Source organism: Stappia sp. P2PMeth1, assembly GCF_900185735.1.
Classification (GTDB): domain Bacteria; phylum Pseudomonadota; class Alphaproteobacteria; order Rhizobiales; family Stappiaceae; genus Stappia.
Window position 1 is genome coordinate 284,724 of sequence record NZ_FYAW01000022.1, and the last position, 55,742, is coordinate 340,465.

Genomic DNA, 55,742 nt, shown 5'->3' on the forward strand with positions numbered 1-55,742 from the left:
TTCGGTCCCCCATCGGACCCGGGGGAGCGCGGGTCGAGAGGGCCGTCAGGCGGTCGTTTTGCGGGTCGTCGTCGTGGTCGTGCCGGCGCACGCGACACCATTCGCGGCTTTCGTCGCGGCGAACGGGGCGTTGGAAAGGGCGCGCGGCTTCGGCATGGGATCCCTCGCGGATCCGGACGGGAACTGTCCGAACCTCGACGGCGACTAGATGCCGTCATGCGCGACCATTGTCAACATGGCCGTGCGGCATCGGCGTTCGAAGGATCAGCCGTCCATGCGGAAGCGCAGCAGCAGAGTGCGCTGCAGGATCGAGCGGTTGTCGTCGGAAATGATGGTCAGGATCGTCTCGCCGGCGGCGTTGCGATGAACGGCGATGCCTTCCATGTTGTCGATCTGATCAGAAAACCCGGCCTCCAGCAGCACGCGGCCAACCACCAGGGCGCCGGGCTTCAGCTCGCTTGCCGGGAGCAGGCGCACGCGCATGCCGATGCCGTGGCGCAGGGTGAAGCGCCGCTCCAGCAGCAGCAGGTCGCCGGTGTCAAGAAAGACCGCGTCGGTGGCGTCGTAGGAGTCCTGGCGCAACACGGTGAAGGTGCCGGGCGTCGGACCGCCGAGCAGGAAGCCGGGCAGGTTCGCGTTGAATGTCTGGCCGCGTTCGGAGATTACCACCAGCGTGCCGGCGAGCGGGCCGTCATTGGCATAGGCGACCGCCTCCATGCCCTTGTTGTGGCGCAGGGTCTGCAGGGCCGGCGGCAGGTCCAGCGCCCGGCCCGGGGTCCGCAGGTCGCCGAGCGGATAGGGATAGGCGTAGATGGCGTGATAGCGTTCGGTCGCCATGTAGAGTTCGCCGCTGCCGTCCGGATTGCGGCGCAGGGTCAGGGCCTCGGCATCGCCGCGGCCGCTGTCGATGAGCGGCCGCCCGTCCGGCCCGATGATGGCGCTGAGGCGTGCGTCGCGCAGGGCCAGCGGCCGCCCGTCCGGATCGCTGTCGATCGTGGCAACCAGCCACAGGCCATTGTCCGAAACCGCGATCATGTCGCGGCCGTCCGGGCTCAGGACCAGGCCGGAGAGGCCGCCCATGTGGCGGTTGCCCGAGAACAGTTCCAGTCCGCCGATGAAGGTGAGCTCGCCGAAGCGCGGCTCGTCGGCGCGGCCGACCCGGAAGGCGTCGATCGGCTGGGCGCGGATCACCACGTCCTGGAGGGGAACGTCGATGATGGCCGCCGCCGGGCCTGGCGCCAGCGTCCACGCGCAAGCGCAGAGGGCGGCGGCGAAGGCCGCGGCAAGGCGCGACGGGCGCGGGCGGGCGGGCAGCGCGGTGGCCATCGTCTCAGCGCGCCGCGCGGCGCCGTCCGCGACCACCGCGCGACGGTGCCTGCGTCTGCTCGTCGAACAGATCGGCGAGCTGGTCGGTCATGGCGCCGGCCAGTTCCTCCGCATCGACGATGGTGACGGCGCGGCGGTAGTAGCGGGGGACGTCGTGGCCGATGCCGATGGCGATCAGTTCCACCGGCGAGCGGGTCTCGATCTCCTCGATGATGTAGCGCAGATGCCGCTCGAGATAGTTGCCGGGGTTGACCGACAAGGTGCAATCGTCGACCGGGGCGCCGTCCGAGATCATCATCAGGATCTTGCGGGCCTCGGGGCGGCCGAGCAGGCGCTTGTGGGCCCAGTCCAGCGCCTCGCCGTCGATGTTCTCCTTCAGCAGGCCCTCGCGCATCATCAGGCCGAGATTGCGGCGGGCGCGGCGCCAGGGTGCGTCGGCGGACTTGTAGATGATGTGGCGCAGGTCGTTGAGGCGGCCGGGCTGGGCCGGCTTGCCGGCGGCAAGCCACGCCTCGCGCGACTGCCCGCCCTTCCAGGCGCGGGTGGTGAAGCCGAGGATCTCGACCTTCACGCCGCAGCGCTCCAGCGTGCGGGCCAGAATGTCGGCGCAGGTCGCGGCAACGGTGATCGGCCGGCCGCGCATGGAACCGGAATTGTCGAGCAGCAGCGTCACCACGGTGTCGCGGAAATTGGTGTCGCTCTCCTGCTTGAAGGCGAGCGGCTGCATCGGGTCGGTGACGACGCGGGTCAGGCGCGCCGTGTCCAGCATGCCCTCCTCCAGGTCGAAGGACCAGGAGCGGTTCTGCTGGGCGAGCAGCTTGCGCTGCAGGCGGTTGGCCAGCCGGGCGACGGCACCCTGCAGGTTGACCAATTGCTTGTCGAGATGGCTGCGCAGGCGGTCGAGTTCGGCGGTGTCGCAGAGTTCCTCGGCCGGCACCGTCTCGTCGAAGCGGTTGGTGAAGACCTTGTAGTCCGACGTCGGCGGCAGGTTGGAGAGCGGCAGCTCACGGCGCCGGCTTTCGCCGGGCTCCTCGGCCTGGTCCGCCTGGTCGTCCTGGGTCAGCTCCTGCAGGTCGCCGTCGAGGCCTTCGGTCTCTCCCGCCTCGGTCTCCTCGCCGGAGAGTTCCATCTCCTGCGGCGCGCCCTCGTCCTCGCCGCTTTCCTCCTCGCCGTCGGCGGAGGTCTCGCCGCGCTCGTTGCGCCCCTCGGCGTCTTCGCTCTCGCCGTCCTCGTCCTCGCTCTCCTGGCCGATATCCTCGTCCATCTCGAGAGAGGTCAGCACCTTGCGCAGGCGCTTGGCGAAGTCCTGCTGGTCCTCGATCCGGTCGGCGAGCAGGTCGAGCGCCTCGCCCGCCTTTTCCTCGATCCAGCCGCGCCACTGGGCGATCATCGGCTCGGCGCTTTTGGGTGCCGGCCGGCCGGTCAGGCGCTCGCGCACCATATAGGCGATCGCCTCCTCCAGCGGCGCGTCCTCGCGGCTGGCGACGTCGGCATAGGCGGCCTTGCGGCTGCGGTCCTCCAGCATGGCGGAGAGATTGTCGGACACCCCCGGCATACGGTTGGCGCCGACCGCCTCGCAGCGCGCCTGCTCGACCGCGTCGAAGATGGCGCGGGCCGTCTCGCCCTGCGGCACCAGCCTGCGGTGCAGGCCGGGGTCATGACAGGCGAGCTTGAGCGCCATGGCGTCGCCGAGGCCGCGCGTGACGGCGATCTCGTCGGCTGTGAGGCGCCGCGAGGGCTCCGGCAGGCGGGCCGTGTGGCCCGACAGCGACGGCTTGTCGGAGGAGAAAAGCACTTCAAGCTCGGCGTCGGCGGCGATGGCGCGCATGGTGTCGCCGATCGCCCGCTTCAACGGCTCGCTCGTGGGCCTGCTCTTCTCGGAGGGCGGATTGCGCATGGGACTGCCGGTCAGCTCATCACCACGTTGGCGGCGGACTCGGGCAGTTCCTCGCCGAAGCAGCGCTGGTAGAACTCGGCGACCAGCGTGCGCTCCATCTCGTCGCACTTGTTGAGGAAGGTGACGCGGAAGGCAAAGCCGACATCTTTGAAGATGTTCGCGTTCTCGGCCCAGGTGATGACTGTGCGCGGGCTCATCACGGTCGACAGGTCGCCGTTGATGAAGGCGTTGCGGGTCATGTCGGCGAGGCGAACCATGCGCGAGACGATCTTGCGGCCCTCGTCGTTCTGGTAGTGCTTCGACTTGGCCAGGACGATCTCGACCTCGTTGTCATGCGGCAGGTAGTTCAGCGTGGTGACGATCGACCAGCGGTCCATCTGACCCTGGTTGATCTGCTGGGTGCCGTGATAGAGGCCCGACGTGTCGCCGAGGCCGACCGTGTTGGCTGTCGCGAACAGGCGGAAGGCGGGATGCGGGCGAATCACCCGGTTCTGGTCGAGCAGAGTGAGGCGGCCGGACACTTCCAGCACGCGCTGGATGACGAACATCACGTCGGGGCGACCGGCGTCGTACTCGTCGAAGACCAGCGCGATGTTGTTCTGCAGTGCCCAGGGCAGGATGCCGTCCCGGAATTCGGTGACCTGACGGCCGTCCTTGACGACGATGGCGTCCTTGCCGACCAGGTCGATGCGCGAGATGTGGCTGTCGAGGTTGACGCGCACGCAGGGCCAGTTGAGCCGCGCGGCGACCTGTTCGATATGGGTCGACTTGCCGGTGCCGTGATAGCCGGTGACCATGACGCGGCGGTTATGGGCAAAGCCGGCGAGGATCGCCAGGGTGGTCTGCCGGTCGAAGAGATAGTCCGGGTCGAGATCGGGCGTGTGCGCCGACGGCTCTCTGTAGGCGGGAACCGTCAGGTCGCTGTCGATGCCGAAGGTCTCGCGCACGGACACCGTGGTATCCGGCAGGTGTTCGACGGGCAGGGTCTTGTCAGTCATCTTTCCTCCGCTGGCCCGCTGCCTGGCGGGATCCGCGATGTCGTGCACAGCGCTCCGCGAGATGCGGCGGCGCAAAATTCGAACCAGACCCTATTGCCAGAGCCCCGTTCGGCCAAGTGAAAACGCCTCGTCGCAGGCGGCGCTGGCGCGAATTGCGCCGGGAAAGGGATCTCCCCGCGACGGGAGACCGCTCGGCGTCCGCAGCCTGAGGCGATCCGGAGATCCGGGAGATCTCCGATTTCATAGCCGATCCGGACCAACTGGCAAGCCCGCTTCGGCGCGCGGCGGCGGATCGGCTCAGCAGAAGCCGGCCTTCTTCAGCAGCGAGTAGGCATTGATGATCTCGCGCAGCCGGTCCTCCAGCGAGCGGTCGCCGCCATTGGCATCCGGGTGCAACTGCTTCACAAGGTCCTTGTAGCGGGTCTTGATCTCGGCATCGCGGGCATGGTGCGGCAGGCCGAGCGTGTCGAAGGCACGGGCTTCCAGTTGCTTGAGTTTCGGAGCCCGTGCGCCGCTGCCGGTGGTCTTGCCCGATCCCGTGCGCCGGCGGGCTTCGGCGCGTGTCCGGGCCGCCTGACGGGGATCGACATCGGACCAGGCGCGCGCGCCTTCGTCTGCCGTCTTGGCGTTGACGCCCATCTTCCAGGTGGGGCGGTGACCGGTGAGCGCGTCGCGCTGGTAGGCTCGCGTCTCGTCGTCGTCCATGCCGGCGAAATAGTTGTAGGACTTGTTGTAGTCCCGCACATGGGCAAGGCAGAAATGGTAGTATTCGCCGTCCGCATGCCGTCCCTTGGGCGCGCGGTGGGTGCCCGGCTCGTCGCAGCCCTCCCACTCGCAGATCCGCTCGCACGCGAACTCTTCCTCGGCGCGAAGGCGCTTCGGGCTGATGCGGATGCGGTCGAAAATGTCCGAAGGCACCGGTCCTGGTCCAGTTTCCGTGATCTGCGGGGCGGGAATATACGGCTGTGGCCGCGACGATCCGCATAAATAGGGGGAGTGTGGCTCGTTCGGCAAGGTCTTGACGGCGCCGAAAAGTCTGTCACATGGAAGGCATGAGCATCCGGGACCTGATCGAACAACGCCTGCGCGACGCCTTTGCCCCGCAGAGCCTCGAGGTGATCGACGAATCCGAGCGGCACCGCGGACATGGTGGCTGGCGCGAGGGCGGCGAGACCCATTTCCGTATCCGCATGGTCGCCGCGTCGCTGGCCGGCCAGAGCAGAGTGGCGCGCCACCGGGCGATCAACGACTGCGTCAAACCGGCCTTCGATGCCGGATTGCATGCCCTTGCGATCGAGGCACGTGCGCCCGATGAGCGCGACCCGCGGGGCGGCGGCCCGGCCTCTTTGGCCTGAACCGGTGGGAAGACAAGGGTCGAGCGCCCGGCTTATGGAGCCGGTTCGCGGACTGCTTTTCGTCGAAATCAGCCCGATTGCGTCGTCGGAGTCGCAGCCTGCGGCGACGTTGCCGCCTGTCCAGCGAAGACCGCCTTCACCGAACCTGCCACGGACTTGGACAGCGGCGTGATCTTCAGCCGGGTGACGCGGTTCTTTTCCCGCTTGAGCACGGTGAAGCGGTAGCCGTGGAAGGTGAAGGCCTGCCGCTCTTCCGGGATCATCCGCGCCTCGTGGATCACCAGGCCGGCGATCGTCGTGGCCTCGTCATCGGGCAGGCGCCAGTCGACGGCGCGGTTGAGATCGCGGATCGGCACGCCGCCGTCGACGATGATCGAGCCGTCGGGCTGCGGGCGGACGCCGGCGAGCTCCACGTCGTGTTCGTCGGAAATCTCGCCGACGATCTCCTCCAGGATGTCCTCCAGCGTCACCAGCCCCATGACCTCGCCATACTCGTCGATGACGAGGGCGAAATGCGCCTTGCGCTTGAGGAAGGCGTTGAGCTGGTCCTGCAGGCTGGTCGTGTCGGGCACGAACCAGGGCGGGGAGACGATCTGCTCGATCTCGATGCGCGAGGCATCGCCGCCGGCTGCCGCCAGCGCTCTGAGCAGGTCCTTGGCATGCAGCACGCCGATATAGTTGTCCGTCTGCCCGCGCCATAGCGGCAGGCGGGTGTGCGGGCTCGCCAGCGCGTCCTGGATCAGCCTGTCGACCGGCTCGTCGGCGTTCAGCGTGTTCATCTTGGTGCGGTGGACCATCACGTCCGACACTTCCAGGTCGGCAAGGTCGAGCAGGCCGCCGATGCGGTCGCGTTCGGCCTTCACCAGGCCGCCCTCCAGATGCTGCAGATCGACGGTGCCGCGCAATTCCTCGTGCGCGGAGAGCATCATACGGTTTTCCGACACATCGACGCCGAACAGGCGCAGCAAGGCGCGCACGATCATCTCTACCGCGCTGACGACCGGTCCGAAGACGATCACCACGACGCGGACCACCGGCGAGACGGCAATGGCGAAGCGGTCGGGATTTGAGATCGCCCAGGTCTTCGGCAGCACCTCGGAGAAGATCAGGACGAGGGCGGTCATCACCAGGGTGGCGTAGACGACGCCGGCATCGCCGAACAGGCTGAGCAACACGCTGGTGGCCAGCGCCGAGGCGAGGATGTTGACCAGGTTGTTGCCCAGCAGCAGCGCGCCGATCAGCCGTTCTCGAACCATGATCAGGCGACTGACGACGGCCGCGCGCCGGTCGCCGTTCTTCTCGAGTTGCAGCATGCGGGCGCGCGAGGCGGCGGTCAGCGCCGTTTCCGAACCGGAGAAGAAGCCGGACATGACCAGCAGGACAAAGATCGCCAGGATGGAGAGCCAGAGGCTTGCGTCGCTCATCGGTTGCGTCTCCCTCGTGTTGGGATCCAGGTTCGGGTGGCGCCGACCCGGCTCAGGATTGCACGGCCAGTTCGTCCGTCAGGAAGTCGCGCAAGGTGGCGATATCGACCCCGCGCTCGATGAAGGCGTCGCCGATGCCTCGGACCAGGATGAAGGTCAGGGCGCCGCGGCTCACCTTCTTGTCCTGTGCCATGATGTCGAGAAAGCTGTCGGCGGGCGGCATCTGCCCGGGTATGTCGCTGATATGGGTGGGCAGGCCGACGGCGGCAAGGTGCGCGGCCACGCGGTCGCGGTCGGCCTGCGGACACAGGCCGAGCCGGACCGAGAAGTCGAAGGCGAGCCGCATGCCGATGGCGACGCCCTCGCCATGGACGAGGCGCGTGCCGTCATAGGCGACGATCGCCTCCAGCGCATGGCCGAACGTGTGGCCGAGGTTGAGCAGCGCCCGTGCCCCTGTCTCGAATTCGTCCTCGGCGACGATGGCGGCCTTGGCGCGGCAGGAGACCGCGATCGCCTCCTCGCGCTCCGCCCCGCCGGCGAAGACGGCAGTGTGGTTTTCCTCCAGCCAGGCAAAGAAGCCGGCATCGCCGAGCAAGCCGTATTTGATGGTTTCGGCGTAGCCGGCGCGGAACTCGCGCAAGGGCAGGGTGTCCAGCGTCGCGGTGTCGGCCAGCACCAGCGAGGGCTGATGGAAGGCGCCGATCAGGTTCTTACCATGGCGGACGTTGATGCCCGTCTTGCCGCCGACGGAGGAATCCACCTGAGCCAGCAGCGTCGTCGGGATCTGGACGAACGGCATGCCGCGGCGGACGCTGGCCGCGACGAAACCGGCAAGATCGCCGACCACCCCGCCGCCGAGCGCGACGACGGCATCGTTGCGCTCCAGCCGGGCCTCCAGCACCCGGTCGCAGACCGTCTCGTAGACCGCGAAGCGCTTGCTGGCCTCGCCCGGTGGCAACAGGATGGTGGCAAAACCGATCCCGGCCGCCTCGAGCGAGGCCTGCAGCCGCTCGAGGTGGTGGGTGGCGACGGTCTCGTCGCTGACGATGGCCACCTTCGAACGGGGCAGGCGGGCGGCAAGGCGCGCTCCGGCCTCGTCCACCAGTCCCCGGCCGATCAGAATGTCGTAGGAGCGCTCGCCGAGATCGACCGGAACACGAAGCGGGTCCGTAGCTGAGGTTTCGGCCGCGGCGGATTGGCGGGTCATCGGCGTTCGGCTCCTTGCGTCTGTTCGCTGAGCGCCGGCGCAAGGCCGAAATGATCCTCGAGCGCGGCGATGATATCGACGACGACGGCTTCGTGCGGCACATCGCGCGACTGGACGGTGAGGGCGGCCTGCGCGTAGACCGGCTCGCGCTCGGCCAGCAGCCGGCGCATGACCGCTTCCGGGTCGGGGTCGTTGAGCAGCGGCCGGTTCGGCTTGCGGCGCACCCGGTTCATCACCAGCGAAAAATCCGCCTTGAGCCAGATCGACAGGCCGTTTTCGCGGATCGCAGCACGGGTCTCCGCGTTCATATAGGCGCCGCCGCCGGTGGCAAGGATCTGCGGCCCGTTCTTCAGCAGGCGGGAGATGACGCGCTGTTCGCCGGCCCGGAAATAGGCCTCGCCATGCTGGGCGAAGATCTCCGGAATGGTCAGGTTGGCGGCCGCCTCGATCTCCGTGTCGGCGTCGACGAAGGGCAGCGTCAGCGTCTGGGCGAGGCGCCGGCCGACGCTCGACTTGCCGCAGCCCATGATGCCGACAAGCACGATCGAGCGCGTTCCAAGCGCGTTGACAAGCCGGGCGGCACGCTCTTCCTCGACGAGATACGGCAGGACGGACATCTGACGGCGCTCTCCCTTTTGACCCATCGCTTTGCCCTTGTCCTGCCCGCATAGTCAAGCCTGCATGCAGATGGCGACTTGCATCACGGCCGGCGACTGGCCGATAAGGGATGCGTCCACTGGCGGTTCCGGAGCCCTTTCGACACCCATGCCCACGATCGCCCGACTGCTGTTCGTTCTCCTGGTTCTCACCGGCGCGGTCGCCGGTACGGTCTTCGCGCTGGGCACGTTTGTCGAACCGGAACCGCGCGAGATCACGGTGCGGCTGCGGATGGACGGGTTCGGGCGCTAGCGAGGCCGAAGCGGGAGGCGGGATGGCGAGCGACGCGCTGCTGATCGAGGGCTTCCTGGAGATGCTGTCGGCCGAACGGGGCGCGGCGGCCAACACGCTGGAAAGCTATCGCCGCGACCTTGAGGATTTCTCGGGGTTTCTCGGTGCGCGCCGCTCGGCGGCCGCTACGGCCTCGCGCGAGGACGTCACCGCCTATCTCTCCGATCTCACCCGGCGCGGCTTTGCCGCCAGTTCGCAGGCGCGACGGCTGTCGGCCCTGCGCCAGTTCTACCGGCATCTGTTTTCCGACGGCTTGCGCACAGACGACCCGACCCGCACCGTGGCGACGCCCAAGCGCCGCGCCGCCCTGCCCAAGGCGCTCGGAGAGGAGGAGGTCGACCGGTTGCTGGCCGCCGCGCGGGAGGCGAGCGAGGTCGAGAGCCTGTCCTCGGCAGCACGGCTGCGGACACTGCGCCTGCATGCGCTGCTCGAGGTGCTCTATGCCACAGGCCTGCGCGTGTCCGAGCTGGTGTCGCTGCCGCTGTCGGCGGCCCTGCGCGACGAGCGATTGATCGCGGTGACCGGCAAGGGCAACAAGGAGCGGCTGGTGCCGCTCGGCCCGGCGGCGCGCGCGGCGATGCGCGCCTATGTGGCCTGCCGGCAGGCGGAAGGGGTCTATCCGGCCAGCCGCTGGCTGTTTCCCTCGCATGGGGAGAGCGGGCATTTCACCCGCCAAGCCTTCGCCCGCGACCTGAAGGACCTTGCGGTGTCGGCAGGACTCGATCCTTTGGCGCTCTCACCGCATGTGCTGCGGCATGCCTTCGCCTCGCATCTTTTGCAGAACGGTGCGGACTTGCGCGTCGTGCAGCAGTTGCTTGGCCATGCCGACATCTCGACGACGCAGATCTACACGCATGTGCTCGACGAGCGGTTGGCGGCCCTGGTCGAAGGCCATCACCCGCTGGCGAGGAAACGCTGAGTGTGGTGCCGCCGGCCAAGGCTCAGCGCGGCATCAGCACCCAGATGTCGAAGTCGAGGATGACGGCGGGGTCATAGGCGCCGTCTGGCCCGGTCAACGGGAAGTCGTGGCACGGCCGGTCCTTGGTCGCGATCATCCGCAGGCGCAGGGCGCCGACATCGTGGCGGCCGGGAATGTCCGCCTTCTCAAGGACTTGCGACCAGGCGAAGACCGTGTTGCCGGCAAACAGCGGCGCAACATGGCGCCCGGCATTGATACCGGCGATGTGGAAGGCGTTGCCGAGACCGTTGAAGGACAGGGCGCGGGCGAGCGAGATCACATGGCCGCCATAGACCAGCCGTCGGCCGAAGCGGCCCTGGCCTTCGGTGAACTGGTTGAAATGGACGCGGGCGGTGTTCTGGTAGAGGCGGGTGGCGATCTGGTGCTCGGCCTCCTCGACGGTCATGCCGTCCACATGGTCGATGCGCTCGCCGACCGCATAGTCGCCGAAGCGATGCGGCGAGCCTGCCAGGTCGTCGTCCCAGGCCTCGACGTCGATCAGCGGGCAGGCATCGCCGAGGGCTTCCGGCGCGATGGCGTCCGGCAGGCTCGGGACGGTCGCCTCCGGTGCGGGACTGGCGGGATCGCGCTTGTTCACCATGACCCAGCGAACATAATCGAGCACCTCGGTGCCGTCCTGATTGTAGCCGGTGGAGCGGACATAGACGACGCCGGTGCGCCCGTTCGAGTTCTCCTTGAGGCCGATCACCTCGGAGACGGCGGACAGGGTGTCGCCGGCGAAGACGGGCGCAAGGAACCGGCCGCCGGCATAGCCGAGATTGGCGACCGCGTTGAGCGAGATGTCCGGCACGGTCTTGCCGAAGACGATGTGGAAGACCAGCAGGTCGTCGACCGGTGCCTCTGGATAGCGGACGCGCTGGGCGAAGTCGTCCGAGGATTGCACGGCAAAGCGCGTGCCGTAGAGGGCGTTGTAGAGCGAGATATCCCCTTGTGTCAGCGTGCGCGGGGTTGCGTGGCGCAGGACCTGGCCGACGCGGAAATCCTCGAAAAAGTTGCCCGGACTGGTCTTGCTCACGATGCGGCCTCCCTGATCGTCTTTTGCGCTGCAATAAGACAGGCTGGCAGGCCGGTGTGCAAGTCCGACCTTGGGCGCTGGCCTGCCACGAGCAGGTTGCCGGCGCGGCCACAAGGGCTTAACTAGACAAACGCTCCGGGGCGGCTTTCGGAGGCCGCGAAGCAGAGGAACAGACCATGGCGGATGAGCAGACCGGTGCCGGCAACGGCGCGCCGGAGACCCCTTCCACCTTTCCGCGGGGACTGCTGGCGGGCTATCGCGCCTATCGGGAGCACTCCCACAAGCCGCATCGCACCGATTACGAGCGCCTTGCGATCTACGGGCAGCAGCCGGAAGTGATGGTGATTTCCTGCTGCGACAGCCGGGTGGCGCCCGAAGGCATTTTCGCTGCCGGACCGGGCGAGCTTTTCGTGGTGCGCAACGTCGCCAATCTGGTGCCGCCCTATGAGCCGGACAACGACTACCACTCGACCAGCGCGGCGCTTGAATTCGCCGTGCAGGCGCTGAAGGTGCGCCATATCGTGGTGCTCGGCCACTGCCAGTGCGGCGGCGTCAAGGCGTTCCTCAACCAGGATGCCACGCCGCTGTCGCCGGGCGATTTCATCGGCAAGTGGATGACGCTGCTCGAGCCGGCGGCGGAGTTCCGCTGCCTCAAGGTGGAGCGCGACGAGGATCCGCAACTCGCCATGGAATATGCCGGCATCCGGCAGTCGCTGGTCAACCTGCGCAGCTTTCCTTGCGTACGGATCCTCGAGGAAAAGGGGCGCCTGTCCCTGCACGGGGCCTGGTTCGATATCGGATCGGGCGAGCTGCGCATCCTCGATCCGGCGAGCGAGCGTTTCGTCGCCGCCCCGGCCTTCCTGGCCGCCGGCTTCGTGCCCGGCGGTTGAGGGCTACTTCACGCCTTCCAGGTTGAGGCTGACGAGGCGACCGGTGTCTTTCTCCATATGCGGCAGATAGGCCTGGGAGTAGTCGTCGAGGCCGCTATGCTCGGTCGTGCGCCAGTCCCAGCGGCGCACGGAGGTAAAGCCGACCTCGATCAGCGCGGCCGACAGGGTTTCCTCGTCGAAGACCATCTTGTGATAATCGTACTGATCGCGCTGGCCGCCGACCAGCAAGCCCAGCACCTGCGGCAGGGCGATGCCGTTCGAGGGGTCGAGATAGAGTTCGGCGGCGGCACGGAAATCCGGGACGGCGATCCGCAGCACGCCGCCCGGCGCCAGCACCCGGCACCATTCGGCGAGGACGTCGCGATACTCCTTGCGGCCGAAATGCTCCAGCACGTGGCAGGCATAGATCAGCCCGACGGTGCCGTCGGCGATGAAGGACAGGTCCTCGACCGGGCCGATACGGTCGACATGCGGATAGTCGAGCGCATCGACATGGTAGAAGCCGGGAATGTGCTTCACGCCGCAGCCGAGGTGGAGTTTCTCGATTTTCATTGGGTGCTGCCCGTTCTGCCATCGGCGCCGAGAGCGGCGCGGTTTTCCAGATACCAGCGGATCGTCTGCCGGATGCCGTCCTCCAGCGCCACACGCGGGCGCCAGCCGAGCGCGTGCAGGCGGCTGGACTCCATCAGCTTGCGCGGCGTGCCGTCCGGCTTGCTTGCGTCGAAGCGCAGGGCGCCGGTGAAGCCGGCCTCACGGGCGATCAGCGTCGCGAGATCGCGAATCGAGATTTCCTGGCCAGACCCGACATTGATCGGCTCGTCGCCGTCATAGGTGTCGAGCAGGAAGACGATCGCGTCGGCGAGGTCGTCGACATGCATGAACTCGCGCAGCGGCGTGCCGCTGCCCCATATCTCCACCGCTTCGGCGCCGGCCGCCCGCGCCTCGACGAACTTGCGGATCAGGGCCGGCAAGACGTGGCTGGTTGCGAGATCGAAATTGTCGTTCGGCCCGTAAAGGTTGGTCGGCATCGCCGAGACATAGGACAGCCCGTGCTGGCGGCGATAGGCCTGGCAAAGGTAGACGCCGGCAATCTTGGCGATGGCGTACCACTGGTTGGTCGGCTCCAGCGGCCCTGTCATCAGCGCCTCCTCGCGGATCGGCTGCTCTGCAAACTTCGGATAGATGCAGGACGAGCCGAGGAAGACGAGACGGCGGGCGCCGTGATCGGCCGCAGCGGCGATCACGTTTGTCTGGATCTGCAGGTTGTCCTGCAGGAAATCCACCGGTTGGCGGTCATTGGCGAGAATGCCGCCGACACGCGCGGCGGCCAGGATCACTGCATCCGGTCGTTCGCTGGCGAAGAACTCCGCGACGGCGTGCTGGTCGGTCAGGTCCAGTTGCGCCCGTGTGCGGGTGATGATCTCGGCCTTTTCCTGCGCAAGGCGGCGGCAGATCGCCGAGCCGACCATGCCGCGATGGCCGGCGACGAAGATCCGGCGCGATGGGCCGGCGCTGCTCTCAGCGGTCATCGTCAGTCCTCGCGGCCATAGGCGCGGCGCGCATGGCGCTCGACGCGCAGCAGCTCTAGATCCGCATCCACCATCTCGTCGACCAGTTCGGCAAAGCCGGTCGTGTGGGTCCAGCCGAGCCGTTCGCGCGCCTTGGTCGGGTCGCCGAGCAGAAGGTCGACCTCGGTCGGGCGGAAATAGGCGGGATCGATGGCGACCAGCGTCTCGCCGCTCGCCCGGTCGCGGCCCGTCTCTTCCACGCCCTCGCCCGACCAGACGATCTCGCGGCCGACGCGGGCGAAGGCGCGCTCGACGAATTCGCGGACCGTATGGGTCTCGCCGGTTGCCAGGACGTAGTCGTCGGGCTCGGGCTGCTGCAGGATGCGCCACATGCCTTCGGCATAGTCCCGGGCATGGCCCCAGTCACGGCGGGCATCGAGATTGCCGAGATAGAGCTGCTTCTGCAGTCCGAGCTCGATGGCGGCGACCGCGCGGGTGATCTTGCGGGTGACGAAGGTCTCGCCGCGCAGCGGGCTCTCATGGTTGAAGAGGATGCCGTTGCTCGCGTGGATGCCATAGGCCTCGCGGTAGTTCACCGTGATCCAGTAGCCATAGAGCTTTGCCACCGCATAGGGCGAGCGCGGGTAGAACGGCGTCGTTTCGCTCTGGGGGGTCTCGCGGACCTTGCCGTAAAGCTCCGAGGTCGAAGCCTGGTAGAAGCGGCAGGATTTCTCCATGCCGAGGATGCGCAGGGCCTCCAGCAGGCGCAAAACGCCGGTCGCGTCGGCATTCGCCGTGTATTCCGGCGTCTCGAAGCTGACCATGACATGGCTCTGGGCCGCGAGATTGTAGATCTCGACCGGCTGGATCTCGGAGACGAGGCGGATCAGCGAGGAACTGTCGGTCAGGTCGCCGTAATGGAGAAAGAAACGGCCGCCTTCTTCATGGCGATCCTGGATCAGGGGGTCGATCCGGCCGGTATTGAACGAGGAGGAGCGGCGCTTCAGCCCGTGCACCTCGTAGCCCTTTTCGAGCAGGATACGGGCGAGATAGGCGCCGTCCTGGCCGGTCACGCCGGTGATGAGCGCGCGGGGTGCAGTCATGTTTGTCCCTGTCGGATGCCGGAAGAACGGCCTTGTCGGTCGTTCCTCCTACTGCACGCGACGGACAAGGGCAACCGCCGCCATGTTTCCCGAGAGGATGGGCGACGGCGGGTGCGCTCGGCTGGGGCGTCGCGTCGGACGCGGGGACTTCAACTGCAATAGGCGAGCTTGTCCGGCTGGACCTTGAGCAGCGCGTCGCGGAGCTTGTCGAGTGCGCGGCTCTCGATCTGGCGGACGCGCTCCTTGGAGATGCCGAGCTTCTGCCCGAGCGCCTCCAGCGTCTCGCCTTCCTCGCTCAGACGCCGCTCGCGGACGATGCGCAGCTCCCGCTCGCTCAGCACGCCGAGCGCGGTTTCCAGCCAGCGCGTGCGCCGCTCGGTATCGATGACGCCGCCGACGGTTTCCTCCGGCAGGGGATCCTCGCTGACGAGGAAGTCCTGCCGATCGGCGCCCGAACCGTCCGATTCCAGAACGGGCGCGTTCAGCGAGGTGTCCGGCCCGGACAGGCGGGCGCTCATCGCCGCCACGTCCTGCACCTTCACGCCCATCGTCTCGGCGATCTTCTCGACCAGCTCGTTCTCGCTGATCTGGGTCGTGCCGCTGGACAGTTTCGCCCGCAGACGGCGCAGGTTGAAGAACAGCGCCTTCTGGGTCGACGAGGTACCGCCACGGACGATAGACCAGTTGCGCAGGATATAGTCCTGGATCGAGGCGCGGATCCACCAGGTGGCATAGGTGGAGAAGCGCACCTCCCGTTCCGGCTCGAAGCGCGAGGCGGCCTCCAGCAGGCCGATGTGGCCCTCCTGGATCAGGTCGCTCATCGACAGTCCGAAGTTGCGGTATTTCGCCGCCACCGCGATGACGAGACGCATATGTGCCAGGCTCAGGCGGTCGAGTGCGGCCTGGTCGCTCTTCTCGCGCCATGCGATGGCGAGTTGCTGTTCTTCCTCGCGGCTGAGATAGGGCGCGTTCATCGCGGCCCTGACAATCTGACGCCGGTTGCCCGAAAGATAGCTCACGGTGTGTCCCTCCGCGTCCCGGCCCCCCTCGGGAGGCCCGGCACCGGGTGGGCGGCTGCCGCCACGACCGGTGCCTTCGTCTGCATTCGTTTTCGATACGCTGCCAGGGTGTTTTCGGTTCAGTCCGAGGGCCCGCGCGTGTCGCGTCCCGTGTCGGCCGGATGGCAGCACTGCTCAAGGTCGAGCATGACTCCTCCATACGATCAGGACCAATAGGAGTTCATCCAGATCGCAATAAGTTTACCTGATTGATCGGGCGGCACTGTGGCACTCCGTTCAAATCGTTGAGCGAAAAGAAAAACGCCCGGCGCTGGTGGCGCCGGGCGTTGAAGGTCCTGACGGGCCGATGCCGCGTTCATGCGGCTTCGGTCTGTTCCCCGTCCTCGTCTTCGGTCGCGGCGGCCGCCTTTCGGCTGGTCGACTTGGCGAGATTCTGTTCGATCTGGCGGATCGCCTCGGTGTCGGAGCACTTGTTGACGGCGGCGATTTCACGCGACATGCGGTCGAGAGCCGCCTCGTAGAGCTGCCGCTCCGAGTAGGACTGCTCCGGCTGACTCTCGGACCGGTAGAGATCGCGGACCACCTCGGCGATGGCAATCAGGTCACCGGAATTGATCTTCGCTTCGTATTCCTGCGCGCGGCGGCTCCACATGGTGCGCTTGACACGCGGACGGCCGCGCACGGTCTCCAGCGCCTTCTTCACCGCGGTGGCATCCGCCAGCTTGCGCATGCCGACGGTCGCGATCTTGGCGACCGGAACACGCAGCGTCATCTTATCCTGTTCGAAGTTGATCACCAGAAGCTCAAGCGCATATCCCGCGACGTTCTGTTCCTCGATGGCGGTGATCTGTCCAACGCCATGGGCGGGATAGACAATGAATTCGCCAGTCTTGAAACCTTGTCTCTGCGCGGTTTTCTTCATCGTTGTTGCCATACGCCTATGCTACTCCTGCGCAGTTGCGGCCAGAAGCCGGGGGCGTCGCGCACGGCGGCGCCCGTCCATGGAGAAAACGCACAACCACCGGCTTGTGGCGCACCACAATCCGTCGGAGTTCGTTATTCGATGATCAGCCGACCGAACTTTGGCCTCGATCAGATCTAGGAGGGATGCCGCCCCCCTCCGCATATGGCGAAGGGTTCGCAACCATAAAAAAACCTCCGCGTGGAGGGGGAGACCACTGGTTCGGTTACTGAGGAAAAGACTATAGCACAAAACTTGTGGATTTCAAAACGTGACGCTTCGCCCCTTGAATTTCGCTACAGGGCATCACTGCCGCGCCGCCAACAACGGCGCGGCCGGTAGCTGTGGTCGATCGCGTCGGGCTCAGTCTCCAGAGCCCGGTTCCGGGGAGAAATAGGCGTCGAACTTGTTCGGCTTGCCGTCGAAGTCCTCGGCCTCGGGAAGCGAGTCCTTCTTGACCGTCAGGTTCGGCCACTTGGCGGCATATTCGGTGTTGAGCTCCAGCCACTTCTCCAGGCCCGGCTCGGTATCCGGCTTGATCGCATCCGCCGGGCATTCCGGCTCGCAGACGCCGCAGTCGATGCATTCGTCGGGGTGGATGACGAGCATGTTCTCGCCTTCGTAGAAGCAGTCGACCGGACAGACTTCAACACAATCGGTGTACTTGCACTTGATGCAATTGTCCGTGACGATATAGGTCATCGCAATCCTCTCGCGGCGCCAGTCATGCCGTCGCCATGTCGCGGCTCTTCGATCGAGGCCCGATCTCCGTTCCGCAGTTGCGGTTCGAAGGTGCAGTCCGATACGGGGTTCCGGGTCCGGCCAGGCCGGGAGACCAGAGCGTGCCGGCCAGTATGCGGGCGGGTCTTGCTGCCTGCGTACCGGGTTTGGCGATGGGCTTCAAGTTCGGAATATGTTGCCGATGATAGCTGGCGGGAAAGATTTTTCTCCGCTTCGCCGGCCTCGCGCGAGCGGGCGATATGTCGCAGCCTTGCCGGCGCAAGATCACCGCAGTTCAGCCCCGTCGTTCAATTCGTGTCGGTGAGACGATCGATCTGGCGTCGCTGGCGCTTGGTCGGCCGGCCGCTGCCCCGGTCGCGCCGTCCGGGTGCCGGGCCGTCCTGGCCGAAAACGCTCGGTTTGCCGGCGGCGGCAGCGTTCTCGCCCTCGCCAGCGTCCTGCGCATCCTCCTCGGAAAGCGATGGGGCGCCGGGAGCCGGCGCCAGATCCTCGTAAAGAAGGCGGGCTTCCGGCGCCGGCCCCCTGCGAGCGCCAGGTGCCAGCACCTTCAGCACCAGCACCCGGTTCGCGACCGCGATCGTCAGGACATCGCCGTGGCGGATCGCCTTTGCCGGGGCCGAGGCCTTGTCACGATTGACCCTGACGTGGCCGCCGGTCACCAGCTTCTGGGCGAGGCTGCGCGACTTGACGATGCGGGCGAACCACAGCCACTTGTCGAGCCGCTGCGGCGTCATGTCCGCGGGCGGCGCGGCTGGTCCGGTGGAGGTGGTCTCGCTCACCTGTGCGGCAACCCTGCATCATCCCGGCCCGCTGCCCGTGTCGCGACGGGTCAGGAGCGCGGCTTCTTCTCCAGATCGGCCTTGAGCGCGGCCAGTTTCGCGAAGGGCGAGTCGGGATCGATCTCGCGCGCAGGGCGTTCCGGTCGGCCGCCACGCGGACGTTGGCCTTCCGCGCGCGCGCCCTCGGGCCGGCCCTTGCCGCCGGCCCTTGCCTGGTCAGATCGGGCCTGGTCTGAGCGGGCCTGGTCTGGGCGGGGCCCGTCGGGCCGCCCTTGCTGGCGGTTGCCGCCCTTGCCGAAGCCGCGCCCCTTGGTCCGCTGCTTGTGATCCTGTCCGTCCGCGCTCTGCTGGCCGTCCTGTTCGTGGCGGCGGCCTCCGCGTTGGCCCTCGCGCTGGCCTTCCCGCTGGCCGCCGGCGCGCTGACCGCCCTGCGGCCGACGGTCGCGGCGGCCGGGGCGCCAGACCTCGATGGTGACCGTTTCCTTTGCGCCATCGGCCGCGTCTGTGGCGGCAGAGGCGTCCTGTGCCGGTTCGGTCGTTGCCGTCGCGGTTTCGGTTGCGCTCGGCTCTGCCGGTGCGGCGACCGGGGCGTCTTCCGGCAGGCGTGCCAACTCGTCTGCTTCGGCGGGCGCCGGCGTCGGCTGGTTCTCCGCCCGCTCTTCCGACTGAGTTTCCGTCGGAGCGTCGGTTGCGACCGCCTCGGCGGCGGGAGGCGACGCGGCTTCCGGCTTCTGCGTCGCTGGCCGGGCGATTTCTCGGCTCTCGGAGCGATAGCCGAGAGATTTCAGGACGGCGGCAAAGTCCTCGCCGGCGCAGCCGAGCAGCGACGTCATCGCCACGGTCACGGTGAAGCCGCCGCCTTCGGCAACGGCACCGTCCGGTGGCGACACCTCCGCATCGAGCGGCTTCCAGGCCAGAAGCGGACGGATCAGGTCGGCGAGGCGCTCGAGAATGTCGATGCGCACGGCGCGGGGTCCGCAGACGCGGAAGCCGACGACCTTGTACAGAGCCTTCGAGATCTGTGGGTCGACGGCAATCGACGTCCGGCCAGAGGCCGAGAGCTGAGGCAGTTCGGCAAGACCCGGCATGTCGGGCTCGCCATGTTTCAGCGCCCAGAGTTGGGCGATCAGCCGGCTCGGAGCGGGCTTCAGCAAGGCCGGCACGAAAATATGATAGGCGCCGAAGCGCACACCGAGGCGGCGCAGGCCCGCGCGCATGGACTGGTCGAGCTGGCGGACGTCTTCGGCGATCTCCGAGCGGTCGAGAATGCCGAGCGCTTCGACGAGGCGAAAGGCGATGCCGCGGCCGAGACCCTCCAGGCCCTCGCCGATCTCGAGATCGCGCAAGGGCTTGAGCACCGTGTCGATATGCGCACGCAGCCACAGGACGAGGCGTGCCTCGACCTTGTCGCGGTCGGCCGCCTCCAGGGTCTCCTCGCACAGGACGATCAGGCCCGGGGTGAGCACCGTTTCGCCGGAGATGACCCGGGCGACGATCTCACCCTGCCAGCGCAGGATGCCATCGGAGGCGAGCGCGAAATCCTCGTTGGCGCCGCGCGACAGGCGGTCGGCGCGCTGGGTGAGTTCGCTGGCCAGCGCCTTCTGGGCCGCAGCGCGCAGCGCCTTGACGTCCGGCCCATCGGCGGAGGGGTCTGGCGCAAAGCGGAAGCCCTGCAGTTGTCCGACGTGCTGTCCCTCGACAAGCACATCCCCTGCCGATGTAATTTCCGCTTCAAGCATGGCGTTCTCTCTCAGCCGTCGCATCAATACGCTCGTCCGCCGATCGACGAAGCGCTGGGTAAGCCTCTCGTGCAAGGCGTCGGACAGACGGTCTTCTACGCCGCGCGTCACGCCTTGCCAATGGGCGGGATCCGCAAGCCAGTCACCACGGTTGGCGACAAAGGTCCAGGTGCGGATGTGGGCAATACGGTTTGCCAGCGTGTCGATGTCGCCGTCGACGCGATCGGCGAAGGCGACCTGGCGGGCGAACCAGTCGTCGGGAACCACCCCGTCGCGGGTCAGATGGGCATAGAGTCCGGCGATCAGGTCGGCGTGGTTGGCCGGCGCGATCTTGCGGTAATCCGGCACCTGGCACACGTCCCAGAGCAGGCGCACCCGCTCCGGCGACGAGGCGACACGGCGGATCGCCTCGTCGCGCAGGGCATGATCGAAGGCGGTCTCGTCGGCTGAGGGCGGCGCGCGGGTCAGACCCTGCTCCCGCGGTGGCTCGTCGAGCGTGCGGCGCAGGCTTTCGACGCTGTCGTAGTCGAGCGCGCGATTGCGCCACTGGAAGACCTTGAGGGCGTCGAAACGGTGGCTCTCGAGGGCTGCGACCAGTTCCTCGTCGAAGGGATCGACCCGGCCGGTGACGCCAAAGGTGCCGTCACGGGTGTGACGGCCGGCGCGGCCGCCGATCTGGCCCATCTCGGCAGGTGTCAGCATCCGGTACTGGTAGCCGTCGAACTTGCGGATGCCGGCGAAGGCGATGTGATCGACATCGAGATTGAGGCCCATGCCGATCGCGTCGGTGGCGATCAGGTGCTGCACGTCGCCGTTCTGGAACAGCTCCACCTGAGCGTTGCGGGTGCGCGGGCTGAGCGAGCCGAGCACCACGGCCGCGCCGCCGTGCTGGCGACGAATCAGCTCGGCGATCGCGTAGACCTCGGAGGAGGAGAATGCGACCGCGGCGGAGCGTGGCGGCAGGCGGGTGATCTTCTTCTGGCCCGAATAGGCCAGCACCGACATGCGCGGCCGGGTGATGACGTTCAGGCCGGGCAGCAAACGCTCCAGCAGCGGGCGCGCCGTGGCCGACCCGAGCAGCAAAGTCTCCAGCGTGCCGCGCATGTTGAGGATGCGGTCGGTGAAGACGTGGCCCCGCTCGAGATCCCCTGCGAGCTGCACCTCGTCGATGGCGACGAAGTCGGCGACAAGATCGAGCGGCATTGCTTCCACGGTCGATACCCAGTAGCGGGTCCCGGCGGGGATGATCTTCTCCTCGCCGGTGACCAGAGCCACCTTGTCCTCGCCGACCCTTTGAGCGATGCGGCCATAGACCTCGCGCGCCAGCAGGCGCAGCGGCAGGCCGATGATTCCGCTTTCGCGGGCGATCATCCGTTCGATGGCGAGATGGGTCTTGCCGGTGTTGGTGGGGCCGAGGACGGCGGTCACGGTGCGCGCGCGGGCGACCGGCGGCAGCGTTGTCCATGTGGGGCCTGTGGTGCCCCCGGCCGAAGACGGCCTCGATTGTCCGGAATGAAGCATTGGCTGGAGCTGTGCTGTGCGATCCGTGCCACGGCGGAGCCCGCCACGATCCGTTGCGAAATAGAACCGCGCGACGGGATGGCGCCGGGGTCCGGATAGGTTTGTCGGCGGAAGCGTCAGGCGACCGCAAACCCGTTGGCTCGACAGGTAGCACAGACGGTCGCGGGCTGTCGCCTGCTGTTTTCCACAAGCGGGGAGGGACGACGACCGCCGGGCGGGACGCCCCGCTTCGGTCCGTTCCGGCAGCGCGAAAACCGACCTGCGTCAGGGTGAACAGAACGAGTCCGGAACAAAGCCGGACCGAATCGATGACTCGCACGGATTCAGGTTTCGTTCTCTACGACATGTTGTGGAGGCAGAGGATCACGGGGCGAAATCGTGAATCTGCTCAAGGATTTGAGTCGACCGATTCGGATCCGGTCGAATTTCTTGGCGCTGCGAAACAGATTTCCATCCCGTTAACCAGCTCGATAAAATTCGAACTGCAAAATTCACGTTTGTCGAAACCGCGAACGAAGCCTGTCCGAATCGCTGACAGACAGTTGTTCCTGATATGTTCATTCGATATGTTGTGCCCCGCCCGAGTGGGCATAGCGGATGATGAGGATGGGGTCGCGGGCGTTCGGTGGGTCTCGCGAAACGGGTTTACCCGATCGTTTCATTCCGGGACGATTTGCCGGCAGACATTTGCGGGGCCTATCGGTCCTCTCGTGCCTGCCATCTTCCCTTGTTGCGGTGCAACAGCTAGAACGCGGTGACGCTAAGGCACCGGCGCCCCCTTGCGGGGTGCTTGTCAGGAGGAGGGGCTGACTTGGCAATTCGGAAGATTCTCGTCGCCAACCGTTCGGAGATCGCAATCCGCATCTTCCGCGCGGCCACCGAACTCGGCATGCGCACCGTGGCTGTCTATGCGGAGCAGGACAAGCTGGCGCTGCACCGGTTCAAGGCCGACGAAGCCTATCAGATCGGCCGAGGCGCGCATCTGGCGGAGCCGCTCGGACCGATCGAGACCTATCTGTCGATCCCCGAGATCCTGAGAGTGGCGAAGGCGGCGGGCGTCGACGCGATCCATCCCGGCTACGGGTTCCTGTCGGAAAGCCCCGAATTCGCGGAAGCCTGCGCGGCGGCGGGCATCGTCTTCATCGGTCCTTCGCCGGAGACCATGCGCCGGCTCGGCAACAAGGTGGCGGCTCGCAATCTGGCCGTGGAAGCAGGTGTTCCGGTGATGCCGGCGACCGATCCGCTGCCCGACGACATGGACGAGATCCGCAGGCTCGCCGCGGAGATCGGCTATCCGGTGATGCTCAAGGCGTCCTGGGGCGGGGGCGGGCGCGGCATGCGCGTCATCCGCGACGAGGAAGTGCTGTTGCGCGATGTGGCGGCGGCCAAGCGCGAGGCCAAGGCAGCCTTTGGCAAGGACGAGATCTATCTGGAGAAGCTGGTCGAGCGGGCGCGGCACGTGGAAGTGCAGATTCTCGGCGATGGGCATGGCAACCTGGTGCATCTGTTCGAGCGCGACTGCTCGATCCAGCGCCGCCACCAGAAGGTCGTCGAGCGAGCGCCTGCTCCCTATCTCGGCGCCGACCAGCGCGCGGAACTATGCGAGTATGGCCTCAGGATCGGCCGCGCCGCGGACTATCGTGGCGCGGGAACCGTCGAGTTCCTGATGGATGCGGACAGCGGTCGCTTCTACTTCATCGAGGTCAACCCGCGCGTCCAGGTCGAGCATACGGTGACGGAGGAGGTCACCGGCATCGACATCGTCAAGGCGCAGATCCGCATCGCCGCCGGTGCGATGATCGGCGAGCCGGCCTCCGGCGTGCCGGCGCAGGAGGCGATCCGGCTGAACGGCCATGCCCTGCAATGCCGCATCACCACCGAGGATCCCGAGCAGAACTTCATTCCCGATTATGGCCGGATCACCGCCTATCGCGGCGCCACCGGATTCGGCATCCGGCTCGATGGCGGCACGGCCTATTCAGGCGCGGTGATCACCCGCTACTATGACCCGCTGCTGGAGAAGGTGACGGCCTGGGCGCCGACGGCGGAAGAAGCGGCGCAGCGCATGGACCGGGCCTTGCGCGAGTTCCGCATCCGCGGCGTTGCCACCAACCTGGTGTTCCTGGAGAATGTCATCGGCCACCCGGATTTCCGGGCCAACGCCTACACGACCCGCTTCATCGACGAGACGCCGGCGCTGTTCCGCCAGGTCACCCGGCGCGACCGGGCGACCAAGCTGCTGACCTATATCGCCGACGTCACCGTCAACGGCCATCCGGAGACCCGAAACCGGCCGCGCCCGTCCGGCGATGCGCCCGCACCGGTCGCCCCGCTCTATAACGGCGAGATCCGCATGGGGACGCGGCAGCTTCTCGACGACCTGGGGCCGGAGGGCTTCACCGACTGGATGAAGGCGGAGCGGCGGGCATTGATCACCGACACGACCATGCGCGATGCCCACCAGTCGCTGCTGGCGACGCGGATGCGCAGCTTCGACATCGTCGCGGTGGCCGATGCCTATGCCCGCGGCCTGCCGCAGTTGTTCTCGCTGGAATGCTGGGGCGGCGCCACATTCGACGTCGCCATGCGCTTCCTGACGGAAGATCCCTGGGAGCGGCTGCGGGCGGTACGTCAGCGCGTTCCCAACATTCTGCTGCAGATGCTGCTGCGCGGGGCCAACGGCGTCGGCTACGCCAATTATCCCGACAATGTGGTTCGCGACTTCGTGGCCCGCGCGGCGGAAACCGGCATCGACCTGTTCCGCGTCTTCGACTGCCTCAACTGGGTCGAGAACATGCGTGTCTCGCTCGATGCGGTGATCGAGGCGGAGAAGCTGTGCGAGGGCACGATCTGCTACACCGGCGACCTGCTGGATGCGGCGCGGCCGAAATACGACCTTGCCTACTACGTCAAGCTGGCGAAGGAGTTGGAGCGGGCCGGCTGCCATATCCTGGGCGTCAAGGACATGGCCGGGCTGATGAAGCCGGAGGCGGCGCGGCGACTGTTCGCTGCGCTGAAGCAGGAAGTCGGCCTGCCGATCCACTTTCACACCCACGACACCTCCGGCATTTCCGCCGCCACCGTGCTGGCCGCGGTCGAGGCGGGCGTTGACGCGGTCGATGCCGCGATGGATGCCTTTTCGGGGCTGACCTCGCAGCCGGCGCTGGGCTCGCTGGTCGCGGCCCTGCGCGACGGGCCGCGCGACACCGGGCTCGACGCGAAGGCGATTCGCGAGATCTCCTTCTACTGGGAGGCGGTGCGGGCCCAGTACCGCGCTTTCGAGAGCGATCTCAAGGCGCCGGCCTCCGAGGTCTATCTGCACGAGATGCCTGGCGGCCAGTTCACCAACCTGAAGGAACAGGCCCGCTCGCTCGGCCTCGAGACCCGCTGGCACGAGGTGGCGCAGGCCTATCACGACGTCAACATGATGTTTGGCGACATCGTCAAGGTGACCCCCTCGTCCAAGGTGGTCGGCGACATGGCGCTGATGATGGTGGCGCAGGGACTGACGGTCGCCGACGTGCTGTCGCCGACCAAGGAGGTCGCCTTTCCCGAAAGCGTCGTGCAGATGATGCGCGGCGATCTCGGCCAGTCTCCCGGCGGGTGGCCGACGGACATTCAGACAAAGGTGCTGAAGGGCGAGGCGCCGATCACCGTGCGTCCCGGCTCGCTGCTGGCGGCCGACGACCTGGTCGCCCGGCGCAAGGAACTGGAAGAAAAGACGGGCGACGTCTCCGACACGGACCTTGCCTCCTATCTCATGTATCCGAAGGTCTTCACCGACTTTGCCGTGGCGCGCGATCGCTACGGTCCGGTCGATGTGCTGCCGACGCCGGTCTATTTCTACGGGTTGCCGGCGGGCGAGGAGATGATGATCGACCTGGAGCCCGGCAAGACGCTGGTCGTGCGAACCCAGGCGGTCGGCGAGACCGACGAGACCGGCGAGCGCAAGGTGTTCTTCGAACTCAACGGCCAGCCCCGCATCATCAAGGTGCCGGATCGGGCGCATGGGGCCGCCGGCGCGGCGGTGCGGCGCAAGGTCGAGGCCGGCAATGCGGCGCATGTCGGCGCGCCGATGCCGGGCGTCATCTCCACCGTCGCGGTGAAGCCGGGTCAGAGCGTGTCGCCGGGCGATGTGCTTGTTTCCATCGAAGCCATGAAGATGGAAACGGCGTTGCACGCCGACCGCGCCGGTACGGTGGCGGAGGTGCTGGCGAGCCCCGGTCAGCAGGTGGATGCGAAGGACCTGCTGGTGGTCTTCGAAGCGGAGGGCTGACGGGTCGATGGTGCTGAGGATCGCCGCCGCCGACCTGCGCCGCGTGTTCCTGCACCTGCAGGGTCTGTCCGATGTGCCGTCGCGGCGCCTCGGGCAGGCGGAGCTGTGCGACATCATCGACCGCCTCGGCTTCGTCCAGGTCGACAGCATCAACACGGTGACGAGGGCCCATCATCAGATCCTGTTCTCGCGCAACCAGACCTATCGCGAGACGCAACTGACGGGTCTGCTGGAGCGCGACCGGGCGGTGTTCGAGAACTGGACCCATGACGCGGCGGTGATCCCCTCCAGCGCCTATCCCTACTGGCGCCATCGCTTCGCCCGCCAGAGGGACCGGCTCAAGGCGCGCTGGACGAACTGGCACGGGCACGACTTCCACGGCGAGATCGACCGGGTGCGCGAGCATGTGCGGGCCAATGGCCCGTCGCGCGGCCGCGATTTCGACGGCGAACGCGCCCGCAAGGAACCGGGCTGGTGGAACTGGCAGCCGGGCAAGACGGCGCTGGAGTATCTGTGGCGAACCGGCGAGATCGCCGTGACCGCGCGGGACAATTTCGCCAAGGTTTACGATCTCTCCGAGCGGGTGATCCCGCGCGAGCACTTCGAGCAGGACGTCAGCCACGAGGCCTTTGTCGACTGGACCTGCCGCGAGGCGTTGCAGCGGCTGGGCGTTGCGACATCGGGCGAGATCGCGGCCTTCTACGATCTCGTTTCGCCGGAGGAGGCGAAAGCCTGGTGCGCGGAGCAGGTGGGCGTGACCATCCTGCCGGTGGAGATCGACTTCGGGCCGGGTCAGCCGAAGCGCGCCAGCGTTGCGCGACCGGATATCGAGACCTTGTTGAGCGAGGCGCCTGAGGCGCCGGCGCGGGTGCGGACGCTGAGCCCGTTCGATCCGGTGCTGCGCGACCGTAAGCGGGCGGAGCGCCTGTTCGGTTTCTCCTATCGCATCGAGGTCTTCGTGCCGGCGGCGAAACGCAGCTACGGCTACTATGTCTATCCGATCATGGAAAAGGACCGGATGATCGGCCGGGCCGACATGATCTGCCGGCGGGCCGAGGGTGAGTTGCTCGTCACCGCCTTCTGGCCGGAGCGCGGCGTGCGGCTCGGCGAAGGCCGGTTGGCGCGACTGGAGGCCGAATTCGCCCGCATGGCCCGGTTCACCGGCATGGAACGGGTCGTGTTCGCGGAGGGCTGGCGGCGCGAGCCCGTCGGCTGACGCGCCGCGCCGGATAACCCGACGGACCTGCGAGAACGGATCGGCTTTCAGTCCTTCGTCGCGAGGATGCGCTCGATCTGGCTCGGCGGATGCCCGGTCAGCGTCTTGTCGACCTCGGCGACGATACGGCTCGCCACCTCCTTGTGAAAGGCCTTGCGCAGGTCGCCCAGCGTCATCGGCGGAGCGACGACGACGAGTTTCGAAAAACGGCCCTTGTGGGCTTCGCGGTAGAGCGTTTCGGCGATGAGCTTGGCAAAGCGATGCTTCTCGATCATGTGCCAGTCGGTCGGCTCCATGGCGCTGCGGTGCGGACCGGGGCCATCGTTGCGCCGACCGGGGGCGTCTGTGCCTTGTTGCGACGTCTGCGGATTGTCCTGTTGCAACACCTGCAGGACCTCGAAATTCGGGTAGTCGGCATCTCCCTGATTGCGGAAGAACAGCGCTTTCTCGCCGTCTCCGACCAGAATCCAGCTATCGTGCTCGATGCGCAGCCCGCTCATGTGAGGTCTCCCTTCTTACGTGCCGAGCCCGCTCGTGACCGGTTCCGCCGGCCTGGAGCAGGCATCCAGACCTGAAGGACACGTAGGTACGATCGCAGCCCGTTTGAATGGCCTGCGTCAGAGTTTCGCCGTCTCCCGGGCAATGAGGTCGTGGCATCCCTGGTCGAGCATGCGGAAGACCGCGTCGAAGCCGTTCGGACCGCCATAATAGGGATCGGGCACATCGTGAGGGAGAAAGCGCCGGATTTCGGCACGGCAGCCGGTCGGTGCGCGGGCCTGAAGATCGGCGAGATTGTCGGAATCCATCGCCAGGATGAGGTTGAATCTCGTGTAGTCCGCGTCACTCACCTGGCGGGCGCGCAGGCGCGACAGATCGATGCCGTTGCGGGCGGCGACCGCCACCGAGCGCGGATCGGGTGCCTTGCCGACATGCCAAGAGGCGGTGCCGGCGCTGTCGACGGTGACGGAGCCGCCGAGACCGGCGGCTTCGATCCGCTGCCGCAGGATGCCCTCTGCCAGCGGCGAGCGGCAGATATTGCCAAGACAGACGAACAGGATTGCGGTCACGAAGCCCTCGCTGGTTGGTTGGTCTGGTCGCGCCCGGCCACGCCGAGGCCCGACATCGCGATGGGGTTGCAGCCCTTGTCAGGCCGCGCCTGTCGTGGTCCGCTTTCCGGGTTGGGTCGCCGCCGTCGGCGTCCGTTTCCAGGAGGAGGTCGCCATGACCGAAAAGCTGTCGCCCGCCGCCCGCTCCGACGCGCTTGCTTCCCTGCCCGGCTGGCGGGAGGTGGAGGGACGCGACGCGATCACCCGGACATTCACGTTCAAGGACTTCAACGCGGCCTTCGGTTTCATGACGCGGGTGGCGCTCGTTGCCGAAAAAATGAACCACCATCCCGAATGGTTCAATGTCTATCGGACCGTCGAGGTTGTTCTGACGACCCACGATGCCGGAGGGCTGAGCGAACTGGACATCCGGCTGGCCCAGAAAATGGAACTGCTGGCGGACAACTGATGGCGCGCCGAGGTCAGCCTCGTTCGAGGAGGAAGATGTGGACGTCGTTCTCCCCGGTCTGTCGCGACACCAGCCTGTGTCCCGCCTCCTGGCAGAAATGCGGGATGTCGATCACCGACATCGGGTCGGTCGAAAGCACGCGGATCAAGGCTCCCGCCTCGAGGCGAGTCATGGCCTTGCGAGTCTTGAGAACCGGGAGAGGGCATTTCAGGCCCTTCAGATCCAGCTCCAGATCGACCTTGTCCACTGCGCGCTCTCCACCGATATGAGAGGCAGTCCGGCCCCTCGGATCGACCTCCGCCAGCCGTTCCGGCTGGGCACTCCCGACCCTGAAGACAAGACAGGAGAATATGTCCGTGACCAGCAGTGGCAAGCCCGATGCGTTCGACATACTGGATTTCTGGTGGACGGCCGGACCGCAGAGGTGGTTCGTCCGCAACGAGGCCTTCGATGCGGAGATCCAGGCGCGGTTTGGGGATCTTGTCGAGCCGGCGCGGGACGGGGCCCTGGATGCCTGGGCGGACACTCCGCATGGGGCGCTCGCCCTGCTGCTGCTGCTCGACCAGTTCCCGCGCAATCTGTTCCGCGGCAATGCACTTGCCTTCGCTTCCGACGAGCGCGCGCGCCGTATTGCCGGAGGGGCTCTTGCCGCCGGGTTCGACCGGGCGTTTCCGAAGGAGGCGCGCCCCTTCTTCTATCTGCCCTTCGAACATTCCGAGGACATGGCGGAGCAGGAGCGAAGCGTGGATCTGTTCCGCCGCCATGGCGATGAACAGGGATATCTCTATGCCCTGATCCATCTCGACGTGATCCGCCGGTTCGGCCGTTTCCCCCATCGCAATGCCGCGCTGGGAAGGGAGACGACGCCGGCTGAGGCGGCCTATCTTGCCGATGGTGGCTTCAGCGCCTGAGTGGAGCGCACAAAATTTGTGCACATAATTTAGCCGCATCCGCCTGTCGGATGTGGCTATTTTTTGTGCAGACGAAGGTGCTTCGAGAGGGCGGCCCCGAAGCCGGAAAGGTGACCTGCAGACTTTTCATATCTTATTGTTTTACATTTGTTTTTCTTCACGATCTGCCCGTCTGTCCGGCCATATTTTGCGCCGCAGCACGAACTGGCACGCTCCTTGATAATTGAAAACCGGCGTCAAACGGATCGCCCGGCTACCAGGCTGTGGTGGCGGCCGCGATCCGCCAGATCAAGCCGAGACGCGCCTGCCGCAATGGGCCGGGGAAGCGAAGCAGGGAAAGGAACGGAAGCAAGCATGAAAATCGTGATGGCCATCATCAAGCCGTTCAAGCTCGACGAGGTGCGCGACGCCCTCACGAGCATCGGCGTTCAGGGACTGACGGTGACCGAGGTCAAGGGCTACGGACGGCAGAAGGGGCACACGGAGATCTATCGCGGTACGGAATATGCCGTGAGCTTCCTGCCCAAGCTGAAGATCGAGGTCGCGGTGACCTCCGAGCTTGCCGACAAGGTCGTCGAGGCAATCGCCAGCGCCGCCAAGACCGGCCAGATCGGCGACGGCAAGATCTTCGTCTACGCGCTCGACCAGGTTCAGCGCATCCGCACCGGCGAAACCGACGCCACCGCGCTTTGACCCATCCGAGCAGGGGAATTTCAATGAAAACAACCTTCAAGACCGCCGGGCTGGCTTCGCTTGCGCTTCTTGCGGCGACCGGCGCCGTTCTCGCCCAGGACGCGACCGTTGCCACCGAGGCAGTCGAGGCCGCAGCCGAGGCGCCGCAATACGCGCTCGCCAGCGAGACCGCGTATATCTTCAACACGCTGCTGTTCCTTCTCGGCGGCTTCCTGGTCATGTGGATGGCGGCCGGCTTCGCCATGCTCGAGGCCGGCATGGTGCGCGCCAAGAACGTCTCCATGCAGTGCCTGAAGAACATCACGCTCTACTCGACGGCCGGTCTGATGTTCTGGATCACCGGCTACAACCTCATGTATACGGGCGTCGATGGCGGCTATATCGGCTCCTTCGGTCCGTATGCCTTCGATCCGGTCGGCGGCAACGATCTCGGGACGGGCTATTCCGTCGCCTCCGACTGGTTCTTCCAGATGGTGTTCTGCGCCACCACCGCCTCGATCGTTTCCGGCACGCTGGCCGAGCGCATCAAGCTGTGGCCCTTCCTGGCCTTCACCGTGCTGCTGACCGGCTTCATCTATCCGATCGCCGGCTCGTGGCAGTGGGGTGCCGGCTGGCTCGACGGCATGGGCTTCTCGGACTTCGCCGGCTCGACGCTCGTTCACTCGGTCGGTGGCTGGGCCGCGCTCGCGGGCGCCCTGGTGCTCGGCGCCCGCACTGGCAAGTACACCGCCAACGGGGTGCACCCGATGCCGGGCTCGTCCATGCCGCTGGCAACGCTTGGCACCTTCATCCTGTGGCTCGGCTGGTTCGGCTTCAACGGCGCCTCGCAGCTTGCCATGGGCACGATCGCCGATGTCACCGACATCTCTCGGATCTTCGCCAACACCAACATGGCGGCGGCTGCCGGCGTGGTTGTGGCGGTGATCCTGACCCAGGTCCTGTACAAGAAGGTCGACGTCACCATGGCCCTGAACGGCGCGCTCGCCGGTCTCGTGTCGATCACCGCCGAGCCGCTGGCTCCGTCCGTTTGGCAGGCCGTGTTCATCGGCGGCGTCGGCGGCGTGATCGTCGTCTTCACCGTGCCGCTGCTCGACAAGCTGAAGATCGATGACGTGGTCGGCGCCATCCCGGTGCACCTCGTTGCCGGCATCTGGGGCACGCTGATCGTACCGCTGTCCAACGGCGATGCCTCCTACTCGGTCCAGCTCATCGGCATCGTCGCCTATGGCGTGTTCACCTTCGGCGCCAGCCTGATCATCTGGCTGGCTCTCAAGGGCACCATCGGCATCCGCGCCTCGGCCGAGGAAGAGGCGCTCGGTCTCGACAAGATCGAGGTCGGTGTCGAGGCCTATCCGGAATTCGGTCAGGGCAGCCAGCGCGTCTGAGCCCAGCCGGTTCTTCTCCCGAAGCAACCGGCGTGACCGGCGGTTGCACCTTGAAGCCCGGGGCTCCGTGCCCCGGGCTTTTTTCGTCTGGCTGCGGTTGCTGCGGGCCGGAAGGCCGATCATCCTGAGCCGTGCCGCGGCCTTGCGATTCGCAAGACACCGGTTTCGGCTGCAACGAGGACCCGCCATGCCGCTTCTGGCTTCCATCCCGCTTACCGTGGTGCCGCTGATTGTCTACAACCTGCTCGCCTTCGGCCTGCTCGGCGATGGCGGCGGCCCTTGGCTCTCCTCGGTTCTGACGCTCGATCTGGTTTCCGGTGCGAGCTTTTCGCTGCTGGTTGCGGATCTGACGATCCTGTGCGCGCTGGCGATGCTGTTCATCGAATTGCTCAAGGCCACCCGTACCGGTGCGGTGGCGCTTGTCGACCACATCCTCTCGACCCTGGTTCTGGTCGCCTATCTGGTCGAGTTCCTGACCGTCCGCGAAGCTGCAACGTCGGTGTTTTTCATTCTGACCTGCGTTGCGCTGGTCGATGTGCTGGCGGGGTTTTCCATCACCATAACCGGCGCTCGCCGCGATTTCGGAGTTCCCAGCGGCGACCAGTTCCGCTGAGCGGTCGCCGGAGTTTCGCCGCCGCTCTCATGCTCCGGAGCGCTGAAAAGCGGGGACAAGGCTTCGCCGACAGAAGCCGCTACGTCAAAAGTTAACAAAACATTATCGCCTGGCATGGCATTTGCGCTAAATTCCTCGGTAACAACGCCAATGTCTCAAATTGGCACGCCGGGGAGGCGGAAATGCGGATCGAGCAGGGCGGACGTCCAGCAACAGCACCAGGCGTCGGCCGGCGTGCCGCCGAGACGGCGGCGTCGACGTCCGTCGGCGGGGCTACGTTCGCCTCTGCGGCGCGCTCGGTCGTGCCGGTCGCGCCGGTCAGCGAGCCGCGTGGCGACCGCTTTTCCCGTCTCTATCGCCCCAGTGCGGCTTTCCTTGCCCAACTGATCGCCATGCGGGAGCATGTGCCGCAGATGCGGGCAAGGCGGAGGGCCGCTCCCGAACAGGCGGTCGAGGCCTACCGGTTGGCGGAGCGCCAGCCGCGCGTGTCTTCGCCCGGCCGGATTCTGGCCGTCAGCCGCTGACGGGCTGCGCCTCGGCAGCTCAGTAGCCCCGGTGTCTCAGTAGCCGATGGCGCAGCCGTCCTTGCGGGGATCGGAACCACCGACAAGCACGCCGCGCGCGCGGTCGATCAGGATCGCCTGGCCGCCGCCGATGGGCTCCGCGACGATCTCCACCTGGTGACCGAGGTCGCGCAGGCCGACGAGGGTCTCATGCGGCACATGGCGCTCGGCCTGCAGCACATGGGTCGTCTCGTCGAAGAACATGCGCGGGGCATCGATCGCCTCCTGCGGATCCATGCCGAAGTCGACGATGTTGCTCAGCACATGGGCATGGCCACAAGGCTGGTAGCCGCCCCCCATTACCCCGAAGGAGAGATACGGCCGGCCATCCTTCAGTGCCATTGCGGGAATGATCGTGTGCAGCGGGCGCTTGCCGCCATCGATGCAGTTCGGGTGTCCCGGCTCCAGCCGGAAACAGGCGCCGCGGTTCTGCAGCATGACGCCGCTCTTCGGGGCGCAGATGCCGGAGCCGAAGCTCTTGTAGACGGAGTTGATGAAGGAGACGGCCATGCCTTCGCGGTCGACCACCGTGAGGTAGATCGTGTCCGACGAGGGGCCGAGCAGGGCAGGGGGGATCTCCGAAATGCGGGTTGTCGGGGAGATCCGGGCCGCCAGCTTGTCGAGATAGTCGGATGACAGGAAGGCATCCGGCCCGTGCCGCATGTGGTCCGGATCGGCGAGGAACAGGTCGCGCACCGAATAGGCGAGGCGGCCGGCCTCGAGCTCAAGATGGAAGCGAGTGGTGCCGAGCGGATCGAGCGAGGCGAGATCGAAGCGCTCCAGCAGCCCGAGCATGACGAGGGCGATGAAGCCCTGGCCGTTGGGCGGAAGCTCTGCAACATCGATGCCGCGATAGGACCGGATCACCGGCGGCATCGGCAGAGTGGTCATGCCGGCGAGATCGTCGAGGCTCATCAGCCCGCCGCGCGCAGCCAGCGTATCGACGATGTCGCGGGCGACCTCGCCCTCATAGAAGCCGGACGGCCCCTCGGCGGCGATCTTCTGCAGTGTGCGTGCGAGCGCCGGCTGGCGGACGACATCGCCCGCTTTCGGGGCCGCTCCACCGAAGAGATAGCTGTCGCGCGCGCCCGGATCGGCAGCAAGCTTGGGCACCGCCAGCGCCCAGTCATGGGCGACACGGGGTGCGACCGGATAGCCGTCCCTGGCGTAGGAAATAGCGCGCTTGAGCAGTTCGGCGAAGCTGCGGCGACCGTGAGCGGCGAGAAGATCGTGCCAGGCGCGAATGGCACCGGGAACGGTGACCGAATGCGGGCCCTGCGCGTCGATACTCTTTACGCCGAGTTCGGCAAGCCGTGCCGGCGTTGCCGCCTTCGGTGCCGGGCCGGACCCGTTGATGCCGTGGATCGAGCCATCGGGCCGGGCGACGATGGCGAAACAGTCGCCGCCGATGCCGGTCATCTGCGGCTCGACGACGGCCAGCACGGCTGAGGCGGCCACCGCAGCATCGACGGCATTGCCGCCGGCCTGCAGGACTTCCAGTGCGGCCGCGCTCGCCAACGGATGCGAGGTCGCCGCCATCGCGGTGGTGGCATGGACGCTCGAGCGTCCCGGGGCATGGAAATCGCGCATAACGATCCTTGGTCTTGTGTGTTTTGCTGGATGCGGAGCGGGGACTGTCGCGCCCGCCGAGCCGCCGGGGGAGGAGGATATTTTCACCCTCAGGGAATGAGTGCTTGTCGTTCTTGTCCGTTGGTGGCAGGCGGCTACCCTGTTAGCCATGGATCGGTGAAGACTATCGGATGCCGGCACGGAGGCCATAGGAAATGAGCAAACTGACCCTTTCCAGCGCGGAAAAGATCATCGATATGGCCCTTGCCAAGGGCGCGGAACTCGGCGTGAAGCCGCTGACCGTTGCCGTTCTGGACGCAGGCGGCCATCTGGTTGCGCTCAAGCGGCAGGACGGCGCCTCGATCCTGCGGCCGCAAGTGGCCAGCGGCAAGGCCTACGGGGCGATCGCTGTAGGGGCCGGCTCGCGCTGGCTCGACGAGAACGCCCGGACGCGACCGCATTTCGTGCAGGCATTGAACGGGGTGGCGGGCGGCGCCATCGTGCCTGTGCCGGGCGGCGTGCTGATTCGCGATGGCAGGGGCGGGGCGATCCTTGGTGCGGTCGGCATCAGCGGCGATACATCGGACAACGACGAGATCTGTGCGGTCGCCGGGATTGAGGCGACCGCCTTCTCCGCAGACTGCGGCTGAAGCAGGCCGGACGGATCGTCCGGCCACATGTCTGCCAGGTGTGGTCGGGCGGCCGCGATCTACTCGCGGCTGCCCCCGGCGAGGGAATCGATCTTCTTCTGCATGTCGGAGAGCTGCTTCTTCAGCGCGTCGAGATCGTCGGCGCTGGCCGGGCTCCGGGGGGCCTCGGCTGGCCGGGTCGCCTGTCCTTCCGCCTCCTTGCCCGGACCGAAGGGCAGGAACATCCGCATGGCCCGGTCGAAGATCTCGGCATTGCGCTTCACCTGGTCCTCGATTGCGTCGAAAGCGGTGGAGCCGAAGGCATTCGCCATCTGCTCGCGCAACCGGTCCTGCTCCCTGGTGAGCGAGGACATGGAGAAGTCGAGATAGGACGGCACCACGTTCTGCATGCTGTCGCCGTAGAAGCGGATCAGTTGTCGCAGGAACGTGATGGGCAGCAGATTCTGGCCCTTGTTCTCCTGTTCGAAGATGATCTGGGTCAGAACGGAACGGGTGATGTCATCGCCCGTCTTGGCGTCGTAGACGACAAAATCCTCCTCGTCCTTCACCATCAGGGCGAGGTCTTCGAGCGTCACATAGGTGCTGGTGCCTGTGTTGTAGAGACGTCGGTTGGCGTATTTCTTGATGATTGTCGGATCGGTGGTCTTTGTAGCCATGTCGGTTTTCGGATCCCGGCTTCGCGCCCCGGCCCGCAAGCCGTTGCGGCATTCCTCCCTGGTCCACGGTCGTCGGATCACCCTGCACGTCCGCGACTTCGTCCTGACGCACGATAAGCCAATCGTGGGCGGGCGCACCACCGTTTTGTCATATCATGCGGATCGGCGCCGGTTGCGCCGAAAGGATGACGCGACGAAGGCGGAAATCGCCAACAGCTAAGGGGTGTTCCGGTTGACACTTGGCGGGCGGGCGTCTCTAGTTTGCGGGAAACGCGCAGGCAGCCGGACAACAACCAGGGGAATGCCCGCGCCAGGGGAGGTCCGGTTTTCGGGAGATCATGAAATGAGTGCATCCACCGACGTCGTCATCGTCAGCGCCGCACGCACCGCCGTCGGCTCCTTTAACGGCGCCTTTGCCAACACGCCGGCCCATGAGCTCGGAGCGGTGGCGATCCGCTCGGCGCTTGAGCGCGCCTCCGTTGCGGCCGCCGATGTCGATGAGGTCGTGTTCGGCCAGGTCCTGACCGCGGGCCAGGGCCAGAACCCGGCGCGCCAGGCGGCCATCCTTGCCGGCATTCCCGACAGCGCGACGGCCTGGGTGCTCAACCAGGTCTGCGGCTCGGGCCTGCGCACCGTCGCCATCGCCATGCAGCAGATCGCGGCCGGCGATGCTTCCATCATCGTCGCCGGAGGCCAGGAGAACATGTCGCTGTCGCCGCACTGCGCCCATATGCGCGCCGGCTACAAGATGGGCGACTACAAGATGATCGATACGATGATCAAGGACGGCCTGTGGGATGCCTTCAACGGCTACCACATGGGCCAGACGGCCGAAAACGTCGCGCAGAAGTGGCAGATCTCCCGCGAACAGCAGGACGAGTTTGCCGTCGCCTCGCAGAACAAGGCGGAAGCGGCCCAGAAGGCCGGCCGGTTCAAGGACGAGATCACGCCGGTGACGATCAAGGAGCGCAAGGGCGACCGGATCGTCGAGGAGGACGAGTATATCCGCCACGGTGCCAGCCTCGACAGCATGACCAAGCTGCGTCCGGCCTTCACGAAGGATGGGTCGGTGACCGCGGGCAACGCCTCCGGCATCAACGATGGCGCCGCCGCTCTCGTGGTGATGAGCGCTGCCGAGGCGGCGCGCCGCGGCCTGACCCCGCTCGCCCGCGTGGCCTCCTGGGCGACCGCCGGCGTCGATCCGACGATCATGGGCTCCGGCCCGATCCCGGCTTCCCGCAAGGCGCTGGCCAAGGCCGGCTGGAAGGTCGAGGATCTCGACCTCGTCGAGGCCAACGAGGCCTTTGCCGCCCAGGCCTGCGCGGTGAACAAGGACATGGGCTGGAACCCGGACATCGTCAACGTCAATGGCGGGGCGATCGCCATCGGTCATCCGATCGGTGCTTCGGGTGCCCGTGTGCTGGTGACGCTGCTGCACGAGATGGCGCGCCGGGACGCGAAGAAGGGTCTGGCGACGCTGTGCATCGGCGGCGGCATGGGCGTGGCGCTCTGCGTGGAGCGTTGATCGAAGCTCGATGGCGGGCGCTTGATGCCGGTCAAGGCACGGGCGGCCGCCATCGGCTGGAATGCGGGTGAAAGCCGGATGGCCTTCTGCCCGCAACCGGCAGACCGGGCCAGTCAGCGGCGGCAGGCACGGCAGCGCAAGCTGAACGGGAGGACGTGAATGAGCAATGTGGCAATCGTGACGGGCGGGACGCGGGGCATCGGCGCCGCCATCTCCAAGGGACTTAAGGCGGCCGGCTACACGGTGGCGGCGACCTATGCTGGCAACACCGAAAAGGCGGAAGCCTTCAAGGCGGAGACCGGCATCCATGTCTACAAATGGGATGTGGCCGATGCCGAGGCCTGCAACGAGGGCGTCGGGCAGGTGGTCTCCGACCTGGGGGCGGTGGAAGTCCTCGTCAACAATGCCGGCATTACCCGTGACGGCTGGTTCCACAAGATGGATTTCGAGCAGTGGTCGGCGGTGATCCGCACCAATCTCGATTCCATGTTCACGATGACCCGCCCGGTCATCGACGGCATGCGCGAGCGCGGCCACGGCCGCATCATCAACATCTCGTCCATAAACGGACAGAAGGGTCAGCTCGGCCAGACCAACTACTCGGCCGCCAAGGCCGGCGTGATCGGGTTCACCAAGGCGCTCGCGGCGGAAAACGCCCGCAAGGGCATCACCGTCAACGCCATCTGCCCCGGCTATATCGACACCGACATGGTGGCGGCGGTGCCGGAAAAGGTTCTGGAAGGGATCATCGCCGGCATTCCGGTCGGCCGGCTCGGCCAGGCGGAGGAGATCGCCGCGGCGGTCGCCTATCTCGCTTCCAAGGAGGCGGCCTTCATGACCGGTGCCGTGCTGACCATCAACGGCGGCCAGTACTACGCCAACGGCTGACGCCGGCGCAAGACAACCACGGCCGCACCGGTGCGGGCTTCGGGGCTTCCGGCATGCCGGAAGCCCCTTTTCGTGTGCCAGCGGCCACAGACAAAGTCGGCGTTCCGCCCTGAAAGCCCGCCGGCACGGGGCCCCCGTTCTCAGGGAAGCGATTTTTCCCAGCGTCTGAGTTGCCGGGCCACGGGCAACGGTCCGAGCGTAAGCCGGTAGAAGTCAAAGAGGTCCGCTCGCTCGGAGGCGAGGAAATAGCAGAAATGCAGCTTGAAGAAGCGGAACCGAAGATGGCGATAGAGCTCGGCGGTCATCCGGTCCGGCACCCTCACGCTGAAACGTCTCGGCTCCTGGACATGTCGCGCCAGCCAAGGCGCATAGGTCGCCACCGGCGTGGTCTTTCCGCAGCAAAGGATATCGTGGGGGGCATAGACATCGGTCCAGTCGAGATGCCGTGCCTGGGCAAGGCTCGCGACAGCGGCGCCGAAGCCTCTCTGCGCGCCGAAGCCGCCGGCATAGGCGAATGCCGACCCCATCGTCAGAACGGTGAACCGGCCCTGCGCCTCGCCGAAATCCGGCACGCGCTTCAGCACCTCCCGCAGCGTGTAGAGCAGAACAAAGGTTCCGGAACTGTGGGCGACAAGGACAAACTCCTCGTCCGACTCGCATTCGGTGGCCATCCCGATGATCCGTTCGGCGAACTCGGCGATGCGCGCCGCCATCTGCGGGTCTTCATTGCGCGCCAGACGTCCGATGGAACACCAGTCATGGATCAGGTACCAGACATAGGTCCAGCGTTCCAAGAGACGGGTCACCTGGTAAAGCGAGATCATCCAGGCCAGGCCTGCCGCAACGCTCAAGGCCGCATGGACAGGACCGGTTCCGGGGAGAATGAAGGGAAAAAGCAGCGCCGGCACGATCGAGGCGACCAGAAACACGAGAACCGCAAGCATCGGGTAGAGAAAGAAAAGGCCGTTCATCCAGTTGGCACGCAGGCGCTCGCTGTAGCCGCCGGCCATCGCGAACAGGACGAATGTGCGCACAGCCCCCGCAATGACCGCCCAGAGGGGGCGTCGAAAGTCGCGTTTGCTCAGATCCCGCCAACCCAGCAGGGAGAATCGCGTCGTCACCACGCCTTCCGGCCAGGCGATTTCACCGGTCCAGTCGACAGAAGATCCCCCGGATCCGGCGCCTGGCCTCAAACCGGAGAACGACCCCGACACCGACCGGAGTCTCAGGAAATGGGCCAATTCTTCCGTGAGCTGGCTGAAGACTGTCTCGGGCCGGCGCAGGTCGTAGCCCGGTATGTAGATGACCCGTCGTTTCCGGACCTTAGACGTCCCGCTGTTGTCGTTCATGCGGCCCCGGCAAACTGCGCTGATCGTGCCTTTGCGCACCGCCCCTGCGCGTATAGCCGCCTTGGTAACCGGAGTTGCCTTTCTCCTGCAAGGTTGCCTCGCCACGGTCCTGGAACAACCCTGCACAGGGTTTCCAAGTTACGGATGCGGGACCCGGCGGATCAGCCGGTGGAGACGGCCTCGCAAACCTGAGACGGCAGGCGCAACGCAAAAAAAGGATCGAAGCACGGGCTTCGATCCTTTTCTAAAACGCGCAAACCCCGGCCGGTTGGCCGGGGTGAAGGTCTTACCGATACGACGCGACGACGGACGCCGCGTCTGCCGGAAGCTCCGATCACACGTCTTCCTTCACCGCCAGGATCTGGCGGCCCCGGTACATGCCCGTCTTCAGGTCGACGTGATGCGGGCGGCGAAGTTCGCCCGAATCCTTGTCCTCGACATAGGTCGGCTGCTTCAGGGCGTCCGCGGAGCGACGCGCGCCGCGCTTCATGCGCGTGGTTTTTCTCTTCGGAACGGCCATTGTCGTACTCTCCGTCGTGCAATATCCCGCGAAACCCGGACCGGGTCAGCCCGGGGCGTGGGTCTACACGGTGTGCAGGAATGGCGGGCTTATACCGGACCTTTTGCCGCTTTGCCAGCCCGAATCTCGAGAATTTTCGCCCTGCGGCGATTCTTTGCGCAGCGCTCAGCGACCGAAGCCGGGTAGGCATTCCAGGTGCGGGTCGATCGCCGTTGCGCGGCGCTGATTGATGCGCGCCAGACGGTCGTGGCCGGGGCGCGGGCGGGCCGGATTTCGCGCCAGCGGATTGGGCAGTGCGGTGGCGAGCCGGGCCGCCTCGGTGCGACTGAGATCCGCCGCGGGTTTGCCGAACCACGCCTGGGCCGCCGCCTCGGCACCGAATACGCCTTCTCCCCATTCGGCGATGTTGAGATAAATCTCCAGGATCCTCCGCTTGCTCAGCATGGCATCGATCATGAGAGCGAGCGGCAGTTCCATCATCTTGCGGACATAGCTGCGGTCGTTCCAGAGGAACAGGTTCTTGGCGACCTGCATGGTGATGGTCGAGGCGCCGCGCGCCGAGCCTCCTTCGTTGAAGGTCGTGATCTGGCTCTGCAGCGCCTCCCAGTCGATGCCTCCATGCTGGCAGAACCGGGCATCCTCGGAGGCGACCACCGATCGCACAAGATGCGGAGAGATCTGATCGAGCGGGACATAGTCGCGGGCCACCCAAAGGCCCTGCACGTAGCGGCTCAGCATCAAGGTGCTGACGGGGGGCACGACGGCGTAGAGCAGCGTCAGGAACGGCGGCAGGAGCAGCAGCGCAATGATCGTGCGCAGCAGGATGCGGCGCAAGCGCCACCGGCGCGGCTGTCGCGTCTGGCTGCTGACCTCTTCCTCGCTCATCCGTTCCGCTGCTCGCCCCGCCCGTCTCAACTGACCTATCGATCCGCACGGTGCCACACCGCGCTGCCGGAATACAGGCTGGCGGCGCTCCAGACAACAAACGCCTGCGCGGACCGGCATGGCGCCATGCAGGCTGTTGACCTCGGCCCGGATTTTCGACACTGAGGCAGGATGCTGGCGGTCGGTCGCCAGCCGCTGTCCCTCAAGGCCATCAGGAGCCGTTTCGTGACCGCCGATGCCGCAGATCAGCTTGCCGCCGACGCCGGGCGGTTCGAAGCCATGCTGGATCGTCTGCTCCTCGGCCAGACGGAAGAGGGAGAGTTGGCGCGCCCGCCGCGTCTCGTTGAAGCCATGCGCTATGCGGCGCTCAGCGGCGGCAAGCGGCTGCGCCCGGGTCTGATGCTTGCCGCCGCGCGGCTGTTCGGCCGCGATGACGATGGCGTCCTGGTCGCGGCCGCGGCCCTCGAATGCATCCACTGCTATTCGCTGGTCCATGACGACCTGCCGGCAATGGACGACGACGACCTGCGGCGCGGCCGGCCGACCGTGCATCGCGCCTTCGACGAGGCGACGGCGATTCTCGCCGGCGATGCGCTGCTGACGCTGGCCTTCGATCTCGTGGCGGATCCGCGCGTGCATGCGGAGGCGTGCGTGCGGCTTGCGGCCTCCCGCGATCTGGCGCGCGCCGCCGGCATCGGCGGGATGGCCGGAGGGCAGATGCTGGATCTTGCGGCCGAGCACAGCACCCTCGGCGAGACCGAGATCCGGCTGCTGCAGTCGATGAAGACGGGGGCGCTGATCCGCTATGCGGCCCGTACGGGTGCCCGGCTCGCCGATGCCTCAGTCGAGGATATCGAGCGGCTGACCCGGTTCGGAGAAGTGATCGGTCTGGCATTCCAACTCGCCGACGACCTGCTCGATGTCGAGGGCGATGCGGCGGCGCTCGGCAAGGCGGCCGGCAAGGACGCGGCGGCCGGCAAGGCCACTCTGGTCGCGCTGAAGGGGACGGCGTGGACGCGCGCGGAGCTCGGCCGGCTGGTGGCGGAAGCGGAAACGCTGCTTGCCGCTTTTGGCGAGCGGGCGGCATCGCTTGCCGCTCTTGCCCGGTTCGTTGCCGCCAGAGACCGCTGAAGCCGCTGCCTGCCGGATTTCACCCGACAAAGCTGCGCATGTGAAAGCTGCCTGCCTCGGCCGACTGTGCATGAGGCCGGCCGAAGGGGCAGGCATGCCGTGCCAGGCAGCCGTCATGGCAGGGTGCAGCAGGATCTGCCCGCAGATAGGCCAGACAGCGCGGCACGTCGTAGCCGGCCTGTGACAGGGCGCCGGCCGGGCAGGCGGAGAGACAGGGTTTTTCAAGACAGGTCGGGCAGGGGCCATCCGCTCCCGCATCCGAGGATGCGGTCAGTGGCTCTGCCGACAGCAGGGCCCCGCGCAGACCCGCCCAGGGGCCGAACGCGCGATGCGCCAGAACGCCCATCGGCGAGCGCGAGAAGCTGCCTGCCCTCAGCGTCCAGCGCTGGAACGGGTGGTAGGGAGGCCCCTCGAAGGGGAAGACGATGCCAAGACCCTCGCTCGCCGCCAAATCGCTCAGGATCCGGCGCGTGAAGCGATCCAGCGGATCTGGCTGGTCGTCGGCTGCCTCAGGGCTCGTTGCGAAGATCTCAAAGAGCGCGTTGGAGAGACTACCGACGACAAGGACCGCGCGCGTCTCGCGGCCCGGCCGGATGTCCGGCACCGCGTCGTCGGGGACGGGTTCGAAGCGGCCGAGCAGGCAAAACCCAGCGCGAGCGAGCCTGTCGCCGACAAGGGCGATCCAGGCCGCATCCCGCGCCGGGTGCGAGTTCACTTCAGCCGGTCGCGCTTGGCCAGGGTGCGCAGGCGCAGGGCATTCAGACGGATGAAGCCGGCCGCGTCCTTCTGGTCATAGGCGCCGCGGTCGTCCTCGAAGGTTACCAGTTCCTCGGAATAGAGCGAGTAGGGCGACTTTCGGCCGACGACGATGACGTTGCCCTTGTAGAGTTTGAGGCGGACCTCGCCGGCGACCTTCTCCTGGCTCTTGTCGATGGCGGCCTGCAGCATTTCGCGCTCGGGCGAGAACCAGAAGCCGTTGTAGATGAGCTCCGCGTAACGCGGCATCAGCTCGTCCTTCAGGTGGCCGGCGCCGCGGTCGAGGGTGATCGACTCGATCGCCCGGTGGGCGGTGAGAAGGATGGTACCGCCCGGCGTCTCGTAGACACCGCGCGACTTCATGCCGACGAAGCGGTTCTCGACGAGGTCGATGCGGCCGATGCCGTTCTCGCGGCCGTACTCGTTCAGCTTGGCGAACAGCGTGGCCGGCGACAGCGTCTCGCCGTTGAGCGACACGGCATCGCCCTTCTCGAAGCCGATGGTGATCTCGGTCGGGACGTCCGGCGCCTCCATCGGGTCGACGGTGCGCTGGTAGACATATGCCGGCGGCTCCTCCCACGGGTCCTCAAGGACCTTCCCCTCGGACGAGGAGTGCAGCATGTTGGCGTCGACCGAGAACGGTGCCTCGCCGCGCTTGTCCTTCGGCACCGGAATCTGGTGCTGTTCGGCGAATTCGATGAGATTGGTCCGGGACTTGAACGTCCAGTCGCGCCAGGGGGCGATGACCTTGATATCCGGGTCGAGCGCATAGGCGGACAGCTCGAAGCGGACCTGGTCGTTGCCCTTGCCGGTGGCGCCGTGGGCGATCGCGTCGGCGCCGGTCTCGTGGGCGATCTCGATCAGCCGCTTGGAGATCAGCGGACGGGCGATGGAGGTGCCGAGCAGGTAGACACCCTCGTAGAGCGCATTGGCACGGAACATCGGGAAGACGAAGTCGCGGATGAATTCCTCGCGCAAATCGTCGATGTGGATTTCCTTGATGCCGAGCATCTCGGCTTTCTTGCGCGCCGGCTCCAGTTCCTCGCCCTGGCCGAGATCGGCGGTGAAGGTCACCACCTCGCAGCCATATTCGGTCTGCAGCCATTTCAGGATGATCGAGGTATCGAGGCCGCCGGAATAGGCGAGCACCACCTTCTTGATGTCTTTCTGTGCCATGGGGTCGGTAGTCCAGTCCTGGGCAGGTGAGGCGGGTTGCGGCGATCCGCGCGCCGGGTTGGTCCGGCGACGCACGCCGACCGGTGAAATTCGCGCGCACTGTAGCCTTTGGGCGCCGGAGCGCAAGCCGGGAAACCCGGCGGTCCCGCGGTTCCGCGCCGAAATTCAGCGGCGCGGGACGGGTCGCCAGCCGGGGGGTGCCATCTCGAAGCCGGCAAATTCGAAACCCGGCGCGACGGTGCAGCCGACCAGCGTCCAGCGACCGAGGCTTTCCGCCGTCTGCCAGGCGCCGGCCGGAACGATCCCCTGCGGTCGCTGACCTGCTGCGAGATCGTGGCCCAGATGCAGCGTACGGGCGTGGTGGCCGTTCTCCGAGATGGTGAGGGCGAGCGGCCCGCCGGCATGCCAGTGCCAGATCTCGACCGCGTCGACCCGGTGCCAGGCCGACAGTTCGCCGGCCTCCAGCAGATAGTAGATGGCGGTGGAGCGGGCCCGGCCGGCGGCATCCGTTTCCCTATCGCGGAAGGTTTCGCAGTAGTGTCCGCCCTCGGGATGCGGCACCAGGTCGAGCATCGAAATGATCTCGGCGGCGGTCAGGTCGGCAGCGAACATCGAGCAGGCTCTCCGGCGGGGTCAGAATGTGTCCTTGCGGCGGCGGATCTCGGCGAAGACCTCAGCGTCGCTTGCATCCTCAAGATGGAGACGCGAGCGGATCGCGGCGTCGCCGGCGCGCAGGAACGGGTTGGTGGCGCGCTCCCTCGCCATCGTCGTCGGCAGCGTCGGCAACCCCTGCTCCCGCAGGCGCTCGACCTCGGCAACGCGTTCTTTCAGAGCGGCGTTGTCCGGGTCGACGGTCCGCGCGAAACGGGCATTGGACAGCGTGTATTCGTGGCCGCAATAGATGTCCGTTGCCGGTGGCAGCAGGCGCATGAGCTTTTCAAGCGAGGTCCACATCATGGTCGGGTCGCCCTCGAAGATGCGGCCGCAGCCGAGCGAGAACAGCGTGTCGCCGGTATGGGCGAAGGACAATTCCGGCGCCCACCACGAGATCTGGTCGAGCGTGTGGCCGGGTGTGCCGATCGCCTTGAACGCGATCCCCGCGGCGGTGACCTCGTCACCGTCCTCGACGACAGCGTCGAGCCCGCCGATCCTGTCGCGCGAGAGGGCGGGGCCGGTGACGCGGGCGCCGGTGTCGGCCTTGAGTTTTTCCAGCCCCTGGACGTGGTCCCAATGGTGATGCGTGACGAGGATGTCCGTCAGCGTCCAGCCGGTCTCCTTTAGCACCTGCTTGTAGGGATCCGCGTCGGGGACATCGAAGGCGATGGTTCCGCCTGGCCCGGATGTGCTTTCCGGCACATGGAAAAGGACGCCGAAATTGTCGTCGAGACAGGGGAACTGGCGGATCACCGCCGGCCGTGTGTCAGCGCTCATGATGTCGTCCTCCGTATGGTGAAACATGCTTCCGCCGAGGCGTGGTCTCTGCAGGTAGCACCTTTCCGCCTTCGGCGGCAGACCCGGCCGGCCGGGACGGCGGGCTGACGGGTCAACGCGTCGGTGTCGTCGAGCGTTCCACGAAGATGGCGTCCAACCTCAGGGTAGAGGGCGGCGCCTCCGGGTCGGCCAGGCGGCGTTCCAGATGGCCGACGGCGCCCTCGGCCATCTTTTCGGGATCCTGCCGGAAGGTGCTGAGCCGGTAGGCGTCCCAGGAGGCTTCGGGAATATCGTCGAAGCCGATCACCGCCAGGTCCCGTGGGATGTCGAGACCGAAGCGACCGCGTGCCCGGTCCATCAGACCGATGGCGACGAGATCGTTGACGCAGAAGACCGCTTCGGGCCGCCCGTCCGGGCGATTTCCGGCAAACAGCGCGTCGGCTGCGTCCTGACCGCCGGCATAGTCCGCCTCCTGGCCATGCGCGCGGATAACGCTGGCGCCGAGGCTCCGTGCCTCGTTGGTGAAGGCGTTCTCGCGTTCCACCAGGCTTGGCGTGGCGGAGGTGACGCCAGCCAGCGCCAGCCGGGTGAAGCCGCGCTCGACGAAGAGCCGGGCAGCCGTGCGGGCGGCTCCGGAATTGTCGATGCGGACATGATCGCAGTCCGGCTCGGAGCGGCCGATCATGATCAGCGGCTGGCCGTTGCGCCGGGCAAGGTCGACGAAAGATGCGGGCGGCGAGCCCGACAGGATGATGGTCGCGGCCGCGCGATAGCCGAAGAGGGCGTTCTGGGCTGCCTGCAATTCCTGCTCCAGACTGCCGGTGTTGATGATCAACGGCACGCTGCCGCGCAGGATCAGCGCCCGGGTGAGGGCGGAAACGAGGTGGGCACGAAAGCCCACTTCGGGCCGGGTGACGATCAGCCCGACGAGGCGGCTGCGGTTGGCGAGCAGGCCGCGGGCCAGATCGTTGACCTGGTAGCCGAGTTCGGCCGCCGCCTGCATGACCTTTTCTCGGGTCTCGGGTGCGATGCTGGCGCCGGGCGTGAACGCGCGAGAGACGGCCGAGCGGGAGACGCCGGCCTTCTCTGCCACCTGCTGCGCGCTGATAAAGCGCCGCGCGGGGGTCTTGTCACCCTGATCCTGTTTCAATGGCCAACCTTCGACAGCACGTCGGATCTGAGGAATCGCTCGACGACGAGCATGAAAGCAATGGACGGGATCAGGAGCAACAGCGCCGTGATCGATGCCACCTGATAGTTGCCGCCGGCCCCGGCAGTGTACAGCAGCAGGGGCAGCAGATTGACGTCGGGAGCGCCGACGAAATAGCTGCCGGTGAACTCGTCGAGCGATTCCAGGAACACGAAGATCGCGCTGGCCAGCAGCCCGGGGGCGGCGAGCGGCAGGGTCACGTCCCGAAACGCGCGGAAGGCGCCGGCGCCGAGCGAGCGGGCCGCCTGTTCCAATTCCTGGTCTACGGCGGAGAAGGCGGCAGTGGCGATCCACACCGCATAGACCAGCCCATGGGTGACATGCACCAGCACAACGCCGGCGACCGTACCGTTGAGGCCGATCTGGTAGAAGAGCCGGGCGATGTTGACGTAGACCGGCAGGTTGGGAAAGGCCTGCGGAATCAGGAAGGCGAGCAGGATCAGGGCCCGGAAGGGCAGGCGCAGACGGGCCAGCGCATAACCGGCAGGCACTGCCAGCGCGAGGGCCAGCACCACGGTGAGGCTTGCCACCAGCACGCTGTTGGCGAGCGACTCCATGGCGTTGCCGCGCGGCGAGAACACCCGTTGCCAGTAGCTGAAGCCGTATTCCAGCGGCAGCGCATGCGGGAAGTACCAGCGTTCGGCGACGGTCCACAGGACGAGGTTGGTCAGCGGACCGAAGATGATGAAGGCCAGCAGGCCGAGCACGACGGCGCGCGGCACCCACCACAGATCGAGGCGGATACCCGCGGGGCGGAGCGGCGCACGGGGTGTGGTCGACGGGGCGGTCATCCGCGCTCCCTCATGCTCTGGCGCAGATAGAACCAGGCGACGCAGGCCGTCGCGGCGAGCGAGATCAGGCCGAGCGCATTGGCCACGCCATAGTCGCCATAGGCATTGATGCGGAAGGCAATGTCGGCGGTCAGCATGGTCGGCGACTGGGCGTTGATCATCAGCGGCACGGAGAGCACGGACATCATGGTGACGAAGGACAGGACCAGTCCGACCATCAAGGTGGTGGCGACCTGCGGCACGAGAATCTCGATCAGGATGCGGAGCCGCGATGCGCCGAGATTGCGAGCCGCCTCGATGGTGCCGCGGTCGACCGAGGCCATGGCCCCGGCGAGCAGCAGGGTCACGAAGGGCGTCTGCTTCCAGACGAAGGCGATCACGATGCCGCGCCAGTCGAGGAAGCTCACCGCCTGCAGCGGCGTGATGAGGCCAGCACCGACGAGAATATTGTTCATCAACCCGTTCTTGGCGAGGAAGGTGCGCAGCACCTGACCGACGACGATGAAAGGAATGAACAGCGGCCAGCGATACAGCCAGCGCAGGATCGCGACGGCGCGCGGATTCTCGCCGAGCGTCAGGTAGCCGCCAATGGCGATGGAGAAGAGCCCGATCAGACAGGTGGACAGGCTGACGATCACCACCGTGAAGAGGATGTCGGAACTGTAGAGCGCGAAGGACTTCGTGAAATTGCCCAGCCCGTAGCCTGCTTCGGTCTCGAAGGCGCCGACCACCGAGAGGGTGAGCGGCAGCACGAACAGGAACAGGATCACCGTCAGGGCGGGCAGGACGAGAAGCAGTCCGAGCAGGCGTCTTGGCATGGCGGCGTCGGTCCGGTGGCGGCCGTCCGGAGGGTCCGGACGGCCTTTGCGGTCAGGTCGGTATCAGTTCGCGGCCTTGGCCTCGTAGGCTTCCAGGATCGCGTTGTTGTAGGGCGCGATCGGGAAGGGCTTGCCATAGCTGGCGAGGTCTTCCGGCGTCACATCGGTGAACAGCTTGTTCCAGGTTTCGGCGTCGAGTTCGGCCTGCACATGCTGGGCGTCGATGCCCGGATACCAGTTGAAGCGCTTGACGATGCCTTCGGCCTGGACCTTGGGGCTGGTGGCGAGTTCGACGAACTTCTCCGCCAGTTCCTTGTTCGGGGCCTTGGCCGGGATCACGTAGTGCATCGGCTGGCCGGGCATGCCGGGCGCCGGCAGGAGCAGCTTGAACTCGGGCGGCAACTGGCCGTTGGCCTGCCAGGAGTAGAACATGTCGACCCAGACCGGACCGATGGCGATCTCGCCGCGCGACAGCAGGTCGAGAGTTCCGGCATTGCCCGGGGTCAGCGTGGCGTTCTGGGTGAACGCCTTCAGGCTGTCGAAGGCGGCATCCCACTTCTTGGTCTCCGCCTCCTCGAACGGGCCGTTCATCAGCTTGCTGGCATCGCCGTCGCCGAAGGCGTAGATCCAGCCCATGACGAAGCTGACGCCCGAGGCGCCGCCCTTGATGCCGTTATAGCCGAACTGCTTGGGATTCTCCTTCACCCAAGCCGCGAGTTCCTCGTAGCTCTTCGGCGGATTGGGCAGCAGCGCGGGGTTGTAGGCAAGCGCGGTCTGGCTGTTGAACATCGGCATGACATAGCCCTTGACGCTCGCGCCGAGCGCCATATCGGCGTTCGTCCGCGTCACCAGCTTGCCGGTGGAGATGGTGTCGCGATAGGCCTCGAGATAGCCGCCGGAGACCATCGGGCCCGCGAACTTCTCGTGCACGACGGCAACATCCGTGTCCCAGACCGTGCTGCCGGCCTGCTTCTGGGCTTCAAAGCGCTCCAGAATCTTCTGCGAGCCGGCGTCGCCGGGTCCCGTGCCGACGGCGCGTACGGTGTGGCCCGGGTTCTGCTCCTCGAAGAGCGGCCCGAGATACTCGTTGATGTAGTCGACCATGTTCTGGTCGCCGGCCGTGATCACGGTGAGCTCGGCCGCCGTCACCGGCGTGGACGCAAGGCCCAGCACCAGCGTCGCCGAAAGAAGTTTCCTCATGTCGCTACTCCGCTTTCTAGACATCATGGACGTTCAAGTCTCGGATGCTTCCAGGACGCGGCCCGTGGTGCCGTCGCTCAAGGAGCCTTCGGGGTCGGCAGGATTGCTCTGCCGGACGAAGAGGAAGAGCGCTTCGGCCGGGATGCGGATGCGCACCGCTGCGCCGAGCGCGAAGGGGGTCGGGCTGTCGACGAGCAGCACTTCGTCGCCGACCCGTACGGAGTGGCGCCAGGCGCCGCCGGGATAGCTTGCCGCCTCGATCCGGCCGGGCAGGTCCAGCGCGTCTCGGGCCGGGTTGCCGTCGCTCTCGCCCGCCACGATGGCTGCGGCTTCGGCGCGGAACCGCGCTTCCAGAGGGCCATCGGCGAGCGGGCGCCCATCCCGTGGCAGATCGGCTGGTGCATTGTTCGGGCCGGCCGCGATCTCCACCCGGTCGCCGATGATCCGCCCGGTCAGGTCGATCCGGTTTTCCGCGCCCATGAAGGCGGCGACGAAGGGTGAGGCGGGGCGGTTGTAGAGCGCCTGCGGGGTGCCCTGCTGGGCGATGCGGCCACGGTCGAGAATGACGATGCGGTCGGCCATCACCATGGCCTCCTCGCGGTCGTGGGTGACATGCACTGCGGTGATGCCGAGACGCTTCTGCAGCGCGCTGATGTCGTGGCGCACCTTGAGGCGGATGCGGGCGTCGAGATTGGACAGCGGCTCGTCGAGCAGCAGGATCTGCGGGTCGATCGCCAGCGCCCGGCCGAGCGCAACGCGCTGGCGCTGGCCGCCCGACAGGGCTCCGGGCTTGCGCTGGCCCAGGCCCGCCAGACCAAGAAGGTCTTCCAGCTCGCCGACCCGCCGGGCGATCTCGGCCTTCGACCGGCCGCGCAGCTTGAGCCCATAGCCGATGTTCTGCGCCACGGTCATATGCGGCCACAAGGCATAGGATTGGAAGACCAGCGCCATGCCGCGCTTGTCCGGCGGCTGGCGCGTCACGTCCGTACCGTTGACGGAAATGCTGCCGGCGGAGGGCTTCACGAAGCCGGCGATGGCGCGCAGCAATGTGGTCTTGCCACATCCCGACGAGCCGAGCAGCGCGACGAACTCGCCCTTGACGATCGCCAGGTCGAGGCGGTCGAGCACGCGCGTGGTGCCATAGCCCGCGGAGAGGTCGGTGATGGTCAGAAACCCCTGCGGCGTCATTTTCTGCTCATTGCACAGGTGTGCAACGTAGGGCGCGAGCCGGGTGCTGTTGTCCGCTGGAACGGGTTTCGCATTTTCTAGCCTCGGGTCGTGGGCCGCGTGACGCTGCAACGCGCATCGGCGTTTGCAAGGCGACTGATACGGGGGCTGTGTAACGGCGAGATGACGCTCAGCGATCGATCGGGGTTGATCGCGGGCTCGACGGCACCAGGTTCGGATCTGCGCGGTCGCGATGTCAGTTGAGGCTTTGAGAATTCGCGACGTCATGCAACCTTCGAACGGGAGCGATTCGCAGCATGGGTTGCCGCGCCGGAACGGCTGGCGGGCCTTGGCGGTGGGGGTCGAGAGCGTGGTTGGGCCGGGGAGGGCTTTCCGCGAGGCCGGCCCGCAGGGTTGATCTGAGGCGAAGGCCCGTTTCGGTTGCCCTCGCTGGACGGAACGGGTGATGGATCGGAGCAGCTCCTCTTCCGATCCGGCCTCGTTGAGAGAGGCCGGGATCCTTGACAGCACGCGCGGTCTGACCGCCGTGCTCGACTGTCTTCCTCATCCGGCATGGATCTTCGATCGCAGCGGGCGTTATATCTTCCAGAACCGGATCGACCGGGAGACCCATGGGGTCGCCATCGGCCTGCTGCCGAGCGAGGCCGGGCTCGGCCCCGAAGAAGGCAAGGCCTGGACCGAACTCCACCTGAAGGTGATCGCCGGCGAACGCATCCATTACAGCCGCGAGATGCAGACCCCGTTGGGCCGCATCGCCTCCGAGACCTCCATCGAGCCGGTTCTGGTCGACGGGGTGATCGTCGGCGGTGTCGGCGTGTCGGTGGACCAGACCGCCCGCACGGATGCGGTGCGCCGGCTCAACGAGGCGCACGAACGGCTGGCGGAATTCGTTGCCGTGTCCTCGGACTGGGTCTGGGAGACCGATGAGGAGCATCGCTTCACCAGCGTGATGGGGGACGGCGGCAGGCTCGGCCTCGACTTCCAGGACTGGATCGGCCGCACCCGTTGGGAGGTCGCCGACGCGGATCCCGCCACCGATGCTCTCTGGCGCAGCTATGTCGAAACGGTCGCGCGCCGCGAACCGATCGCCAGTTTCGTGTTCCGCACCTTTCGTGGCGACGGGCGGCCTCTCTGGGCCGAGGTCAGCGGCCGGCCGAGATTTCTGCCCGACGGCCGGTTCCTCGGTTATCGCGGTGTCACGCGCGACGTCACCCGGCGCGAGCGGCTGGCGGAGCAGTTGCGGCGCTCGGACATCGTGATCAAGGCGACCAACAACGCCGTGGTGGTGTGTGACCGGTTCGGCCGGGTTCTGTGGGTCAATCCGGCCTTCGAGCGGCTCACTGGATATACCGAGGCGGAGGTTCTGGGGCGCAAGCCCGGCGAGCTTCTGCACTGCCCCGAGACCGACCCTGCGACCGTGCGCGAGATGGGCGCGGCGGTTCGAGAAGGGCGTGCCGTGCGCGTGCAGGTGCTCAACCAGGCGAAAACCGGGCGTCGCTACTGGCTCGACCTCGACATCCGCCCGATCAATGGGCAGGGAGCCGAGCCGGAGGGCTTTGTCGGCGTTCAGACGGATGTGACCGAACTGGTCGAGGCGCGGGCGCTGCTGCACGATGTCATCGAGACCATTCCCGACGCCATTGCCGCCTTCGATGCGGATGACCGGCTGATCCTGTTCAATCGGTCCTATCGCGACTACTACGCGATGTCGGCGAAGCTGATCCGGGAGGGGGCGCGGTTCGAGGATATCCTGCGCCACGGCGTCATGGCCGGCCAGTATATGGATCCGGGGGCGACAGAGGAGCAGCGGGAAGCGTGGATCCGCAACCGCATCGCCCTGCATCGCGATCCGCCCAGCGAGCCGAGCATCCAGCTGCTGTCGGACGGGCGTTGGCTGCAGGTGAGCGAGCGGCGCTCGTCGAGCGGCGCCATCGTCGGGGTACGCACCGACATCACCGCCCTGAAGCAGGCGGAGCTGGCGATCCGTCGTACGGCCGAAACCGACGGGCTGACCCAGCTCGCCAATCGCTCGGTGATGATGCGCGAGCTCGACACGGCCCTGCAGGGCAATCGGCCGCGCGATCGGGTCGGTGCCTTCATCATCATCGATCTCGACCATTTCAAGTCGGTCAACGACACGCTCGGCCATGATGCGGGCGATGCTCTGCTGCGGGCGGTGGCGCAGCGGCTGCGGCGTCATGTGCGGCGCGGCGATGTTGTCGCAAGGCTTGGCGGCGACGAATTCGCTGTGTTGCTGACGGGGCTTGCGGACGAGCTTGCCGCCGAGCGCATGGCGCAGAAGCTGCACAAGGCGCTGACCGCTCGGGTCCGGCTCGGGGAGCGGATGATGCGGCCGGGCATCTCGATGGGCGTAACGCTGTTTCCGGCCGATGGCCGCACTCCGGCCGATATCGTCAAGAACGCGGATATCGCGCTTTACCAATCCAAGGCACAGGGACGGAACGGCTGGACCTTGTTCAATCCGCAATTGCGCCGACGGCTGGAGCGGCGGCACGAGTTGGGCGAGGCGCTGCGCGGAGCCATTGCGGCGGATGAGATCGAGGTGGCGTTCCAGCCGCAGCTCGACCTTGGCAGCCGCAGCATCGTCGGCTTCGAAGTGCTGGCGCGCTGGCGGCATGCCGGCCAGGCGGTCAGCCCGCTGGAGTTCATCGGCATTGCCGAGGATTTCGGCCTCGGCGGCGTGCTTGGCCGGGCGATCATGGAGCGGGCCTTTGCCGTTTTCGCCGCGGTTGCCAGCACGCGACCGGAGCCGGGTCACCTCGCTGTCAACCTGGCGACATCCCAGCTCAAGGATCCGCATTTTCCGGACTATGTCGCCGAGGCGCTGACGCGTCACGGGCTGAGCCCGCACCAACTGGAATTCGAGGTGACGGAGACCGTCCTGCTCGACCGCTCGGTGGAGAGGATCGCCGAGACCCTGGCCGAGCTCAGGCGCGTCGGTGTCAGCCTGGCGCTCGATGATTTCGGGACCGGCTACGCCTCGCTCACGCATCTCAAGCGGTTTCCGGTATCGCGGCTCAAGATCGATCAGTCCTTCGTGCGAAATATCGGCCTGTCGGAGGACGATGCGACCATCGTGCGCACCATCGCCAGCCTTGCCCACAGCCTCGGAATGACCACTGTCGCGGAGGGCGTCGAGACACTGGCTCAATTGCAGTTTCTCGAGGATCTCGGCTGCGACATCGTGCAGGGCTATCTCATCGGTCGCCCTGCACCGCGTCCATCCTGGACGCTGGAACTCGCCGCGCCAGCACAACGGGGCAGCCAGTTGCCGTAAGCGGCGTTCTGGCGAAGGCCCGTCCGGCATGAGGTCGTGGCCGGGGTTCCAGGTCTGCCGGATGCTGCGACAGATCGCGCTGGGCCGAGGCGCCGGGAGATGAGCCGGCGCTGTCGTGTCGTGGGCTTTCTGCCCTCTCGGCGTCGCACCCGAAGTGCCGCAGTTCCTGGGAAAGGAACGAGCTGTCCGGCCCTGCGCTGCGCTGCAATCAGTTCTTCTTACGCAATGCCCCTGGACAAAAACTGAGCAGCCGGTCGCGCCAGGCGCAGAATTAAATGCCTGTCCTGTTCGGAACAACAGTTGATCGTGCTGTCGGATCATCGGGTTTCGGCAATTCTCCTGCTCGCGACAGGTCAGACTTACTGAAGCGGTGGCGTGGGCTGGGTTTCCTGGTCCACGCCGGAGGGGGATCCAACGACATGTGCACGGTTCGTGAACAGAAGGCAGCGACGGACATCAGCCCACTCGCCGCGCATTGCTGTTTGAGCTTCGACATTGCCGGCGGATCTGCCGCGCCCCGCACCGCTGCGCCAGAAACCGGGGCGAGCCGATGAGCGCACATATCCACGCCGTATCCGCGCCCGAGGTGGCGCTGTCGGTGCGCGGGCTGACGATCAGCCTGCCGAAGGGCATGGAACGTGCGCATGCGGTCGAGAACATCTCCTTCGATCTGCCCCGCGGTCAGATCCTGTGCGTCATCGGGGAATCCGGCTCCGGCAAGTCGGTAACGGCCAACACCATCATGGGGCTTCTGCCGAAAGCGATCGGAATCACCGCCGGGTCGATCCAGTTGGACGGACGAGAGATCGTCGGTATGGGGCCCGAGGCCTTGCGCAGTCTGCGCGGCCGGGTGGTGTCGATGATCTTTCAGGATCCGTTATCGGCGCTGAACCCGCTGATGACCGTCGGGGCGCAGATCGACGAGGCGATGCTGGCCCATGGCGTCGGCACCCCGACCTCCCGGCGCGAGCGTGCCATCGAGCTGCTGACCGAGGTCGGCCTGCCCGATCCGGAAGTGATGTATCACCAGTATCCGTTCCGGCTGTCGGGCGGCCAGCGGCAGCGGGTGATGATCGCCATGGCCCTGGCGCTCGAACCCGCCATGCTGATTGCCGACGAGCCGACAACGGCGCTCGACGTGACCACCCAGGCGCAGATCCTGAAACTGATCCGCGACATCCAGCATCGCAAGGGGATGAGCGTGATGTTCATCACCCATGATTTCGGTGTCGTCGCAGAGATCGCCGACAGCGTCGTGGTCATGGAGAAGGGACGGGTCGTCGAACAAGGCAGCGCCAGCAAGGTTCTGAGGACGCCGGAGCACCCCTATACCAAGCGGCTGATCGCCGCGGTCCCGCATTTGACCGGCGAGGACCGCAAGCCGATACCGGCCAAGGATGCCGGGCCGATCCTGAAGGTGGAAAATCTGGTCAAGACCTATCGCAGCGGCAGCGCATTGTTTCGAACATTGCGCGTTGTGCCCGCTGTGAAGGGTGTCTCCTTCGAGGTCGCGGCGGGCCGCACCCTGGGTGTCGTCGGCGAGAGCGGCTCCGGCAAGTCGTCCCTGGGCCGGCTGCTGATCAAGCTGATGGACTGCGACGGCGGGTGCATCCTGTTCGACGGGGTCGACATAGCACCCCTGTCGGAACCCGCGTTCCGCAGCTCGCGGCAGAAGATCCAGATGATCTTTCAGGATCCGTTTGCCTCGCTCAATCCCCGCACAACGATCGGCCGCATCCTGACGGTCGGACCGCTGGCGCATGGCATGGCCTATGCCAAGGCACGGGAAGAGGCGCGGGCGCTTCTCGATCATGTCGGGCTCGATGCCGGGGCGTTCGATCGCTACCCGCACGAGTTCTCGGGCGGCCAGCGGCAGCGCATCGGCATCGCGCGGGCGCTGATGTTCAAACCGAAGCTGTTGATCGCGGATGAAGCTGTCTCGGCGCTCGATGTGTCGATCCAGGCGCAGATCCTGCAACTGCTGGACCGGGTCCAGCGCGAGACCGGGGTCTCGATGATCTTCATCACCCACGACCTGCGCGTCGCCAGCCAGATCTGCGACGAGATCGCGGTGATGCAGAAGGGGGAGATCGTGGAGCAGGGGCCCCCCTCCCAGATC

51 protein-coding genes (1 of these 51 only partly in view) are annotated in these 55,742 nt (G+C 66.5%); 18 read left to right on the forward strand and 33 right to left on the reverse strand.

Going from position 1 to position 55,742, the window contains the following annotated elements:
* Positions 1–264: 264 nt before the first annotated feature.
* From P2PM1_RS16860 to P2PM1_RS16875, 4 genes are all read right to left on the reverse strand, one after another.
* Entirely contained in the window at positions 265–1,326 is a 1,062-nt protein-coding gene (locus P2PM1_RS16860; RefSeq protein ID WP_186396025.1) for an esterase-like activity of phytase family protein, read from the reverse strand.
* 4 nt (positions 1,327–1,330) lie between these two features.
* Positions 1,331–3,223, reverse strand: coding sequence for a cobaltochelatase subunit CobT (gene cobT / locus P2PM1_RS16865; RefSeq protein WP_186399850.1), 1,893 nt, complete (start codon positions 3,221–3,223; stop codon positions 1,331–1,333).
* An 11-nt stretch (positions 3,224–3,234) separates the two neighbouring features.
* Positions 3,235–4,221, reverse strand: a complete 987-nt coding sequence (gene cobS, locus P2PM1_RS16870) for a cobaltochelatase subunit CobS (RefSeq protein WP_186399851.1) — start codon at positions 4,219–4,221, stop codon at positions 3,235–3,237.
* A gap of 297 nt (positions 4,222–4,518) precedes the next feature.
* The gene (locus P2PM1_RS16875; protein ID WP_186399852.1) at positions 4,519–5,139 is read right to left on the reverse strand and encodes a J domain-containing protein; all 621 of its coding nucleotides are present in this window, start codon (positions 5,137–5,139) and stop codon (positions 4,519–4,521) included.
* Positions 5,140–5,273: 134 nt separating this feature from the next.
* Between P2PM1_RS16875 and P2PM1_RS16880 the strand changes: the two genes are divergently transcribed.
* Positions 5,274–5,576, forward strand: a complete 303-nt coding sequence (locus tag P2PM1_RS16880) for a BolA family transcriptional regulator (RefSeq protein WP_186387716.1) — start codon at positions 5,274–5,276, stop codon at positions 5,574–5,576.
* A 68-nt stretch (positions 5,577–5,644) separates the two neighbouring features.
* Here the strand turns inward: P2PM1_RS16880 and P2PM1_RS16885 are convergent, their stop codons facing one another.
* The 3 genes from P2PM1_RS16885 to P2PM1_RS16895 are packed head-to-tail and all read right to left on the reverse strand — an operon-like array spanning position 5,645 to position 8,824.
* Complete coding sequence (locus tag P2PM1_RS16885) at positions 5,645–7,000, reverse strand: HlyC/CorC family transporter (protein ID WP_186399853.1); 1,356 nt, start codon at positions 6,998–7,000, stop codon at positions 5,645–5,647.
* 52 nt (positions 7,001–7,052) lie between these two features.
* Complete coding sequence (gene aroB, locus P2PM1_RS16890; protein ID WP_186399854.1) at positions 7,053–8,207, reverse strand: 3-dehydroquinate synthase; 1,155 nt, start codon at positions 8,205–8,207, stop codon at positions 7,053–7,055.
* Positions 8,204–8,824, reverse strand: a complete 621-nt coding sequence (locus P2PM1_RS16895) for a shikimate kinase (protein WP_186387713.1) — start codon at positions 8,822–8,824, stop codon at positions 8,204–8,206. Before P2PM1_RS16895 ends, aroB begins: the two co-directional genes overlap by 4 nt.
* Before the next feature lie 148 nt (positions 8,825–8,972).
* On the opposite strand from P2PM1_RS16895, the gene P2PM1_RS16900 reads away from it, so the two are divergent.
* Entirely contained in the window at positions 8,973–9,116 is a 144-nt protein-coding gene (locus tag P2PM1_RS16900; protein WP_186387712.1) for a hypothetical protein, read from the forward strand.
* Positions 9,117–9,138: 22 nt separating this feature from the next.
* Positions 9,139–10,074, forward strand: a complete 936-nt coding sequence (gene xerD, locus P2PM1_RS16905; RefSeq protein WP_186399855.1) for a site-specific tyrosine recombinase XerD — start codon at positions 9,139–9,141, stop codon at positions 10,072–10,074.
* 22 nt (positions 10,075–10,096) lie between these two features.
* On the opposite strand, the gene P2PM1_RS16910 is transcribed toward xerD, so the two are convergent.
* The gene (locus tag P2PM1_RS16910) at positions 10,097–11,149 is read right to left on the reverse strand and encodes a MaoC family dehydratase (RefSeq protein WP_186399856.1); all 1,053 of its coding nucleotides are present in this window, start codon (positions 11,147–11,149) and stop codon (positions 10,097–10,099) included.
* Positions 11,150–11,325: 176 nt separating this feature from the next.
* Here P2PM1_RS16910 and P2PM1_RS16915 point away from each other — a divergent pair, with 176 nt between their 5' ends.
* On the forward strand, positions 11,326–12,039 hold the full coding sequence (locus P2PM1_RS16915; protein ID WP_186387709.1) for a carbonic anhydrase: 714 nt from the start codon (positions 11,326–11,328) through the stop codon (positions 12,037–12,039).
* 3 nt (positions 12,040–12,042) lie between these two features.
* Here the strand turns inward: P2PM1_RS16915 and P2PM1_RS16920 are convergent, their stop codons facing one another.
* The 8 genes from P2PM1_RS16920 to P2PM1_RS16955 form a co-directional block, all read right to left on the reverse strand.
* On the reverse strand, positions 12,043–12,591 hold the full coding sequence (locus P2PM1_RS16920; RefSeq protein WP_186394429.1) for a methyltransferase domain-containing protein: 549 nt from the start codon (positions 12,589–12,591) through the stop codon (positions 12,043–12,045).
* Positions 12,588–13,568, reverse strand: coding sequence for a GDP-L-fucose synthase (locus tag P2PM1_RS16925; protein ID WP_186399857.1), 981 nt, complete (start codon positions 13,566–13,568; stop codon positions 12,588–12,590). The genes P2PM1_RS16920 and P2PM1_RS16925 overlap by 4 nt, the downstream gene beginning before the upstream one ends.
* 2 nt (positions 13,569–13,570) lie before the next feature.
* Positions 13,571–14,650 carry a GDP-mannose 4,6-dehydratase gene (gene gmd, locus P2PM1_RS16930; RefSeq protein ID WP_186394431.1) on the reverse strand — a complete coding sequence of 360 codons (1,080 nt, stop codon included), beginning with the start codon at positions 14,648–14,650 and terminating at the stop codon, positions 13,571–13,573.
* 149 nt (positions 14,651–14,799) lie between these two features.
* Complete coding sequence (locus P2PM1_RS16935; RefSeq protein ID WP_208984372.1) at positions 14,800–15,669, reverse strand: RNA polymerase factor sigma-32; 870 nt, start codon at positions 15,667–15,669, stop codon at positions 14,800–14,802.
* A gap of 355 nt (positions 15,670–16,024) precedes the next feature.
* Entirely contained in the window at positions 16,025–16,603 is a 579-nt protein-coding gene (locus P2PM1_RS16940; protein WP_186387704.1) for a CarD family transcriptional regulator, read from the reverse strand.
* Between the two features lie 390 nt (positions 16,604–16,993).
* Positions 16,994–17,332 carry a ferredoxin FdxA gene (fdxA, locus tag P2PM1_RS16945; RefSeq protein WP_186399858.1) on the reverse strand — a complete coding sequence of 113 codons (339 nt, stop codon included), beginning with the start codon at positions 17,330–17,332 and terminating at the stop codon, positions 16,994–16,996.
* 326 nt (positions 17,333–17,658) lie between these two features.
* The gene (locus P2PM1_RS16950) at positions 17,659–18,105 is read right to left on the reverse strand and encodes an RNA-binding S4 domain-containing protein (RefSeq protein WP_186387912.1); all 447 of its coding nucleotides are present in this window, start codon (positions 18,103–18,105) and stop codon (positions 17,659–17,661) included.
* Positions 18,106–18,200: 95 nt separating this feature from the next.
* Entirely contained in the window at positions 18,201–21,410 is a 3,210-nt protein-coding gene (locus P2PM1_RS16955; protein WP_208985313.1) for a helicase-related protein, read from the reverse strand.
* Between the two features lie 811 nt (positions 21,411–22,221).
* Here P2PM1_RS16955 and pyc point away from each other — a divergent pair.
* Together pyc and P2PM1_RS16965 are read left to right on the forward strand one after the other, a co-directional pair.
* Positions 22,222–25,686: a pyruvate carboxylase gene (pyc, locus tag P2PM1_RS16960; protein WP_186399859.1), complete on the forward strand. Its 3,465-nt coding sequence runs from the start codon at positions 22,222–22,224 to the stop codon at positions 25,684–25,686.
* A gap of 7 nt (positions 25,687–25,693) precedes the next feature.
* Complete coding sequence (locus tag P2PM1_RS16965; RefSeq protein ID WP_186399860.1) at positions 25,694–26,902, forward strand: winged helix-turn-helix domain-containing protein; 1,209 nt, start codon at positions 25,694–25,696, stop codon at positions 26,900–26,902.
* 47 nt (positions 26,903–26,949) lie between these two features.
* Here P2PM1_RS16965 and P2PM1_RS16970 read toward each other — a convergent pair whose 3' ends face one another.
* Together P2PM1_RS16970 and P2PM1_RS16975 are read right to left on the reverse strand one after the other, a co-directional pair.
* Entirely contained in the window at positions 26,950–27,402 is a 453-nt protein-coding gene (locus P2PM1_RS16970) for a host attachment protein (protein WP_186399861.1), read from the reverse strand.
* 117 nt (positions 27,403–27,519) lie between these two features.
* On the reverse strand, positions 27,520–27,969 hold the full coding sequence (locus P2PM1_RS16975) for a low molecular weight protein-tyrosine-phosphatase (protein WP_186399862.1): 450 nt from the start codon (positions 27,967–27,969) through the stop codon (positions 27,520–27,522).
* A gap of 94 nt (positions 27,970–28,063) precedes the next feature.
* On the opposite strand from P2PM1_RS16975, the gene P2PM1_RS25715 reads away from it, so the two are divergent.
* Positions 28,064–28,417 (forward strand): 4a-hydroxytetrahydrobiopterin dehydratase, encoded by a 354-nt coding sequence (locus P2PM1_RS25715; RefSeq protein ID WP_371636827.1) that lies wholly within the window; start codon positions 28,064–28,066, stop codon positions 28,415–28,417.
* Positions 28,418–28,430: 13 nt separating this feature from the next.
* On the opposite strand, the gene P2PM1_RS25515 is transcribed toward P2PM1_RS25715, so the two are convergent.
* Complete coding sequence (locus P2PM1_RS25515) at positions 28,431–28,664, reverse strand: sulfurtransferase TusA family protein (RefSeq protein WP_244296431.1); 234 nt, start codon at positions 28,662–28,664, stop codon at positions 28,431–28,433.
* 103 nt (positions 28,665–28,767) lie between these two features.
* Between P2PM1_RS25515 and P2PM1_RS16990 the strand changes: the two genes are divergently transcribed.
* From P2PM1_RS16990 to P2PM1_RS17010, 5 genes are all read left to right on the forward strand, one after another.
* Positions 28,768–29,328 carry a DUF924 family protein gene (locus P2PM1_RS16990; protein WP_186399864.1) on the forward strand — a complete coding sequence of 187 codons (561 nt, stop codon included), beginning with the start codon at positions 28,768–28,770 and terminating at the stop codon, positions 29,326–29,328.
* A 354-nt stretch (positions 29,329–29,682) separates the two neighbouring features.
* Positions 29,683–30,021 carry a P-II family nitrogen regulator gene (locus P2PM1_RS16995; protein WP_067224442.1) on the forward strand — a complete coding sequence of 113 codons (339 nt, stop codon included), beginning with the start codon at positions 29,683–29,685 and terminating at the stop codon, positions 30,019–30,021.
* 23 nt (positions 30,022–30,044) lie between these two features.
* Positions 30,045–31,406 (forward strand): ammonium transporter, encoded by a 1,362-nt coding sequence (locus P2PM1_RS17000; protein ID WP_186394438.1) that lies wholly within the window; start codon positions 30,045–30,047, stop codon positions 31,404–31,406.
* A 187-nt stretch (positions 31,407–31,593) separates the two neighbouring features.
* The gene (locus tag P2PM1_RS17005) at positions 31,594–32,019 is read left to right on the forward strand and encodes a hypothetical protein (protein ID WP_186387694.1); all 426 of its coding nucleotides are present in this window, start codon (positions 31,594–31,596) and stop codon (positions 32,017–32,019) included.
* 182 nt (positions 32,020–32,201) lie between these two features.
* Positions 32,202–32,543, forward strand: coding sequence for a hypothetical protein (locus tag P2PM1_RS17010; protein WP_186387693.1), 342 nt, complete (start codon positions 32,202–32,204; stop codon positions 32,541–32,543).
* Between the two features lie 36 nt (positions 32,544–32,579).
* Here P2PM1_RS17010 and ggt read toward each other — a convergent pair whose 3' ends face one another.
* Positions 32,580–34,172: a gamma-glutamyltransferase gene (ggt, locus tag P2PM1_RS17015; RefSeq protein WP_186399865.1), complete on the reverse strand. Its 1,593-nt coding sequence runs from the start codon at positions 34,170–34,172 to the stop codon at positions 32,580–32,582.
* Between the two features lie 194 nt (positions 34,173–34,366).
* On the opposite strand from ggt, the gene P2PM1_RS17020 reads away from it, so the two are divergent.
* The gene (locus tag P2PM1_RS17020) at positions 34,367–34,801 is read left to right on the forward strand and encodes a heme-binding protein (RefSeq protein ID WP_186399866.1); all 435 of its coding nucleotides are present in this window, start codon (positions 34,367–34,369) and stop codon (positions 34,799–34,801) included.
* Between the two features lie 59 nt (positions 34,802–34,860).
* Here P2PM1_RS17020 and phaR read toward each other — a convergent pair whose 3' ends face one another.
* The gene (gene phaR / locus P2PM1_RS17025; RefSeq protein WP_186387690.1) at positions 34,861–35,457 is read right to left on the reverse strand and encodes a polyhydroxyalkanoate synthesis repressor PhaR; all 597 of its coding nucleotides are present in this window, start codon (positions 35,455–35,457) and stop codon (positions 34,861–34,863) included.
* 343 nt (positions 35,458–35,800) lie between these two features.
* Between phaR and P2PM1_RS17030 the strand changes: the two genes are divergently transcribed.
* Both P2PM1_RS17030 and phbB read left to right on the forward strand, forming a co-directional pair.
* Positions 35,801–36,982: an acetyl-CoA C-acetyltransferase gene (locus P2PM1_RS17030; RefSeq protein WP_186394441.1), complete on the forward strand. Its 1,182-nt coding sequence runs from the start codon at positions 35,801–35,803 to the stop codon at positions 36,980–36,982.
* Between the two features lie 159 nt (positions 36,983–37,141).
* Positions 37,142–37,870 (forward strand): acetoacetyl-CoA reductase, encoded by a 729-nt coding sequence (gene phbB / locus P2PM1_RS17035; RefSeq protein ID WP_186387688.1) that lies wholly within the window; start codon positions 37,142–37,144, stop codon positions 37,868–37,870.
* 140 nt (positions 37,871–38,010) lie between these two features.
* Here the strand turns inward: phbB and P2PM1_RS17040 are convergent, their stop codons facing one another.
* The 3 genes from P2PM1_RS17040 to mtgA form a co-directional block, all read right to left on the reverse strand.
* Positions 38,011–39,219, reverse strand: coding sequence for a hypothetical protein (locus P2PM1_RS17040; RefSeq protein ID WP_186399867.1), 1,209 nt, complete (start codon positions 39,217–39,219; stop codon positions 38,011–38,013).
* A 334-nt stretch (positions 39,220–39,553) separates the two neighbouring features.
* Entirely contained in the window at positions 39,554–39,739 is a 186-nt protein-coding gene (rpmF, locus tag P2PM1_RS17045) for a 50S ribosomal protein L32 (RefSeq protein WP_097174322.1), read from the reverse strand.
* Positions 39,740–39,904: 165 nt separating this feature from the next.
* Positions 39,905–40,624, reverse strand: coding sequence for a monofunctional biosynthetic peptidoglycan transglycosylase (gene mtgA, locus P2PM1_RS17050; protein ID WP_186399868.1), 720 nt, complete (start codon positions 40,622–40,624; stop codon positions 39,905–39,907).
* A 279-nt stretch (positions 40,625–40,903) separates the two neighbouring features.
* On the opposite strand from mtgA, the gene P2PM1_RS17055 reads away from it, so the two are divergent.
* A complete protein-coding gene (locus P2PM1_RS17055) occupies positions 40,904–41,755 on the forward strand; it encodes a polyprenyl synthetase family protein (RefSeq protein ID WP_186400063.1) in 852 nt (283 codons plus the stop codon).
* 19 nt (positions 41,756–41,774) lie between these two features.
* On the opposite strand, the gene P2PM1_RS17060 is transcribed toward P2PM1_RS17055, so the two are convergent.
* The 9 genes from P2PM1_RS17060 to P2PM1_RS17100 form a co-directional block, all read right to left on the reverse strand.
* On the reverse strand, positions 41,775–42,470 hold the full coding sequence (locus P2PM1_RS17060; protein WP_208985314.1) for a hypothetical protein: 696 nt from the start codon (positions 42,468–42,470) through the stop codon (positions 41,775–41,777).
* Positions 42,467–43,687 carry an argininosuccinate synthase gene (locus tag P2PM1_RS17065; protein WP_186399869.1) on the reverse strand — a complete coding sequence of 407 codons (1,221 nt, stop codon included), beginning with the start codon at positions 43,685–43,687 and terminating at the stop codon, positions 42,467–42,469. The genes P2PM1_RS17060 and P2PM1_RS17065 overlap by 4 nt, the downstream gene beginning before the upstream one ends.
* Positions 43,688–43,852: 165 nt before the next feature.
* Positions 43,853–44,299 carry a cupin domain-containing protein gene (locus tag P2PM1_RS17070; RefSeq protein WP_186399870.1) on the reverse strand — a complete coding sequence of 149 codons (447 nt, stop codon included), beginning with the start codon at positions 44,297–44,299 and terminating at the stop codon, positions 43,853–43,855.
* 21 nt (positions 44,300–44,320) lie between these two features.
* On the reverse strand, positions 44,321–45,118 hold the full coding sequence (gene gloB / locus P2PM1_RS17075; protein WP_186399871.1) for a hydroxyacylglutathione hydrolase: 798 nt from the start codon (positions 45,116–45,118) through the stop codon (positions 44,321–44,323).
* Between the two features lie 112 nt (positions 45,119–45,230).
* Positions 45,231–46,268: a LacI family DNA-binding transcriptional regulator gene (locus P2PM1_RS17080; protein WP_186394448.1), complete on the reverse strand. Its 1,038-nt coding sequence runs from the start codon at positions 46,266–46,268 to the stop codon at positions 45,231–45,233.
* On the reverse strand, positions 46,265–47,119 hold the full coding sequence (locus P2PM1_RS17085; RefSeq protein WP_186387682.1) for an ABC transporter permease: 855 nt from the start codon (positions 47,117–47,119) through the stop codon (positions 46,265–46,267). The genes P2PM1_RS17080 and P2PM1_RS17085 overlap by 4 nt, the downstream gene beginning before the upstream one ends.
* The gene (locus P2PM1_RS17090) at positions 47,116–47,937 is read right to left on the reverse strand and encodes an ABC transporter permease (protein ID WP_186387681.1); all 822 of its coding nucleotides are present in this window, start codon (positions 47,935–47,937) and stop codon (positions 47,116–47,118) included. The genes P2PM1_RS17085 and P2PM1_RS17090 overlap by 4 nt, the downstream gene beginning before the upstream one ends.
* Positions 47,938–48,000: 63 nt before the next feature.
* On the reverse strand, positions 48,001–49,137 hold the full coding sequence (locus tag P2PM1_RS17095; RefSeq protein ID WP_186387680.1) for an extracellular solute-binding protein: 1,137 nt from the start codon (positions 49,135–49,137) through the stop codon (positions 48,001–48,003).
* A 33-nt stretch (positions 49,138–49,170) separates the two neighbouring features.
* Positions 49,171–50,325 (reverse strand): ABC transporter ATP-binding protein, encoded by a 1,155-nt coding sequence (locus P2PM1_RS17100; RefSeq protein WP_186399872.1) that lies wholly within the window; start codon positions 50,323–50,325, stop codon positions 49,171–49,173.
* A 445-nt stretch (positions 50,326–50,770) separates the two neighbouring features.
* Between P2PM1_RS17100 and P2PM1_RS17105 the strand changes: the two genes are divergently transcribed.
* Entirely contained in the window at positions 50,771–53,623 is a 2,853-nt protein-coding gene (locus P2PM1_RS17105) for an EAL domain-containing protein (protein ID WP_186399873.1), read from the forward strand.
* A gap of 550 nt (positions 53,624–54,173) precedes the next feature.
* Positions 54,174–55,742: the 5' portion of an ABC transporter ATP-binding protein gene (locus tag P2PM1_RS17110; protein ID WP_186399874.1), read on the forward strand. The gene runs 96 nt beyond the window's last position; only the first 1,569 of its 1,665 coding nucleotides appear in the window; the start codon lies at positions 54,174–54,176; its stop codon lies beyond the right edge, outside the window.

Excerpts from the sequence above, each read along its gene's own strand:
- P2PM1_RS16860 (WP_186396025.1), bottom strand. The coding sequence starts at position 1,326 with ATGGCCACCGCGCTGCCCGCCCGCCCGCGCCCGTCGCGCCTTGCCGCG.
- cobT (WP_186399850.1), bottom strand. The coding sequence starts at position 3,223 with ATGCGCAATCCGCCCTCCGAGAAGAGCAGGCCCACGAGCGAGCCGTTG.
- cobS (WP_186399851.1), bottom strand. The coding sequence starts at position 4,221 with ATGACTGACAAGACCCTGCCCGTCGAACACCTGCCGGATACCACGGTG.
- P2PM1_RS16880 (WP_186387716.1), top strand. The coding sequence starts at position 5,274 with ATGAGCATCCGGGACCTGATCGAACAACGCCTGCGCGACGCCTTTGCC.
- P2PM1_RS16885 (WP_186399853.1), bottom strand. The coding sequence starts at position 7,000 with ATGAGCGACGCAAGCCTCTGGCTCTCCATCCTGGCGATCTTTGTCCTG.
- aroB (WP_186399854.1), bottom strand. The coding sequence starts at position 8,207 with ATGACCCGCCAATCCGCCGCGGCCGAAACCTCAGCTACGGACCCGCTT.
- P2PM1_RS16895 (WP_186387713.1), bottom strand. The coding sequence starts at position 8,824 with ATGTCCGTCCTGCCGTATCTCGTCGAGGAAGAGCGTGCCGCCCGGCTT.
- P2PM1_RS16900 (WP_186387712.1), top strand. The coding sequence starts at position 8,973 with ATGCCCACGATCGCCCGACTGCTGTTCGTTCTCCTGGTTCTCACCGGC.
- xerD (WP_186399855.1), top strand. The coding sequence starts at position 9,139 with ATGGCGAGCGACGCGCTGCTGATCGAGGGCTTCCTGGAGATGCTGTCG.
- P2PM1_RS16915 (WP_186387709.1), top strand. The coding sequence starts at position 11,326 with ATGGCGGATGAGCAGACCGGTGCCGGCAACGGCGCGCCGGAGACCCCT.
- P2PM1_RS16920 (WP_186394429.1), bottom strand. The coding sequence starts at position 12,591 with ATGAAAATCGAGAAACTCCACCTCGGCTGCGGCGTGAAGCACATTCCC.
- P2PM1_RS16925 (WP_186399857.1), bottom strand. The coding sequence starts at position 13,568 with ATGACCGCTGAGAGCAGCGCCGGCCCATCGCGCCGGATCTTCGTCGCC.
- gmd (WP_186394431.1), bottom strand. The coding sequence starts at position 14,650 with ATGACTGCACCCCGCGCGCTCATCACCGGCGTGACCGGCCAGGACGGC.
- P2PM1_RS16940 (WP_186387704.1), bottom strand. The coding sequence starts at position 16,603 with ATGGCAACAACGATGAAGAAAACCGCGCAGAGACAAGGTTTCAAGACT.
- fdxA (WP_186399858.1), bottom strand. The coding sequence starts at position 17,332 with ATGACCTATATCGTCACGGACAATTGCATCAAGTGCAAGTACACCGAT.
- P2PM1_RS16950 (WP_186387912.1), bottom strand. The coding sequence starts at position 18,105 with ATGACGCCGCAGCGGCTCGACAAGTGGCTGTGGTTCGCCCGCATCGTC.
- P2PM1_RS16955 (WP_208985313.1), bottom strand. The coding sequence starts at position 21,410 with ATGCTTCATTCCGGACAATCGAGGCCGTCTTCGGCCGGGGGCACCACA.
- P2PM1_RS16965 (WP_186399860.1), top strand. The coding sequence starts at position 25,694 with ATGGTGCTGAGGATCGCCGCCGCCGACCTGCGCCGCGTGTTCCTGCAC.
- P2PM1_RS16970 (WP_186399861.1), bottom strand. The coding sequence starts at position 27,402 with ATGAGCGGGCTGCGCATCGAGCACGATAGCTGGATTCTGGTCGGAGAC.
- P2PM1_RS16990 (WP_186399864.1), top strand. The coding sequence starts at position 28,768 with ATGTCCGTGACCAGCAGTGGCAAGCCCGATGCGTTCGACATACTGGAT.
- P2PM1_RS16995 (WP_067224442.1), top strand. The coding sequence starts at position 29,683 with ATGAAAATCGTGATGGCCATCATCAAGCCGTTCAAGCTCGACGAGGTG.
- P2PM1_RS17000 (WP_186394438.1), top strand. The coding sequence starts at position 30,045 with ATGAAAACAACCTTCAAGACCGCCGGGCTGGCTTCGCTTGCGCTTCTT.
- P2PM1_RS17005 (WP_186387694.1), top strand. The coding sequence starts at position 31,594 with ATGCCGCTTCTGGCTTCCATCCCGCTTACCGTGGTGCCGCTGATTGTC.
- P2PM1_RS17010 (WP_186387693.1), top strand. The coding sequence starts at position 32,202 with ATGCGGATCGAGCAGGGCGGACGTCCAGCAACAGCACCAGGCGTCGGC.
- ggt (WP_186399865.1), bottom strand. The coding sequence starts at position 34,172 with ATGCGCGATTTCCATGCCCCGGGACGCTCGAGCGTCCATGCCACCACC.
- P2PM1_RS17020 (WP_186399866.1), top strand. The coding sequence starts at position 34,367 with ATGAGCAAACTGACCCTTTCCAGCGCGGAAAAGATCATCGATATGGCC.
- phaR (WP_186387690.1), bottom strand. The coding sequence starts at position 35,457 with ATGGCTACAAAGACCACCGATCCGACAATCATCAAGAAATACGCCAAC.
- P2PM1_RS17030 (WP_186394441.1), top strand. The coding sequence starts at position 35,801 with ATGAGTGCATCCACCGACGTCGTCATCGTCAGCGCCGCACGCACCGCC.
- phbB (WP_186387688.1), top strand. The coding sequence starts at position 37,142 with ATGAGCAATGTGGCAATCGTGACGGGCGGGACGCGGGGCATCGGCGCC.
- P2PM1_RS17040 (WP_186399867.1), bottom strand. The coding sequence starts at position 39,219 with ATGAACGACAACAGCGGGACGTCTAAGGTCCGGAAACGACGGGTCATC.
- rpmF (WP_097174322.1), bottom strand. The coding sequence starts at position 39,739 with ATGGCCGTTCCGAAGAGAAAAACCACGCGCATGAAGCGCGGCGCGCGT.
- mtgA (WP_186399868.1), bottom strand. The coding sequence starts at position 40,624 with ATGAGCGAGGAAGAGGTCAGCAGCCAGACGCGACAGCCGCGCCGGTGG.
- P2PM1_RS17055 (WP_186400063.1), top strand. The coding sequence starts at position 40,904 with ATGCTGGATCGTCTGCTCCTCGGCCAGACGGAAGAGGGAGAGTTGGCG.
- P2PM1_RS17065 (WP_186399869.1), bottom strand. The coding sequence starts at position 43,687 with ATGGCACAGAAAGACATCAAGAAGGTGGTGCTCGCCTATTCCGGCGGC.
- P2PM1_RS17070 (WP_186399870.1), bottom strand. The coding sequence starts at position 44,299 with ATGTTCGCTGCCGACCTGACCGCCGCCGAGATCATTTCGATGCTCGAC.
- gloB (WP_186399871.1), bottom strand. The coding sequence starts at position 45,118 with ATGAGCGCTGACACACGGCCGGCGGTGATCCGCCAGTTCCCCTGTCTC.
- P2PM1_RS17085 (WP_186387682.1), bottom strand. The coding sequence starts at position 47,119 with ATGACCGCCCCGTCGACCACACCCCGTGCGCCGCTCCGCCCCGCGGGT.
- P2PM1_RS17090 (WP_186387681.1), bottom strand. The coding sequence starts at position 47,937 with ATGCCAAGACGCCTGCTCGGACTGCTTCTCGTCCTGCCCGCCCTGACG.
- P2PM1_RS17095 (WP_186387680.1), bottom strand. The coding sequence starts at position 49,137 with ATGAGGAAACTTCTTTCGGCGACGCTGGTGCTGGGCCTTGCGTCCACG.
- P2PM1_RS17100 (WP_186399872.1), bottom strand. The coding sequence starts at position 50,325 with ATGACGCCGCAGGGGTTTCTGACCATCACCGACCTCTCCGCGGGCTAT.
- P2PM1_RS17105 (WP_186399873.1), top strand. The coding sequence starts at position 50,771 with ATGGATCGGAGCAGCTCCTCTTCCGATCCGGCCTCGTTGAGAGAGGCC.